Origin of the sequence: Halomonas aestuarii, from assembly GCF_001886615.1 — a bacterium.
Taxonomy (GTDB): Bacteria; Pseudomonadota; Gammaproteobacteria; order Pseudomonadales; family Halomonadaceae; genus Halomonas; species Halomonas aestuarii.
Genome location: NZ_CP018139.1, coordinates 1,244,515 through 1,300,104 on the forward strand (window position 1 = coordinate 1,244,515; position 55,590 = coordinate 1,300,104).

Annotated in this window: 53 protein-coding genes (2 of these 53 cut by a window edge); 20 read left to right on the forward strand and 33 right to left on the reverse strand. The window is 67.8% G+C overall.

Annotation, left to right across the window (positions count from 1 at the left end):
- Both BOX17_RS05670 and BOX17_RS05675 read right to left on the reverse strand, forming a co-directional pair.
- Positions 1–405 carry the 5' portion of an ATP-binding protein gene (locus BOX17_RS05670; RefSeq protein WP_071942589.1) on the reverse strand. It extends 1,212 nt beyond the left edge of the window, so only the first 405 of its 1,617 coding nucleotides appear in the window; the start codon lies at positions 403–405; its stop codon lies beyond the left edge, outside the window.
- A gap of 3 nt (positions 406–408) precedes the next feature.
- Positions 409–1,122, reverse strand: coding sequence for a winged helix-turn-helix domain-containing protein (locus BOX17_RS05675; RefSeq protein ID WP_083582082.1), 714 nt, complete (start codon positions 1,120–1,122; stop codon positions 409–411).
- Positions 1,123–1,485: 363 nt separating this feature from the next.
- On the opposite strand from BOX17_RS05675, the gene BOX17_RS05680 reads away from it, so the two are divergent.
- The 6 genes from BOX17_RS05680 (at position 1,486) to BOX17_RS05705 (ending at position 8,744) form a co-directional block, all read left to right on the forward strand.
- A complete protein-coding gene (locus BOX17_RS05680) occupies positions 1,486–4,395 on the forward strand; it encodes a ribonucleoside-diphosphate reductase subunit alpha (RefSeq protein WP_071942593.1) in 2,910 nt (969 codons plus the stop codon).
- Positions 4,396–4,458: 63 nt separating this feature from the next.
- Positions 4,459–5,694 (forward strand): ribonucleotide-diphosphate reductase subunit beta, encoded by a 1,236-nt coding sequence (locus BOX17_RS05685; RefSeq protein WP_071942595.1) that lies wholly within the window; start codon positions 4,459–4,461, stop codon positions 5,692–5,694.
- A 56-nt stretch (positions 5,695–5,750) separates the two neighbouring features.
- Positions 5,751–6,209 (forward strand): hypothetical protein, encoded by a 459-nt coding sequence (locus tag BOX17_RS05690; RefSeq protein WP_244272246.1) that lies wholly within the window; start codon positions 5,751–5,753, stop codon positions 6,207–6,209.
- 209 nt (positions 6,210–6,418) lie between these two features.
- The gene (locus tag BOX17_RS05695) at positions 6,419–7,459 is read left to right on the forward strand and encodes a GGDEF domain-containing protein (protein WP_071942599.1); all 1,041 of its coding nucleotides are present in this window, start codon (positions 6,419–6,421) and stop codon (positions 7,457–7,459) included.
- 43 nt (positions 7,460–7,502) lie between these two features.
- Positions 7,503–8,531 (forward strand): L-glyceraldehyde 3-phosphate reductase, encoded by a 1,029-nt coding sequence (mgrA, locus tag BOX17_RS05700; protein WP_071942601.1) that lies wholly within the window; start codon positions 7,503–7,505, stop codon positions 8,529–8,531.
- 6 nt (positions 8,532–8,537) lie between these two features.
- Complete coding sequence (locus BOX17_RS05705; RefSeq protein WP_071942604.1) at positions 8,538–8,744, forward strand: DUF3565 domain-containing protein; 207 nt, start codon at positions 8,538–8,540, stop codon at positions 8,742–8,744.
- 70 nt (positions 8,745–8,814) lie between these two features.
- On the opposite strand, the gene BOX17_RS05710 is transcribed toward BOX17_RS05705, so the two are convergent.
- Both BOX17_RS05710 and BOX17_RS05715 read right to left on the reverse strand, forming a co-directional pair.
- A complete protein-coding gene (locus tag BOX17_RS05710; RefSeq protein ID WP_071942606.1) occupies positions 8,815–8,994 on the reverse strand; it encodes a PLDc N-terminal domain-containing protein in 180 nt (59 codons plus the stop codon).
- Between the two features lie 112 nt (positions 8,995–9,106).
- Entirely contained in the window at positions 9,107–9,772 is a 666-nt protein-coding gene (locus BOX17_RS05715; protein WP_071942608.1) for a cupin domain-containing protein, read from the reverse strand.
- A gap of 155 nt (positions 9,773–9,927) precedes the next feature.
- Here BOX17_RS05715 and BOX17_RS05720 point away from each other — a divergent pair, with 155 nt between their 5' ends.
- Complete coding sequence (locus BOX17_RS05720; protein WP_083582083.1) at positions 9,928–11,745, forward strand: monovalent cation:proton antiporter-2 (CPA2) family protein; 1,818 nt, start codon at positions 9,928–9,930, stop codon at positions 11,743–11,745.
- Positions 11,746–11,779: 34 nt separating this feature from the next.
- Here the strand turns inward: BOX17_RS05720 and BOX17_RS05725 are convergent, their stop codons facing one another.
- The 8 genes from BOX17_RS05725 to BOX17_RS05760 form a co-directional block, all read right to left on the reverse strand.
- Positions 11,780–14,116, reverse strand: coding sequence for an ATP-dependent DNA helicase (locus BOX17_RS05725; protein WP_071942612.1), 2,337 nt, complete (start codon positions 14,114–14,116; stop codon positions 11,780–11,782).
- Entirely contained in the window at positions 14,109–15,836 is a 1,728-nt protein-coding gene (locus BOX17_RS05730) for a VRR-NUC domain-containing protein (protein WP_071942614.1), read from the reverse strand. The genes BOX17_RS05725 and BOX17_RS05730 overlap by 8 nt, the downstream gene beginning before the upstream one ends.
- A 43-nt stretch (positions 15,837–15,879) precedes the next feature.
- Positions 15,880–16,401, reverse strand: coding sequence for a retropepsin-like aspartic protease family protein (locus BOX17_RS05735; RefSeq protein ID WP_071942616.1), 522 nt, complete (start codon positions 16,399–16,401; stop codon positions 15,880–15,882).
- 72 nt (positions 16,402–16,473) lie between these two features.
- Positions 16,474–17,829 carry an MFS transporter gene (locus BOX17_RS05740; protein WP_071942618.1) on the reverse strand — a complete coding sequence of 452 codons (1,356 nt, stop codon included), beginning with the start codon at positions 17,827–17,829 and terminating at the stop codon, positions 16,474–16,476.
- 50 nt (positions 17,830–17,879) lie between these two features.
- Positions 17,880–19,913: a CocE/NonD family hydrolase gene (locus BOX17_RS05745; protein ID WP_071942620.1), complete on the reverse strand. Its 2,034-nt coding sequence runs from the start codon at positions 19,911–19,913 to the stop codon at positions 17,880–17,882.
- Between the two features lie 16 nt (positions 19,914–19,929).
- Complete coding sequence (locus BOX17_RS05750) at positions 19,930–21,234, reverse strand: ATP-grasp domain-containing protein (protein ID WP_071942622.1); 1,305 nt, start codon at positions 21,232–21,234, stop codon at positions 19,930–19,932.
- Between the two features lie 109 nt (positions 21,235–21,343).
- Complete coding sequence (locus BOX17_RS05755; RefSeq protein WP_071942624.1) at positions 21,344–22,537, reverse strand: toxic anion resistance protein; 1,194 nt, start codon at positions 22,535–22,537, stop codon at positions 21,344–21,346.
- A 43-nt stretch (positions 22,538–22,580) separates the two neighbouring features.
- On the reverse strand, positions 22,581–23,525 hold the full coding sequence (locus BOX17_RS05760) for a cobyrinic acid a,c-diamide synthase (RefSeq protein WP_071942626.1): 945 nt from the start codon (positions 23,523–23,525) through the stop codon (positions 22,581–22,583).
- A gap of 234 nt (positions 23,526–23,759) precedes the next feature.
- On the opposite strand from BOX17_RS05760, the gene BOX17_RS05765 reads away from it, so the two are divergent.
- Entirely contained in the window at positions 23,760–24,614 is an 855-nt protein-coding gene (locus tag BOX17_RS05765) for a helix-turn-helix domain-containing protein (protein ID WP_071946673.1), read from the forward strand.
- An 80-nt stretch (positions 24,615–24,694) separates the two neighbouring features.
- Here BOX17_RS05765 and BOX17_RS05770 read toward each other — a convergent pair whose 3' ends face one another.
- Entirely contained in the window at positions 24,695–26,221 is a 1,527-nt protein-coding gene (locus tag BOX17_RS05770) for an aldehyde dehydrogenase (RefSeq protein WP_071942628.1), read from the reverse strand.
- 16 nt (positions 26,222–26,237) lie between these two features.
- The gene (locus tag BOX17_RS05775) at positions 26,238–27,476 is read right to left on the reverse strand and encodes a M20 family metallo-hydrolase (protein ID WP_071942630.1); all 1,239 of its coding nucleotides are present in this window, start codon (positions 27,474–27,476) and stop codon (positions 26,238–26,240) included.
- Between the two features lie 149 nt (positions 27,477–27,625).
- Between BOX17_RS05775 and BOX17_RS05780 the strand changes: the two genes are divergently transcribed.
- The 3 genes from BOX17_RS05780 to aguA all read left to right on the forward strand — a co-directional run bounded on the left by BOX17_RS05780 (position 27,626) and on the right by aguA (position 31,757).
- Positions 27,626–29,044 (forward strand): aminotransferase, encoded by a 1,419-nt coding sequence (locus BOX17_RS05780; protein WP_071942632.1) that lies wholly within the window; start codon positions 27,626–27,628, stop codon positions 29,042–29,044.
- 113 nt (positions 29,045–29,157) lie between these two features.
- Positions 29,158–30,624: a Na+/H+ antiporter NhaC family protein gene (locus BOX17_RS05785; protein ID WP_083582084.1), complete on the forward strand. Its 1,467-nt coding sequence runs from the start codon at positions 29,158–29,160 to the stop codon at positions 30,622–30,624.
- Between the two features lie 8 nt (positions 30,625–30,632).
- Positions 30,633–31,757, forward strand: coding sequence for an agmatine deiminase (gene aguA / locus BOX17_RS05790; RefSeq protein ID WP_071942634.1), 1,125 nt, complete (start codon positions 30,633–30,635; stop codon positions 31,755–31,757).
- An 88-nt stretch (positions 31,758–31,845) separates the two neighbouring features.
- Here aguA and BOX17_RS16940 read toward each other — a convergent pair whose 3' ends face one another.
- Positions 31,846–32,022 (reverse strand): hypothetical protein, encoded by a 177-nt coding sequence (locus BOX17_RS16940; RefSeq protein ID WP_164508626.1) that lies wholly within the window; start codon positions 32,020–32,022, stop codon positions 31,846–31,848.
- Positions 32,023–32,208: 186 nt separating this feature from the next.
- On the opposite strand from BOX17_RS16940, the gene BOX17_RS05795 reads away from it, so the two are divergent.
- The 4 genes from BOX17_RS05795 to BOX17_RS05810 all read left to right on the forward strand — a co-directional run bounded on the left by BOX17_RS05795 (position 32,209) and on the right by BOX17_RS05810 (position 34,717).
- On the forward strand, positions 32,209–33,204 hold the full coding sequence (locus BOX17_RS05795; protein ID WP_071942636.1) for an LLM class flavin-dependent oxidoreductase: 996 nt from the start codon (positions 32,209–32,211) through the stop codon (positions 33,202–33,204).
- On the forward strand, positions 33,201–33,908 hold the full coding sequence (locus tag BOX17_RS05800; RefSeq protein ID WP_071946678.1) for an AzlC family ABC transporter permease: 708 nt from the start codon (positions 33,201–33,203) through the stop codon (positions 33,906–33,908). The genes BOX17_RS05795 and BOX17_RS05800 overlap by 4 nt, the downstream gene beginning before the upstream one ends.
- Entirely contained in the window at positions 33,905–34,219 is a 315-nt protein-coding gene (locus tag BOX17_RS05805; protein WP_071942638.1) for an AzlD family protein, read from the forward strand. The genes BOX17_RS05800 and BOX17_RS05805 overlap by 4 nt, the downstream gene beginning before the upstream one ends.
- Before the next feature lie 99 nt (positions 34,220–34,318).
- On the forward strand, positions 34,319–34,717 hold the full coding sequence (locus BOX17_RS05810; RefSeq protein WP_071942640.1) for a hypothetical protein: 399 nt from the start codon (positions 34,319–34,321) through the stop codon (positions 34,715–34,717).
- 52 nt (positions 34,718–34,769) lie between these two features.
- Here the strand turns inward: BOX17_RS05810 and BOX17_RS05815 are convergent, their stop codons facing one another.
- From BOX17_RS05815 to BOX17_RS05895, 17 genes are all read right to left on the reverse strand, one after another.
- Complete coding sequence (locus tag BOX17_RS05815; protein ID WP_071942642.1) at positions 34,770–35,588, reverse strand: universal stress protein; 819 nt, start codon at positions 35,586–35,588, stop codon at positions 34,770–34,772.
- A gap of 49 nt (positions 35,589–35,637) precedes the next feature.
- Positions 35,638–36,849 carry a benzoate/H(+) symporter BenE family transporter gene (locus tag BOX17_RS05820; RefSeq protein ID WP_071942644.1) on the reverse strand — a complete coding sequence of 404 codons (1,212 nt, stop codon included), beginning with the start codon at positions 36,847–36,849 and terminating at the stop codon, positions 35,638–35,640.
- 21 nt (positions 36,850–36,870) lie between these two features.
- Positions 36,871–37,602 carry an ABC transporter ATP-binding protein gene (locus tag BOX17_RS05825; RefSeq protein ID WP_071942646.1) on the reverse strand — a complete coding sequence of 244 codons (732 nt, stop codon included), beginning with the start codon at positions 37,600–37,602 and terminating at the stop codon, positions 36,871–36,873.
- A complete protein-coding gene (locus BOX17_RS05830; RefSeq protein ID WP_071942648.1) occupies positions 37,599–38,366 on the reverse strand; it encodes an ABC transporter ATP-binding protein in 768 nt (255 codons plus the stop codon). Before BOX17_RS05830 ends, BOX17_RS05825 begins: the two co-directional genes overlap by 4 nt.
- A gap of 3 nt (positions 38,367–38,369) precedes the next feature.
- On the reverse strand, positions 38,370–39,428 hold the full coding sequence (locus tag BOX17_RS05835) for a branched-chain amino acid ABC transporter permease (protein WP_071942650.1): 1,059 nt from the start codon (positions 39,426–39,428) through the stop codon (positions 38,370–38,372).
- A gap of 12 nt (positions 39,429–39,440) precedes the next feature.
- Positions 39,441–40,301, reverse strand: a complete 861-nt coding sequence (locus tag BOX17_RS05840) for a branched-chain amino acid ABC transporter permease (protein WP_071942652.1) — start codon at positions 40,299–40,301, stop codon at positions 39,441–39,443.
- Between the two features lie 65 nt (positions 40,302–40,366).
- Entirely contained in the window at positions 40,367–41,539 is a 1,173-nt protein-coding gene (locus BOX17_RS05845; RefSeq protein ID WP_083582086.1) for an ABC transporter substrate-binding protein, read from the reverse strand.
- Between the two features lie 157 nt (positions 41,540–41,696).
- Positions 41,697–42,185: a benzoate 1,2-dioxygenase small subunit gene (gene benB, locus BOX17_RS05850; RefSeq protein ID WP_071942654.1), complete on the reverse strand. Its 489-nt coding sequence runs from the start codon at positions 42,183–42,185 to the stop codon at positions 41,697–41,699.
- A gap of 31 nt (positions 42,186–42,216) precedes the next feature.
- The gene (locus BOX17_RS05855) at positions 42,217–43,584 is read right to left on the reverse strand and encodes a Rieske 2Fe-2S domain-containing protein (protein WP_071942655.1); all 1,368 of its coding nucleotides are present in this window, start codon (positions 43,582–43,584) and stop codon (positions 42,217–42,219) included.
- 117 nt (positions 43,585–43,701) lie between these two features.
- A complete protein-coding gene (gene catA, locus BOX17_RS05860) occupies positions 43,702–44,676 on the reverse strand; it encodes a catechol 1,2-dioxygenase (RefSeq protein WP_071946682.1) in 975 nt (324 codons plus the stop codon).
- Positions 44,677–45,268: 592 nt separating this feature from the next.
- Positions 45,269–46,069 carry a benzoate diol dehydrogenase BenD gene (gene benD / locus BOX17_RS05865; protein WP_071942657.1) on the reverse strand — a complete coding sequence of 267 codons (801 nt, stop codon included), beginning with the start codon at positions 46,067–46,069 and terminating at the stop codon, positions 45,269–45,271.
- A complete protein-coding gene (benC, locus tag BOX17_RS05870) occupies positions 46,066–47,109 on the reverse strand; it encodes a benzoate 1,2-dioxygenase electron transfer component BenC (protein ID WP_071942659.1) in 1,044 nt (347 codons plus the stop codon). Before benC ends, benD begins: the two co-directional genes overlap by 4 nt.
- A gap of 24 nt (positions 47,110–47,133) precedes the next feature.
- Positions 47,134–47,622: a benzoate 1,2-dioxygenase small subunit gene (gene benB / locus BOX17_RS05875; protein WP_071942654.1), complete on the reverse strand. Its 489-nt coding sequence runs from the start codon at positions 47,620–47,622 to the stop codon at positions 47,134–47,136.
- A gap of 31 nt (positions 47,623–47,653) precedes the next feature.
- Complete coding sequence (locus BOX17_RS05880; protein WP_071942655.1) at positions 47,654–49,021, reverse strand: Rieske 2Fe-2S domain-containing protein; 1,368 nt, start codon at positions 49,019–49,021, stop codon at positions 47,654–47,656.
- Positions 49,022–49,192: 171 nt separating this feature from the next.
- Entirely contained in the window at positions 49,193–50,167 is a 975-nt protein-coding gene (gene catA, locus BOX17_RS05885) for a catechol 1,2-dioxygenase (RefSeq protein ID WP_071942661.1), read from the reverse strand.
- Positions 50,168–50,235: 68 nt separating this feature from the next.
- Positions 50,236–50,526: a muconolactone Delta-isomerase gene (catC, locus tag BOX17_RS05890; protein WP_071942663.1), complete on the reverse strand. Its 291-nt coding sequence runs from the start codon at positions 50,524–50,526 to the stop codon at positions 50,236–50,238.
- A 13-nt stretch (positions 50,527–50,539) separates the two neighbouring features.
- Positions 50,540–51,661, reverse strand: coding sequence for a muconate cycloisomerase family protein (locus BOX17_RS05895; RefSeq protein ID WP_071942664.1), 1,122 nt, complete (start codon positions 51,659–51,661; stop codon positions 50,540–50,542).
- 105 nt (positions 51,662–51,766) lie between these two features.
- Here BOX17_RS05895 and BOX17_RS05900 point away from each other — a divergent pair, with 105 nt between their 5' ends.
- The 3 genes from BOX17_RS05900 to BOX17_RS17055 all read left to right on the forward strand — a co-directional run bounded on the left by BOX17_RS05900 (position 51,767) and on the right by BOX17_RS17055 (position 53,469).
- Positions 51,767–52,669 (forward strand): LysR family transcriptional regulator, encoded by a 903-nt coding sequence (locus tag BOX17_RS05900; RefSeq protein ID WP_071942666.1) that lies wholly within the window; start codon positions 51,767–51,769, stop codon positions 52,667–52,669.
- Positions 52,670–52,770: 101 nt separating this feature from the next.
- Entirely contained in the window at positions 52,771–53,046 is a 276-nt protein-coding gene (locus BOX17_RS17050; protein ID WP_208858097.1) for a peptidase dimerization domain-containing protein, read from the forward strand.
- 57 nt (positions 53,047–53,103) lie between these two features.
- Complete coding sequence (locus tag BOX17_RS17055) at positions 53,104–53,469, forward strand: zinc-binding metallopeptidase family protein (protein ID WP_071942670.1); 366 nt, start codon at positions 53,104–53,106, stop codon at positions 53,467–53,469.
- Between the two features lie 140 nt (positions 53,470–53,609).
- Here BOX17_RS17055 and BOX17_RS05915 read toward each other — a convergent pair whose 3' ends face one another.
- Positions 53,610–54,518: a LysR family transcriptional regulator gene (locus tag BOX17_RS05915; RefSeq protein ID WP_071942672.1), complete on the reverse strand. Its 909-nt coding sequence runs from the start codon at positions 54,516–54,518 to the stop codon at positions 53,610–53,612.
- A 164-nt stretch (positions 54,519–54,682) separates the two neighbouring features.
- Here BOX17_RS05915 and BOX17_RS05920 point away from each other — a divergent pair, with 164 nt between their 5' ends.
- Together BOX17_RS05920 and BOX17_RS05925 are read left to right on the forward strand one after the other, a co-directional pair.
- Entirely contained in the window at positions 54,683–55,174 is a 492-nt protein-coding gene (locus BOX17_RS05920; RefSeq protein WP_071946684.1) for a DoxX family protein, read from the forward strand.
- A 121-nt stretch (positions 55,175–55,295) separates the two neighbouring features.
- Positions 55,296–55,590: the 5' end (the start) of a DODA-type extradiol aromatic ring-opening family dioxygenase gene (locus BOX17_RS05925; RefSeq protein WP_071942674.1), read on the forward strand. The gene runs 515 nt beyond the window's last position; the window shows 295 of its 810 coding nt (coding positions 1–295); its start codon is at positions 55,296–55,298; its stop codon lies off the right edge, out of view.

Here is a 55,590-nt window from a genome sequence, read left to right on the forward strand (position 1 = left end):
GATGCTCGCCACGTCCACCTCGAGGATCTGCTCCTGGTCGGTCAGCAGGCGGCGCAGGCGCCAGCCATGCTCCCCCTGGGGTGTGACCAGCACGCGGCCCGCCTGCAGGCGCGTGCGGGAGAAGTAGTTCAGGGAGCGGGACTCGATGGGCACCAGCCGCAGGGTCATGTCGAGCTGCTGGGAGCGGGCCGACAGCCACGCCCCTCGCCCCGCCTCGGGCAGCGACTCGACCCAGCGGGTCAGCACCCGCATCGGCGGCTCGACCAGCTGCTCGCGGTAGTGCTCGCGCCTGACCTGGTCGACCATGGCCATCCCCAGCAGGGCCAGGCCGAAGGTCAGCACCAGCGCCAGGGCCAGCAGGACATAGACGCGCAGGAAGGTGCTGTCGGCCAGCATCCGACGCATGGATCAGCCATCCCTGACGAAGAGGTAGCCCTTGCTGCGCACCGTCTTGATGCGGTGCGGCTGGTTGGGATCGTCGCCGATCTTGGGACGAATGCGCGAGACTCGCACGTCGATGGAGCGATCCTGACCGTCGTAGCGGATGCCGCGCAGGCGGTCGAAGATCTCCTCGCGGGTCAGCACCCGGCCGGCATTGCTGGCCAGCAGCCACAGCAGGTCGAACTCGGCACTGGTCAGGTCGATGCGCTCGCCGTCGAGCCAGGCCTCGCGGGTCGCGTTGTCGATGACCAGGTCGGCGAAGGCCAGGCGGGTCTCCTCGCCGAGGACGCCCGGCTCCGAGCGACGCAGCAGGGCCCGCATGCGCGCCAGCAGCACCCTGGGCTGCACCGGCTTGGGCACGTAGTCGTCGGCGCCCATCTCGAGCCCCAGCACCTGGTCCATGTCGTCGGTGCGGGCGGTGAGCATCATGATCGGGCCGAGGTAGTCGCCGCGCACCCGACGGCAGATCGACAGCCCATCCTCGCCGGGCAGCATCAGGTCGAGAATCACCAGGTCCGGCTGCAGGGAGAGAATGCGCTCGACCCCGCGGGCGCCGTCGGCCTCGAGAGTGACCCGGAAGCCGTTGGCTTCCAGGTAGTCGCGGGTCAGACCGGCCAGCCGCTCATCGTCCTCGATGATCAGCACATGGTCCTGATCCTGGTCTTGCACGCTGTCGTTCATCCTCTGTTCCATCCTGGCGGGCAGGTGATCGATACGCGGCCTCCCGCTGCCGGGAGCCAACGCCTTTGGCTAAAGGATACCCGAAAACCGCGACGGCGCCTTCCCGTGGCGAGATGACAACAGTAGGTGTCGCCAGGGCCCAACCATGGGGCTTCGCGGCACGCCCGATTCTGCCCCCCGGAAGGCCACAGCCCGTCCACAGGTTATCCACTTGATGAAGGCGAAAAAGCACACTATCTTGTGCCTCATTCCGGCACGAACACTACATCATGTGCCCTTAGCAACCACTTCCACAGCTGTCAACCGTCGCCCGAGAGGCGACCGTCGACCACAGGATTCACCCAGTCAGGGACCCCCGGCGCCATGGATACCATTGCCACACCGGACAAGCCGTCCGTTTCCGTCACCGCACCCAAGGCCCTGCGCGTCATCAAGCGCAACGGCGACGTCATGCCCTTCGATGCCGACAAGATCGCCGTGGCCATGAGCAAGGCCTTCATCGCCGTGGAGGGCGACAACGCCGCGGCCTCCTCCCGGGTACGCGACTTCGTCCGCCAGTCCACCGAGGCCATCGAGCACGCCTTCCTGCGTCGCATGCCCGACGGCGGCACCCTGCACATCGAGGACATCCAGGACCAGGTCGAGCTGGCGCTGATGCGCGCCGGCGAGCAGCGCGTCGCCCGCGCCTACGTGCTCTACCGCGAGGAGCATGCCCGGGCCCGCGCCGCGGCCGGCGGCGACATCGCCAAGCCCCACCCGACGCTGCACGTGACCCTGCCCGATGGCGGCACCCGGCCGCTGGACCTGGGCCGCATCGAGATCCTGGTGTCCGATGCCTGCGAGGGGCTCGCCAACGTCGATGCCCAGAAGATCGTCGAGGACTCGCTGAAGAACCTCTACGACGGCGTCACCGTGGACGGCGTCTCCCAGGCGCTGATGATGACCGCGCGCACCCTGGTGGAGAAGGACCCCGACTACACCTATGTCACCGCGCGGCTGCTGCAGGACAACCTGCGCCGCGAGGCGCTCTCCTTCCTGGGCATCGCCGAGGAGGCCACCTTCGGCGAGATGGCCGAGCACTATGCGCCGGCCTTCAAGGCCTACATCGCCAAGGGCATCGAGTTCGAGCAGCTTGACCCGGCCCTGGCCGAGTTCGACCTCGACCGGCTGGGCGAGGCGCTGGACCACCATCGCGACAACGCCTTCACCTACCTGGGCCTGCAGACCCTCTACGACCGTTACTTCATCCATCGCGACGAGGTGCGCTACGAGCTGCCCCAGGTGATGTTCATGCGCGTGGCCATGGGCCTGGCGCTCAACGAGGATGACCGCGAGGCGCGGGCCATCGAGTTCTACGAGCTGCTCTCCAGCTTCGACTACATGGCCTCGACCCCGACCCTGTTCAACTCGGGCACCGTGCGCAGCCAGCTCTCCAGCTGCTACCTGACCACCGTGCCCGACGAGCTGGACGGCATCTACAGCGCCATCCGCGACAACGCCATGCTCTCCAAGTGGGCCGGAGGCCTGGGCAACGACTGGACCCCGGTGCGCGCGCTCGGCTCCTGGATCAAGGGCACCAACGGCAAGTCCCAGGGCGTGGTCCCCTTCCTCAAGGTGGTCAACGACACCGCCGTGGCGGTGAACCAGGGCGGCAAGCGCAAGGGCGCGGTGTGCGCCTACCTCGAGACCTGGCACCTGGACATCGAGGAGTTCCTGGAGCTGCGCAAGAACACCGGCGACGACCGCCGCCGCACCCACGACATGAACACCGCCAACTGGGTGCCGGACCTGTTCATGAAGCGGGTCTTCGACGACGGCGAGTGGACGCTGTTCTCGCCCTCCACCTGCCCGGACCTCCACGACCTATACGGCGCCGCCTTCGAGCAGCGCTACCAGGAGTACGAGGCGATGACCCGCAACGGCCAGCTCAAGCTGTTCAAGCGGGTCAAGGCCAAGGACCTGTGGCGCAAGATGCTCTCGATGCTGTTCGAGACCGGCCACCCCTGGATCACCTTCAAGGACCCGAGCAACCTGAGAAGCCCCCAGCAGCATGCCGGGGTGGTGCACTCCTCCAACCTGTGCACCGAGATCACCCTGAACACCAGCGCCGACGAGATCGCGGTGTGCAATCTGGGCTCGGTCAACCTCGCCCAGCACGTGGTCGACGGCGAGTTCGATGGCGAGAAGCTGAAGAAGACCGTCAAGACCGCGGTGCGGATGCTCGATAACGTCATCGACATCAACTACTACGCGGTGCCCCAGGCCAAGAACTCGAACCTCAAGCATCGCCCGGTGGGGCTCGGCATCATGGGCTTCCAGGACGCGCTCTACGCCCAGGACATCGCCTACGCCTCCGAGGACGCCGTCACCTTCGCCGACCGCTCCATGGAGCTGGTCAGCTATCACGCCATCGAGGCCTCCAGTGACCTCGCCGCCGAGCGCGGCCGGTACGGGAGCTTCGAGGGCTCGCTGTGGAGCCAGGGCATCCTGCCCATCGACTCCATCCAGAAGCTCAAGACCGAGCGCGGCGAGAAATACATCGAACTCGACGAGAGCGCCACCCAGGACTGGGATCGCATCCGCGACAAGATCGCCCGCCAGGGCATGCGCAACTCCAACGTGATGGCCATCGCCCCCACCGCCACCATCTCCAACATCTGCGGCGTGACCCAGTCGATCGAGCCGACCTACCAGAACCTCTACGTGAAATCGAACCTCTCCGGCGAGTTCACGGTGGTCAACGCGCCCATGGTCAACGACCTCAAGGCGCGCGGCCTGTGGGACGAGGTGATGATCAACGACCTCAAGTACTACGACGGCTCGGCCCAGCCCATCGACCGCATCCCGGACGACCTCAAGGCCAAGTACGCCACCGCCTTCGAGGTGGAGCCCAAGTGGCTGGTGGAGGCCGCCGCGCGGCGCCAGAAATGGATCGACCAGGCCCAGTCGCTGAACCTCTACATCAAGGGCGTCTCCGGCAAGAAGCTCGACGTGACCTACCGCATGGCGTGGTTCCGGGGACTCAAGACCACCTACTACCTGCGCGCCCTGGGGGCCACCTCGGTGGAGAAGTCCACCGTGGAGCGCGGCACCCTGAATGCGGTGAGCAACGCCGCGCCCGGCGCCGCACCGGCGCCGAGCCCCTCCGCCGCCCCCCAGGCAGCGGCGCAGGGCGAGCCCCGGGGCGTCGAGGACTTCCTGACGGGCAAGGGCGGCCAGCGTCCGCCGAACGCCTCCGACATCGATGAGCTGGGCTGCGAGGCCTGCCAGTAAGCGACCAACCCGGCCGGGGGCCCACGCCCCCGGCCCCGACCGACTCCGAGAGGTGGACACCACATGCTGAACTGGGACGACTTCCACGAAGACGACACGGCCGTTGCCGAGGCCCCCGCTCCGGCCGCCCCGCAGCCCGCCGCCGAGCCGGCCGCGGCACCGCAGGGGACACCCGACCCGCGCGACGCCCGCCCCGCCGAGGGCGAGCGCCTCGCGCGCGCCCGCCAGGCGCTCGAGGAGCTCGACGTGGCCGCGGGCCTCCAGGAGCTCGAGATGGGCGCGGCGCGCATCGAGGTCGACGACAAGCAGATGATCAATGCCCGGGCCGACCTCAACCAGCTCGTGCCCTTCAAGTACGAATGGGCCTGGCAGAAGTACCTGGACGGCAGCGCCAACCACTGGATGCCCCAGGAAGTGAACATGAACGCCGACATCGCCCTGTGGAAGAGCGCCGAGGGCCTCACCGCGGACGAGCGGCGCATCGTCGAGCGCAGCCTGGGCTACTTCTCCACGGCGGATTCGCTGGTGGCCAACAACCTGGTGCTGGCCCTCTACCGCCTGATCACCAACCCGGAGTGCCGCCAGTACCTGCTGCGCCAGGCCTTCGAGGAGGCGATCCACACCCACGCCTACCAGTACTGCGTGGAGTCTCTGGGCATGGACGAGGGCGAGGTCTTCAACATGTACCGCGAGGTGCCGTCCGTCGCCGCCAAGTCCGCCTGGAGCCTCAAGCACACCCAGTCGCTGGCCCGCCCGGACTTCAACACCGGCACCCCGGAGACCGACCAGGAACTGCTGCGCAACCTGATCGCCTTCTACTGCGTCACCGAGGGCATCTTCTTCTACTGCGGCTTCAGCCAGATCCTCTCCATGGGGCGGCGCAACAAGATGACCGGGGTGGCCGAGCAGTTTCAGTACATCCTGCGAGACGAGTCCATGCACCTGAACTTCGGCGTGGACATGATCAACCAGATCAAGATCGAGAACCCGCACCTCTGGACCCCCGAGTTCCAGGACGAGGTCACCCAGATGATCCTCGAGGGCACCGAGCTCGAGATCGCCTACGCCCGGGACACCATGCCCCGCGGCGTGCTGGGCATGAACGCGGCGATCATGGAGGAGTACCTGCACTTCATCTGCAACCGCCGCCTGGCCCAGATCGGCCTGAAGGAGCACTACCCCGGCGCGAAGAACCCCTTCCCGTGGATGAGCGAGATCATCGACCTGCGCAAGGAAAAGAACTTCTTCGAGACCCGCGTCACCGAGTACCAGGTGGGCGGCGCACTGAGCTGGGATTGATCCCGTAGACATCAGGCCGGGGCGCCCCGCCCCGGCAGCTGGAGGGAGGCCTCGTCATGATGGAGATGCCCATCGCGACCCGCGAGACGCAAGATGCCCGCGTCACCCGGCCTGCCGCCACCCCAGATGATGACGCCCTGTCCGGCCATGCCGGGCAGGGCGTTTTTCATGGCCCGGAAACAGGCACACCAATGGAGGAACACCCCATGCAGGTCACTCACTCCACCGCACGTCTCGACGCCAGAGAATGGCAGACCGCCCTGGATCGCGCCCTCAGCGCCCACGGCGAGGCCGACGCCCTGGCCCGCTACCCCCACCTCGCCAACGCCTTCCCCGCCTCCGCTCCCACCTCCCGGCCGCATCCCCTGCTCGACTACCGGGAGCTCAAGGCCTGGGCGACCCGCCGTGGCTGGCAGGTGCGTCCGGCACCGGAGCGGGCCTCAGGGGAGGACCGGCACCACCCGCCGGTGCGCTTCACCCGCCGGCCAGCGGGCCCCCGGCATCACCCGCACTGAGCCTGCCAGGCTCACGCCAGACTCCCTCCGACAGGACCCCCGGCGCGGGCATCAGGCCCGCGCCGGGGGCGGTCGCCTGCCGTCGCCTGGCGATTGCGTCTCGGCCATCGGCATGAGAGCTTCTGGTACTATCATCATCACGCGATGCCCGCCAGGGACGCCGGGCCAGGGCCGTCCCGACGGCCGACCACCTGCCAGAAGAGACCTCGATGAAGGTGAAAGACCCTCTCCCCCCGCTGTCATGGGACGCTCGTCGGATCCAGATCCAGGGCTTCATGACGGGGCTTCACCAGATCGAGTGGCTGCTGGTCACCCTGATCACGCTCTACCTGGTGCTCATCGGCGCCCCCGATGACCACACCCTGGAGCTGCTGGTCGCCACGGCCGCCTATTTCGGCTTCAGCCTGCTCGCCAGTCGCCTGCGGTTCTTCGACGAGCGCCAGCGCTGGCTGCTGGCCCTTCACACCTGGGTGATGATCGGCTTCATCACCTGGTTCCTCCACAGCACGGAGGGCGTCTCCGGCCCCCTCACCAGCCTCTACCTGCTGGCAGTGGTGACCAGCGCCCTGACCCTCGGGGTGCTCGCCACCATGCTCGAGGTAGTGGCGATCGTCGCCTGCATCGTGCTGCTGCTCCAACTCGGCGACGAGCGCCTCATGGAGACGGCGAACCTCACGCTGCTGAGCATCAACCTCATCGCCTACCTGATCATCGGCTACCTGACCGCGGCGCTGGTGGACGGCATCACGGTCTCCAACCGGATGCTGCTCGAGATGGCGAGCCAGGACCCCCTGACCGGCCTCTTCAACCGTCGTGCCTTCAACGACCTGGTGAAACCGGTTGACGCCATGGCCAGGCGGTCGCGACGCCCCTACAGCGTCGTGGTCATCGACATGGACGGCCTCAAGGCCATCAACGACGCCCAGGGTCACGTCGAGGGCGACCGCGCCATCAAGCTCCTCGCCGAGGAGCTCAAGGCCCATACCCGCAGCAGCGACCTCCTGGCGCGCCATGGGGGCGACGAGTTCCTCATCATGCTGCCGGACACCGACGCCGGCGGGGCGACGCGGATGCTGCACCGCCTGCTCGCGGATCCGGATCACGAGATCCCTGCCATCAGCATCGGGGTGGCCTGCTACCCCGAGCATGGCGAGAGCTTCGATGCCCTCTTCGAGCAGGCCGACCAGGCGATGTACGTCAGCAAGAGTCTCGGCGGCCGTCGGGTGCACGTCGCCGGCGCGCCCCGGTGAGCCCTGCGACCACCAGCATGGACCACGGCAAAGGACAGACCCCATGAGCTACTCCCCCTCGCCAGAGCGCTACGAGCGGATGCCCTACCATCGCTGCGGTCGCAGCGGCCTGAAGCTGCCGGCCCTGTCGCTCGGCCTCTGGCAGAACTTCGGCGAGACCGGAAGCGTCGACAACGCCCGGGCGATCTGCCGCACCGCCTTCGATCACGGCATCACCCACTTCGACCTGGCCAACAACTACGGCCCGCCCCCCGGCAGCGCCGAGGCGCTGTTCGGGCGCATCCTCGCGACAGACTTCGCCGGCTACCGCGACGAGCTGGTGATCTCCACCAAGGCCGGCTACCGGATGCACCCCGGGCCCTACGGCGAGTGGGGCAGCCGCAAGTATTTGCTCTCGAGCCTGGATCGCAGCCTCGAGCGCCTGGGGGTCGATTTCGTCGATATCTTCTACTCCCACCGCTTCGACCCCGAGACCCCGCTCGAGGAGACCATGGGCGCCCTGGACCAGGCGGTGCGCCAGGGCAAGGCGCTCTATGCCGGCATCTCCTCCTACAACGCGAAGCGCACCCGCGAGGCGGTCGAGATCCTGCGCTCGCTGGGCACCCCCTGCCTGATCCACCAGCCCAGCTACTCGCTGGTCAACCGCTGGATCGAGGACGACGGCCTGCTCGACACCCTCGACGACCTGGGCATGGGCTCGATCGTCTTCTCGCCACTGGCCCAGGGCCTGCTGACCGACAAGTACCTGGACGGCATCCCCGAGGACAGCCGGAGGGTCCGGGGCAAGGCGCTCAATGACGCCCACCTGTCGCCGGAGAACCTGGCGCGGGTGCGGGCGCTGAACGAGATCGCCCGTCGGCGCGGCCAGACCCTCGCCCAGATGGCCATCGCCTGGACGCTGCGCGGCGGCCGGGTGACCTCGGCGCTGATCGGCGCCAGCCGGCCCGAGCAGGTGATCGACAGCGTGGGCGCCCTCGCCGGGCCGGACTTCACCGACGAGGAGCTCGCCGAGATCGACCGCCATGCGGTGGAGGGCGGCGTGAACATCTGGGCGGCCTCCTCGGCGCACTGAGCCGGCATGCGTCAGCCGATCGTGGGCTACCATCGCGACGAGGAGGGCCACTGGGTGGCGGAGCTCGCCTGCGGCCACAACCAGCACGTCCGTCACCAGCCGCCCTGGGTGGAGCGTCCCTGGGTGATCACCGAGGCGGGCCGACGCTCGCGCCTAGGTCTCGAGCTTCCGTGCGTCAAGTGCGACCGGGGCGAGCCGCGCGACCTGCCCTGACCCCCGCCCCGGGCCGGAATGACATCGGGCCGCCGAAGGCGGCCCGAGACCCTGCCTGGCGCAGGCGTCGCTACCCCTTGGGCCCGAACAGGAACCAGATGATCAACCCGATCAGCGGGAAGAACAGCAGCACCAGGATCCACAGCAGCTTGGCCAGGCCGCCGGCCGGGCTCTTGGCCACCTTGACGATGGCCCAGATGACGATGATCAGCCAGATGAGGCCCAGCAGGCCTCCTACTTCGATACCCATGTGACGTCTCCTTGTCCGTGTCGGTTCGGCGAAGTGCCGCCTCTAGGGGTAGCACAGGCCAGGGTGCGGTGCACAGTCGCAGGCAGTAACGGGGTGTCAGCCCGCGTCAGCCTCACTCGGGCAACAGGTGGCCCACCTTGACGTAGATCAGCGCGCCGTCGTCGCCGGTGAAGGGGGTGTGCTGGCTGCGATGGGGACTGCGCAGCCAGCTGCCCGCCGGATAGGCGCCATGCTCGTCATGGAAGGTGCCCTCGAGGACCAGGATCTCCTCGCCGCCCCAGTGGGCATGGGACTGGAAGCGGGTGTTCGGGGCCCAGCGCACCAGGGCCACGTGCTCGCCCTCGAAGTCGTGCAGCGGCAGCACCTGGAGGCCCTCGACCAGGCCCGGTCGCCAGTCGCCGGCCCGGGTGTCGATCACCTTCTGCTCGGTGTCGTCCGGCGAGAACTGGTGCAGCTTGACGAAGATCAGGGCCCCCTGGTCCCCGACCCGGGGCGCATGGGCGGTGCCGATGGGATTGCGCAGGTAGTGGCCCGCCGGGTAGCGACCATGCTCGTCGGCGAACTCCCCCTCCAGCACCAGGATCTCCTCGCCCCCGCCGTGCTCGTGGGTCGGGAAGGTGCTGTTCGGCGCATAGCGCACCAGGGAGGTGGCCCGGGCCACCTCGTCGCCGACGCGGTCGAGCATCATCCGCTCGACGCCGGCCGTGGGGGAGTCCACCCAGCGATAGTCGTCGGGGGTGACCACCTCGCGGCGGCTGAAGTCGGCGTTGAGTCGCATGGCAGTCTCTCCTGTGGGGCAATGAAGGGGCGTCGGTGACGAATGGGACCGGCCAAGGCGCCTGCCGTTCCCGTCGGGCGGCGCGTCCGCCTGACGCGCGGGCTGGCGCATCGGGTAACATGGGGGTCGCCCCCGCCGTTCGCAAGGAGCCCCCCTTGGCCACCGACCTGCTGCTCAACGCCCTGATCTTTCTCGCCGCGGCAGTGCTGATCGTGCCGGTCTTCAAGCGCCTGGGGCTCGGCGAGGTGCTGGGCTACCTCGCCGCTGGGGTGGCCATCGGCCCCTCGGCTCTCGCCCTGGTGGCCGATGCCGAGGCCGTCCTGCAGTTCTCCCAGGTCGGCATCATCTTCCTGCTGTTCGTGATCGGCCTGGAGCTCAAGCCCTCGCGCCTCAAGCTGATGCACAGGGCGGTCTTCGGCTTCGGCAGCCTGCAGGTCGGCGTGACCACCCTGCTGCTCACCGCCTGCGGCTGGGCGCTCGGCCTGTCGCCGGTGGCCGCGGCGGTGACGGGCTTCAGTCTGGGGCTCTGCTCCACGCCCCTGGTGCTGCAGCTGCTGGGCGAGCGTCACGAGATGCAGAGCCGCCACGGCCGCAACGCCTTCGCCCTGCTGCTCTTCCAGGACCTGGCCGCGATCCCGGTGCTGGCCCTCATCCCCCTGCTGGCGGCCGAGGACCTGCTGGCGGGAGGGCTCATGCCGATGCTCCAGGAGGTTATGGTGGCCGTCGGCGCCTTCGCCGGCCTGATCGTCGGCGGCCGGCTGCTGCTGCGACCGCTGTTCCGCTTCGCCGCCGGCACCGGTAGCCGCGAGGTGTTCGCCGGGACCGCCCTGCTGGTGGTGATCGGCGCCGCCCTGCTGATGGAGCTCGCTGGCCTCTCCATGGCACTGGGCGCCTTCATCGCCGGGGTGCTGCTGGCCGACTCGGAGTACCGCCACGGCATCGAGGCGGACATCGAACCCTTCCGTGGCCTGCTGCTGGGCCTGTTCTTCATGGCCGTGGGCATGACCGCCCAGATCGGCCTGCTGGCCGAGCGCCCCGGGATGATCCTCGGCCTCACCGGGGCCCTGCTGCTGGCCAAGGCCCTCAGCGTGGTGGTGGCGGCCAGGACCTTCGGCACCGGCTGGCGGGAGGCCCTGAACCTCGGGGTGCTGCTCTCCCAGGGCGGCGAGTTCGGCTTCGTGCTGCTCACCGCGGCCGGCACCGCGGCCCTGCTGCCCACCTCCCTGGTCGACGAGCTGGTGCTGGTGGTGTCGCTGTCGATGGCCGCCACGCCGGTGATGTTCCTGGCCCACGCCCGGCTGGTGCGCCCGCTCTTCAAGGCCCGCAAGGCGCGTCCCGACTTCGACGCCATGCCGGACGAGTCGCCGCAGATCATCCTCGCCGGCTTCGGGCGCTTCGGCCAGATCATGGGCCGCGCCCTGCAGGGGCTGAAGATCCCCTACACGGTGCTCGACATCAACGCCGACCAGGTGGCCTTCGTCCGTCGCTACGGCAACAAGGTCTATTTCGGCGATGCCTCCCGCATCGACCTCCTCGAGGCCGCCGGCGCCGACCAGGCCCGGGTGCTGGTGGTGGCGGTGGGCGACCCCGAGGCCTCGATGCGCATCGTCGCCAGCGCTCGGCAGCGCTTCCCCCACCTTCGGCTCTATGCCCGGGCCCGCAACCGCTACCATGCCCACCTGCTGATGCGGTCCGGCGTGAACGACCTGGTCCGCGAGCTGCTGCCGGCGAGCCTGGAGCTGACCCGCGACGTGCTGGTCGGCCTGGGCATTCCCCGCGACCAGGCCCAGCACACCATCGACACCTTCCGGCCCCATGACGAGCAGACGCTGCGCCGCCAGCTGGAGGTGTTCGGCAACGAGAAGAAGCAGATCCAAACGGTCCAGGAGGCGGCCCGGGAGCTGGAGGCCCTCTACGAGGCCGACGAGGACGTCACCACCTCGCTGGAGGAGGCGCCCCGCCGCGAGTCGTGACGCCCGGCCTTCAGGGCCCGCCGGCGCATCGGGCTCAGCGCCGCGACCCGCCCGGTGGTGCCACGACGGGCGCCCCCCACCAGGCCGGCAACCGGGCCCTCACCTCGCGCCGGGCGAAGCGGTCGTCCATCAGCACCACCGTGCCGCGGTCGTCGGGCCCCCGGATCACCCGCCCCGCCGCCTGCACCACCTTGATCAGCCCGGGTATGTGGTAGGCGTAGTCGTCGCCGCGACCGAAGCGCGCCGCCAGCCGCGCCTTGAGCGCCTCGTTGAAGGGATCCGCGGGAGGCAGCCCCAGGGTGGCGATGAAGGCGCCGATCAGCCGGTCGCCGGGCAGGTCGATCCCCTCGGCGAAGGCGCCGCCCAGCACTGCGAAGCCGATGCTCGCCCCGCCCGGCGCGAACCCGGCCAGGAAGGCCTCCCGCGCCTCCTCGCGCATGCCGCGGGTCTGGGTGCGCACGGGGATCTCGGGATGGGCCTCGCAAAAGCATGCCAGGGCCGCCTCCAGGTAGGCGAAGCTGCTGAAGAAGGCCAGGTAGTGGCCCGGCCGGCGACGGAACTGGCCGGCCAGCTCGGTGACGATGGGCGAAAGCGACGCCTGCCGGTCGCGCAGCCGGGTGGAGATGTCGGCCCGCAGGCGCACCTCGAGCTGCTCGGCGGCGAAGGGCGAGGCCACCTCGCGCCAGACGGTGGCCTCGGGCAGGCCCAGCAGGTCCCGATGGTAGTGGGCAGGGCTCAGGGTCGCCGAGAAGAGCACGGCCGCGTGGGCCGCCGCGAAGCGGGGGGCGAGGAAGTCTGCCGGCACCAGGTTGCGCAGCCCCAGCACGGCGCGCCCGCGGCCGTGGCGGGCCAGGTCGCAGAGCGAATGCTCACCGAAGCGTTCGGCCAGCCGGGTGAAGGCCAGGGCCTCGAAGAGCAGCTCCTGAAGCTCGAGGGAGGCCTGCTCGGGATGCTCGCCGAGGTACTCGGTGAGGGCGCTGGCGACCCCCTGCAGGGCGGCGACCATGCCCTCCGGCAGCCCCTCCAGCACCCGATAGGCCGGCGCACCCGGCTCGCCGGCCTCGCCGAGGCCGGCCTCCTTCACCAGCGCCTGCCACTGCCGACCGAGCCGCCCCAGCGGGCGCTTCAGGGGCGCGGGCAGGGTCCGTCGCAGGCGGGCGAGGCGTCGCTGGTCGAGCTCGGCGCTGTACATGCCCCGGGCCCGCTCCACCAGGTTGTGGGCCTCGTCCACCAGCAGCCCCGTCCGCCAGCCGTTGGCCCGGGCGAGCCCATGCAGCAGGGCACTGGCATCGAACCAGTGGTTGACGTCGCCGACGACCACGTCGCACCAGCGCGCCAGCTCCTGGCCCAGGTAGTAGGGGCAGACGCCGTGCTTGCCGGCCACCTCGCGCAGCGCCTGGCGATCCAGGAAGCCCCGCGTCACGGCGGCCTGGCGCGCCGCCGGCAGCCGGTCGTAGAAGCCCGCCGCCAGCGGGCAGGCCTCGCCGTGGCAGGCCCGGTCGGGGTATTCGCAGGCCTTGTCCCGCGCCGTGAGCTCCAGCACCCGCAGCGGCCGGGGCGCGTCGTCCGGCCATCCGTCGGCCGCCGCATCGGCGCCCAGCGCGGCGAGGGCGTCCAGCGCCAGCCGTCGCCCCGGGGTCTTCATGGTCAGGAAGGCGAGGCGGTCGAGCCCCCGCCGCGGCATGGCCTTGAGCATAGGGAAGAGGGTCCCCAGGGTCTTGCCGATGCCGGTGGGCGCCTGGGCGAGCAGGCAGCGGCCGGTGCTCGCGGCCTTGTAGGCGCTCTCTGCCAGGTCGCGCTGGCCGGGGCGGAAGTCCGGGTGGGGAAAGGCGAGCTCGCCAAGGGCCTCGTCCCGACGGGCGCGGTGCTCCGCCTCCTGTGCCGCCCAGGCGAGGAAGCGCCGGCACTGGGTCTCGAAGAAGGCCAAAAGCTCCCCGGACGTCGCCTCCCGGGTCAGCACGGTCTCGCGGCCGGTGGCGATGTCCAGGTAGACCAGCGCCAGGGTCACCGAGGCAAGGCCCCGCTCGGCGCACAGCAGCGCGCCATAGACCGAGACCTGGGCCCAGTGAAGGGCGCGCTGGTTGTCGGCCATGCGGTCCAGGCGTCCGCGATGGGTCTTGACCTCCTCCAGGCGGTTGGCCGACGGGTCATAGCCATCGGCGCGACCGCTCACCGTCAGCCCCTCGAAGGTGCCGGAGAGCGGCAGCTCGGCCTCGTATCCGTCGCCACGGCGCCCCGCCACCAGGGCATGGCCGTCGATGCCCTCCCGGGCGCTGGGGGCCGGCGTGAAGCGATGGTCGAGGTCGCCCTCCCGGGCGGTGAAGTCGCACAGGGTGCGCACCGCCACCCGCCAGGCCGCGGCCTCACCCATCCGCGTCGCCCCCGTCGGGGGCCTGCCAGGCGACATGGCAGACCACCGCGGGCATGCCCCGGGCATGGAAGAAGGCGAGCCAGCGGTGCTGGTTGTCCTGCAGCCGGTCGCCGGGGCCCTTCACCTCGATCAGCCGGTAGCGCGGCTCGCCCTCCGGGGCGTCGGGGCGGAACTGGATGAGGTCCGGCAGGCCGGCCCGGTTGGCCTTTAGGTCGCCGAGCAGGCGCTCGAAGCAGGCCCGCAGGTGGGCCGCCGGCAGGCAGGCCAGGGCCCGCTCGAGCAACGCCTCATCGAGCAGCCCCCAGTGCACGAAGGGCGAGGCCAGCCCCTGCTTCGTCCGCCAGGTGGCCCATATCGCCTCGCGGTAGCCGCCGTCGTCGAGCCGGGCCAGGCAGGCATCGAAGTACTCGCGCCGGCGGCTGACGAAGTCCTCGCGGTAGAGATCCGCCGGCCCGCTGTGGAAGGGATGGAAGAAGGCCCCGGGCAGCGGCGCGAAGAGCGCCTCCCAGCAGAGCAGGCCGAAGAGGCCGGTGAGCAGGACGTTCTCCACGTAGTGCACCGGGGCCGTGTCGTCATGCAGGTGGTCGCGCACCGCCGCCTCCACCGGGCCGGGGGGCAGCGTCAGGGACCAGCGCTCATGGGCGGGCGCCCGCCTTGTCGCGGGCGGGGCCAGCCCCAGGCGACGCCGCAGCCGCGGCAGCAGGCGGTCCAGCGCCTGGGCCTCCGTCTCGCCGGACGGGGACGCGGCCAGGGGCTCCGCCAGCGCCAGCGCCGCGGCGTGCTCGCCGCGGCGCTCCTGCAGGCGCAGGTGGCGGATGCGCGCCTCGGCGCTGCCGTCCGGTCCGGAGCCGGGCCAGCCGGCACGGCCGTAGAGGTCGAGGGCCAGCTCGCCCTGCCCCTCGCGCTCCGCCTGGCGTCCCAGCGCCACGCAGAGCCGCCGATGCCGGGCCGCCAGCCAGGCGTTGTCGGCCAGCGGCGCGGGCAGGTGCCGGGCCAGGGTGGCCACCGGCTCCCCGCCCTCCAGCCGCTCGCGCAGCCGGTGCAGCGCCAGGTAGGCGTCGAGCTCATGGCGGTGGCCAAAGGCGCGGGAGTCGGGGGTGATCGGCACCCGCTCGAAGGCCTGCCGGCCGAGCTCGGTGAGCACGAACTCCGACCAGTCCTGGCGCAGGTTGCCGAAGAACATCAGCCGCAGCCGGTCGCAGGTCTCCATGACGGAGAGACGCACGATGCGGTCCGGCGCCTCGGGCCACCAGTCGGCGAGCCGACGGGACTCATCGAGCCGCGGGGCGAGTGCCTCGAGCAGCGCGGCCTTGCCGGTGGCGGCGGGGAGCCCGGCCGCGGCGATCTCCCCGGCCAGGGCGCGGCGCAGCTCGGGCAGGCGCAGCTGATGGAAGAGCGTCTCCAGGGAGAGCTCGGGGGCTTCCTCGACGAGGCCCGCCTCGAACAGGGGGGCGAGGGCCGCCTCGGTATCGCCGATCTCGGGATAGGCGAGGCGGGCGGTGCGGAAGTGCTCGCCCTTGCGCATCACCATGCGCACCAGCAGCGCCTGGGACGCCTCGGGCAGGGCCGCGAAGCCCGACACGAAGCCGTGCTCGGCCGCCTCCAGCAGGTCGCCGTGGCGGTCGACCACCCACCCCAGCACGAAGCGGAAGTTCGCCAGATAATAGCGCGGGTCATCCAGGGAGGCGGTGACGGCCGAGGCGGCAGGCATACTGTTCATGCATCCATGGTATCAGGGCCGTCGCGGAAGCGTCATCGCGGCGTCAGGCGCCGCCGGCGGGACGCAGCATCATCTGCTCGCCGCGGATCTCGATGTCGAAGCGACCCAGGAAGCTCATGCCCAGCAGGGCCGCCTCGCCGGTGAGGCCGGGACTGATGGAGCCGCGCACGTCGCGGGCCTCGTAGCCGCCAAGACTCACCTCGTCGAGGGTGGTGAGCGCCCCCTTCACCCGCCCGTTGGCGGTGTTGAACCAGGCGCTGCCGGCACGCTCGAGCCCCAGCCGCTCGGCCAGTTCCGCCGACACCGCGACATAGGTGGCGCCGGTGTCGAGCAGGAACTCCACCGGCTGGCCGTTGATGCGCCCGGTGGCCACGAAGTGGCCAGAGCGGTTGCGCTCCAGCACCACCGGCCCCTGCGCCCCCGTCACGCTGGCCAGGTGGGCATTGGGGTTGCGCTGCGCCTCCAGGTAGCCGTGGAACCACCAGGCCCCGCCGCCCAGGAAGAGCACCCAGAACAGCAGCATCATGCCGAGCCCGGCACGGCGTGTGGCTCGCTCCTCGCTCATGACCCTCCCTCCCCACGGCGGCACGTCCCGACCATGATGCCACAGGCGCCCGTAACCACGGGCGCGGATGTCCTAGCGGCCGTTGCGGGCCTCCCAGTCCCGGGCCGCCTGCTGGCCGCGGGCCTGGCTCACCGCCAGGCAGATCAGGATGGCGATGATGAACAGGGCCGCGCATAGCAGGATCGAGGCCTGCAGCCCCACCAGCGACTGCAGCAGACCCAGGCCGATGATGCCGATCACGCCGGCGAGCTTGTTGGCCAGGCCCCAGAAGCCGAAGAACTCGGCGGCCTTGCGCTGCGGCGAGAAGAGCCCCACCAGGGCGCGGCTGGCCGACTGGCTGGAGCCCAGGGAGAGGCCCGCCAGGCAGCCCACCACCAGGAAGAGGTGCTGCGCCTCCCAGTCGAGGCCGAGCCGGGCGTTCAGGTAGGCGGTGACCTCCGGGGTGGCCCAGATCGCCAGGATTGCCCCCACCCAGAGTACCAGGGTGAAGAGGTAGGTGACCCGGGTGCCGATGCGGTCCTGGATGAACCCGAAGCCGATCGCCCCGGCGGCGGCGGTGATCTGCACGATGATGAACATGATGTTGCGGATCGACTCGTCCCAGCCGATCACCTGGGCGCCGTAGATGAAGGCGAAGGCGATGACGATGTAGACGCCCGCCATGGAGAAGACCAGCGAGACCAGGAAGATGCCGAGGTCCCGGAAGCGGCGCAGCTCGTGCAGCGTCGTCGAGACCCGCGCCAGGGCGATCTGATAATAGGACATGCCCGGCGGCTGGGGCGTGCCGCGCTCCCGCACCCACAGGAAGGTGGGCACGGCGGCGACCAGGAAGAAGCCCGCGGCGAAGGGCCCGACCCAGCGGACGCGCTCGAAGTTCTCGGCCGTGGCCTCGCCCAGCACCACCAGCGAGAAGCCCGCGGCGAACAGGCCCCCGACGTAGCCCAGCGCCCAGCCGAAGCCGGAGATCTTGCCCAGGTCCTCCGGGGGGCCCAGATCGGGCAGGAAGGCCGCGATGAAGGACTCGCTCATGGAGTAGGCGTAGTTGGCGATCACGATCAGCACCACGCCCAGCACCACGTAGCCCGGCGCCACGAAGTAGAGCATGGCGGTGGCCACCACGGTGGCCAGGTAGCTGATGAACAGGAAGCGCTTCTTCGCGGCCTGGTAGTCCATCACCGCCCCGCAGAGCGGCCCGGTGAGGACCACCAGCAGGTAGCTCACCGCCAGCGCCAGGCTCCACAGGAAGTTGGCCAGGCGGTAGCCATCGCCGCGGTCGCCGACGATCACCGTGGTGAAGAGCTCCCCGAACACCACGGTGATGATCAGCAGGGTGTAGGCCTGGCCGGCGAAGTCGAACATCGCCCAGCCCAAGATCTCCTTGCGCGAGGCGCGCGGCGTCGTCGCCGCGGCGGCGGGGGTGAGGCTCATCGGCGCATCCCTGTGAGAGTCAGGCCGTCACGATAGCAGCCTCCCCCGCCCTAGACGAGGTCGCGGGGAATCATCTCGTCCCAGGTCCTCGCGAAGATGCGGGTGTCGCCCTCCCAGGCGTCCAGGGTGGCCCGGATGCGAAAGTTCTCGGCGTCGCTGGTCATCAGGGTCCGGGTCAGGGTGTGCACCTCCCACTCCCCGCGCCGGAAGCTGCGCTGCCACTCCGTCCAGCCGCTGACGCTGTCGTAGCTGCCGAAGGCATAGCCGTAGCGCTCGGTGACCCGGGCGGCGATTTCCAGGTCGATGTCGTCGATCCGGTAGCGCCCCTCGTCGTGCACCACCTCCAGGGTGGTGCGGTCCTGGGCCAGGTCGCGGATCACGCGCCAGGTCTCCTGGCTGGGCTGGATCAGCGTCTTGGCCAGGGCCGGCGCGCCCTCCGGCGCGGCGAAGGCGGGCAGCGCCGCCTCCTCGGCGGGGCGCGGCTCGCGCCGGGGCAGCAGCAGCCGACTGTCGCCGGGCCACACGGTGAGCCGCACCGGCTCGGGCGACGGCCACGCCAGCGGCCAGTAGCTGGTGGAGAGGGCCAGGCGGATGGCGTGGCCAGCGGGGAACTGCTGGGCGATGTGCTTGAGCGGGATGCGCACCCGATAGCGCTGGCCCGGCACCAGCGGTTCGGGGAACTCGTCGCTGTCGCGGTGGGTGAGGTTGAGCAGGCCGTAGGAGACCCGGGTGGCCTTGTCATCCTCGGCGATATCGGAGAGGCGCAGCGCCACCATGGCCACCGGCTGGTCGGCGCTGAGCTCGAGCTCCACCAGCGGCGAGCCGCAGATCTCCAGCGCCTCCTCGAGGCGCCCCGTCTGGAAGATCAGGCAGCCGCCATCCTCCTCCCGCTGGTCATGGGGCAGGTCGGGCGGCGCGTTGTAGGAGCACCACTTGCCCGCGTAGAGGCCCACCGAGAGGGGCGAGCGGATGTCCAGGGTCGCCTCCGGCGGCTCCTCCCTCGGTTCGTCCTCCGGCACCAGGTCGTGGCCCTGGGTGAGCCGGAAGGCCTGCGAGCCGATGTTCGGCGACGGCCAGTCGGGCTCCGCCACCCAGCGTCCGGGGCGCTCTTCGTAGCGCGCCGAGGGCGGCATCGACTCCTGCATCCATACCCGCAGCATGGGCTCGTCCATGATCCCGGTATCGGTCCCCTTGAGCCACTGGTCCCACCAGCGCAGCGACTCCTGCAGGAAGCCGATGGCCGGTCCCGGCACGCCGAGGTGCGGGTACTTGTGGGCCCAGGGGCCGACCAGCCCCTTGCGCGGCACGTCGAGCCCCTCCAGCACCCGGAACACGGCATTGCAGTAGCCGTCGGCCCAGCCGCTGACGGCATAGACCGGGCACTGGATCGCCGCGTAGTCCTCGCAGACCGAGCCGTGCTTCCAGTAGTCGTCGCGGCGCTGGTGCTCGAGCCACTGGGCGAGCCAGAGGCCGCTGCCTTCCAGGCGCTCGAGCCACATGTCGCGCCACCGCTCGCCGACGAGGTCCGGATCCGGCGGGCAGGCGTTGCCGTCGAACATGGTCGAGGCCCAGGAGAGGTTGTCGCCAAGCAGGCAGCCGCCCATGTGGTGGATGTCGTCGGCGTAGCGGTCGTCGGTGAAGCAGATCGTGATGACCGCCTTGAGCTGGGGCGGGCGCAGGGCGGCGATCTGCAGGCCGTTGAAGCCGCCCCAGGAGATGCCGATCATGCCGACGTCGCCGGTGCACCAGGGCTGGGCCTCGAGCCATTCGAGGATCACCAGGCCATCCTCCAGCTCGCTCGGCAGGTACTCGTCGGTGAGCACGCCGTCGGACTCCCCGGTGCCGCGGATATCGACCCGCACCCCGGCATAGCCGTGGCCCGCCCAGTAGGGGTGGCTCTGCACGTCGCGCTCGGCGGTGAGGTCGCGCTTGCGGTAAGGCAGGTACTCGAGGATCGCCGGCACCGGATGGGCCTCGGCGTCCACCGGTCGCCAGATCCTCGCCGCCAGGCGGCTGCCGTCGGGCAGCGGGATCCAGGTCTCCTCTTCCATGACCCGGCGCGGAAAGTCGTCGACGATGCGCATTGCGGTTCTCCTTGATTCAGCCTTCGACCTGATCGAACTCGAACGGCAGTCGCGCCGAGAGGCGATCATAGTGCTCGAGCAGCTGCTCCGCCGAGTCGGCCCCCATCCACACCAGGGCCAAGGCATAGCTGTAGCTGTCCTGCTCCGGCAGCGACGAGAGCCGCTGCCCTTCCACCACCTGGATGTCGATCATCGTGCCGGGGAAGTCGGCCTCGAGGGCGGCGACCTCGTCCGCCGAGGGCACCCGGGTCACCACCGCATCGACGAAGAACACCCGATAGAAGAACTTGGCGGCGATGGCATAGTCGCCCTGGCGATGCGGCATGTCGGGCCGCTGCCCCAGGCCCAGGTCGATGGCGACCTGCTGGTTGCTGATCCCGTCGACCTTCTCGAAGAGGTCGCAGTGGGACTGGGAGATGCGCGTGTTGATCTCCAGCAGCCAGATGCGGTCCTGCACCTCGTCCCAGAAATATTCGATGTTGAAGGCCGCGTTGTTGTAGCCGATGTGGGTCATCACCGTATCGGTCAGCTCGCGCATCTTCGCCTGGATGGGCTCGGGCAGCCCCGAGGGGTAGCGATAGTGGAAGAAGCTCAGCACCTGGGGATAGCGCAGCGAGTCGAAGATCCCGTAGCTGACCACCTCGCCCTCGAAGACATAGCCCTCCACCGTGCACTGCCAGCCGCCGATGATCTCCTCGGCCATGCAGAAGCCGCCGTCCACCGCGGCCACCTCCGGCGGCAGCTCGGCATGCTCGAGCACGACATTGAAGGGGTCGGCGATCAGGCCGATGTCCTCGCGCAGCTTCTCGATGGCATGGTAGAAATCCTCCGGGGTATCGATGCGAAAGCCCAGTCGCGACCCGGAGGACTTGATCGGCTTGACGAAGAAGGGGAAGTAGAGCCCCGCCTCGCCGATGCGGGTCAGGGCCTCGTCGTCGAAGGGATCGAAGGCCGTGAAGTTGGGGATGAAGTCGGGAATGACCTCCTTCTGCACCCTGCGGCTCCAGTACTTGTGCTCGCACTTGAGCAGGCTCGAGAGCGACGTGGTGGAGGTTCCGAAGCGCTCGCAGAGGATTGGCAGCATGGTCGAGACGGGAAAGTCCATGTAGCCGACGATGGCGTCCACCGAGCCATCGAAGGCCTCCAGCTGCTCGGTGGCCTCCTCCAGCATGGCCGCGATGTCGAAGACCTCGGTGTCGTAGACCGCCTCGGGGTCGATGACCCCGTGGAAGCGCCAGTGCTCGGCACCGCGCAGCGTCTCGAGCCGCTGGCGATTGAAGTCGTTGAGCCCCACCACGAAAATGTTCCTGTCGCCTGCCATTTCTCACTCCTCCACGCTGCGTACCCGAACGGGCTGCCTGGAGCAGCATAGTCGAGAGCCGGGGCGATGCAGGGGGGAATGAAGGGTTGAATGCCGGGCCGGACAGGCATCAGGGACCCCGCGACGACTCGGCATCGTCCGCGTCGCGGCCGCGCTGCAGGTGGTCAATGGCCTCACTGCCGCGGCCGGCCAGGGTCGACAGCCGGTCGATCTGGTCGTCCAGGCGCGGCAGGGCCTCGCGGCGATAGCGGGAGAGGTCGTCGATGGCACCCATCACCTCGCCGAAGGCCTCTTCCAGTGCCTGCATGTCGAGCATCGCCGATGAGGCCCGCCGCTGGATGTCCACGCCCTGCTGGCGCAGCGCCCGGGCGGTGCCGCCGATCATCTCCGAGGTGGTGGCATTGAGCACCTCGATGCTGTCGAGCACCAACCGCTGGTTGGCGATCGCCAGGGCGACGGTCACCGCCACGGTCAGCGCCGAGACCGTGACGTTGATGGCGCGGTCGACGCCTCGCATCAGCTCCCGGTTGTTGCGGATGATCACCTCGAGGGCCAGCACGCCCTGCTGGCTCACCGCCAGCTGCTGCTGCAGGTCGACGATGCGCTGGCGCAGCGGGAAGAGCAGCTCCTCCTCGAGAAAGCGCCGCTGGGGGTCCTCCTCGTCGCGGCGGGCAATGGCGTCCTGCAGGCGGTCGTCGATCAGCCGTCCCAGGGCGATCTGACGCTCCAGCTGCACCAGGCTCTCGCGCAGGGCCTGCTGGTCGTCGCCCAGGGTCACGTTGTCGCGATGCAGCATGTCACGCCCCCCTTCCAGGTCGGCAATGATCGCATCCAGGGCCTGCTGGGCCGTCTCGAACTTGCGGAAGTAGCGCTGCAGGCGACTGCCTGCCCCCGGAAGCAGGGCCAGCACGCGATCCAGCGGCCCCGGCGACAGGTTGTGCCGGGAGGGGTCAAGCGACTGCATCCGGCCGCGCAGGTCGACCAGGGCCCTGGCCACCGGCCCGCCCTCGTCACCCTGGTGGGCCAGCTGGCGCAGCGGGGTCTGCAGCATGGCGCTCTGGCGGGCGGCCTGCTGCTGCAGCTCGAGGCCCAGCTCGTCGACGGCGCGACGCTGGCGCGCCAGGCTCTCGGCGTCGCCGCCGGCGATCACCTCGTCGACGAAGGCCTCGGCCTGGGCCGCCAGCGTCGGATCGTCACCACCGTCGTCGGCCGGCCCGTCGGTGGTCGTGCCCTCCATCTCGCGGGCGATCTCCTCCACCGGCGGCAGCGACAGGCGGGGGCCGTGTTGGGGTTGCTGGGTCATGGACACCTCTCGAAAGGATCGAATGGGCGCGGAAGGTCCGCCGTCATGGAGCGCCACGCCCGTAGCGGTCCGCGCGGGACACGAAGCGACGCAGCTCCTCCAGCGCCTGTTCGGTGGTGACCGAGGCCTGGGGGCGACCGGTCTCGATGCGCGCCAGGGAGACGGCGGTATCGTCGAGCACGGTCAACGCCGACTCGTTGCGGGCGGCGAGCTCGCGCAGCCGCTGCTCGGTCTCCTCGAGCAGATCCAGCCGCCGCCTCAGGGCGGCGCGCTCCTCGTTGCCCAGGCGACGGCCCTCGCGGCTCAGGCGACGCCGCACGAAGTCGCCATCGACGTTCACCACCCCGCTGGCCTGGGCGGCCATGGAGTGCAGCGTATCCACCGCCCCGAGGCAGACCTGGCCCACCAGCTCCCGGGCCCGCGCGAAGGCCAGCTCGCCGCTGTCGAAGCGCTCCTCCAGGACCGCCAGCACATGGCGATAGCGGCTGTAGATGCGATCGGCCTGGACCGCCAGGTCGGGGCGGTGGGCGTCGAGCAGTGCCTGCTTGGCCCGGCACAGCGCCAGCACCAGCTCGTCGGCCTCCGCGGGTGGCCGGGCGGGGTCGAGCACCGTCAGACCCGCCTCGTGGGCTTCGCGCTCCTCCTCGGCACGCCGGCGAGCCGCCTCGGCCGCCAGCCGCTCGCGCAGGCGCCTCACCCGCCGCCGTTCCCGCCAGCCGCGCAGGCGACGCTCCAGCGGCAGGGCCACGGGGATCGCCACCAGCCCCGCCAGCCAGCCCCCAAGGGTCGGCCCGAAGCCTCCCCACAGCGAGGTGAGCCACAGCAGCATGCTGATGAAGGGCACCACCAGGCAGTAGCGCAGGATGACCTGCAGGCGGCCCGGCGGATCGACCGGCACGGCGAGACGCGGATTGACCAGCCCCACCAGCAGCCAGGGCAGGCAGGTCAGGAACAGTCCGTAGGAAACTCCCTGAAGGAATCCCAGCATGGGTCGTCATCTCCTCCCTGCGATCGATCACGATGATAGTGGCGATAGTGCCGATAGTGACTGGCGTCATGATGAGGCCAGCAGGCCCTTCCCGCCACCCCCGCCGGGGAGCCAGTGCGCCCCTCATGGTGCCGCTCGGGCCGGCTCGCGGAACGTCACGGGCTCTCGATGCGCCGATGATGACTCGGACAAGCATCGGGCACGCCCCGTGGTATGCTCGACCGGCCGAGGACCATGTCACGCCTCCAGGACCGCCCCACCGTGATCTCCGCCGACACCCTCGCCACGGCCGACAGCCAGGCCTGGCACCAGCGTCTCGCCCAGCTGATCCTCGCCGCCGGCGGGGTGGGCTTCCCCACCCTGCTGGAACGGACGCTCCACGAGCTGGCCGGCTTCGACACCATCCTGATCAACACCTACCAGGGTCAGCATCGGCCGCTGCTGATCCACGACAACTACCCGCCGGTGCGACGCGAACAGGGGATCGAACGCTATCTGAGCCAGGCCTACCTGCTCGACCCCTTCTTCAAGGCCGTCCACGACGGCCTGGCGAGCGGCGTCCATCGCCTGCGCGAACTGGCGCCGGACCGCTTCGAGAGCAGCGACTACTACCACCACTACTATCGCGCCCTAGGCCTGACCGACGAGGTCGGCCTGTTCGCTCGGGTCGATGCCGATGTGGTGATGGTGGTGTCGCTGGGCTTTCGCGAGGACACGCCGCGACTGACGCGTCGCAGCCTGCAGGCGCTGCGCCATGTCAGTCCGGTCCTGGAGGTATTGCTCGGAGAGTACTGGAAGTGGCAGGGCCACTGCTTCCAGGAGCGGCTGGCCGAACGCGAGCCGGTGGAGGCCGCCTTCGACAGCTTCGGCCAGGAGGCCCTCACGGCCCGCGAACGGGAGATCGTGCGACTGCTGCTGGCGGGCCACTCCACCAAGTCGGCGGCCCGGGAACTCGACATCAGCGACGGGACCGTCAAGGTCCACCGCAAGCATATCTACCATCGCCTCGAGGTCTCCAGCCAGTCGCAGCTCTTCCGGCTGTTCCTCGACCATGTAGCACTGGTCTCGCGTCGCCAGGCGGGCCAGTAGACCGTAGACCGACCTTCGGCCCACCCCGCTACGGCATGGCCGAACGGGTCATCGCGACGGGTTCCCGGTCGCGGCAAGGCTCAGGGCGCGAGGGTCATCCACACGCTCTTGAGGTCGGAGTACTCCTCCAGCGAGTGGTGGGACTTGTCGCGGCCGTTGCCCGACTGCTTGACGCCGCCGAAGGGCACCGTCTGGTCCATGTCCGCCCAGTTGTTGACGAACACCTGGCCCGACCTCAGACCTCGGGTAACCCGCATGATGCGGTCGATATCCTGGCTCCACAGGCCCGCCGCCAGTCCATAGTCGCTGTCGTTGGCCAGGCGCACGGCCTCCTCCTCGCTGTCGAAGCCGAACACGGCGAGCACCGGGCCGAAGATCTCCTCGCGGCCGATGGCCATGGCGTCGGTGACGTCGTCGAACACCGTGGGCGGGATGAAGAGCCCCGGACCGTCCAACGCGTTCCCGCCAGTGCGCAGGGTCGCCCCCTCCTCCACACCGCGGCGGATATAGTCCAGCACCCGCTCGTACTGGGCGTCATCCACCATGGCGCCCATGAAGCTCGCCGGGTCCAGCGGGTCACCGGGCTGCATGCGCTCGGCCGCCGCCAGCACCTTCTCGACGAAGGCCTCTCGGATCGCGTTCTCGACCAGCAGCCGCGAGCCGGCGATGCACACCTCGCCCTGGTTGTGAAAGATCGCCGCGGCGGCATGCTCGGCCACCCTGTCCAGGTCCTTGCAGTCGGCGAAGACGAGATTCGGGCTCTTGCCGCCGCACTCCAGGAACACCTTCTTGAGGTTGGACTGGCCGGCGTACTGCATCAGCTGCTTGCCGACCCCGGTGGAGCCGGTGAAGGCCAGGCAGTCGACGTCCATCGACAGCGCCAGCGCACGGCCCACGGTGTGGCCGAAGCCCGGCAGCACCTGGAAGACGCCACGGGGCAGGCCAGCTTCGCGGGCCAGGCTGGCCAGACGCAGCGCCGACAGCGGCGACTTCTCGGAAGGCTTCAGGATGACGCTGTTGCCGGCAGCAAGCGCCGGGGCGATCTTCCAGGCGGTCATCATCAGCGGAAAGTTCCAGGGCACGATGGAGGCCACCACGCCCAGCGGCTCGCGCAGTACCAGTCCCAGGGCGTTGTCGCCGGTGGGCGCCACCTCGCCGTAGAGCTTGTCGATGGACTCGGCATGATGGCGAATACAGGCCACAGCGCCGGCAGTGTCGCCCAGGGAGCTGGTAACCGGCTTGCCCATGTCCAGGGTGTCGAGCAGTGCCAGCTCGTGGCGGTTCGCCTCCATCAGGTCGGCCAGGCGCAGCAGCACCGCCTTGCGCCGGCCCGGTGCCAGGCGCGACCAGGCACCGCCGTCGAAGGCGCGCCGGGCACAGGCCACCGCGGCCTCGGCGTCGGCGGCGTCGCAGCTGGCCACCTCGGCGAGGACCTCGCCGGTGGCCGGGTTGGTGGTGGTCAGGGTCGCCCCGTTCACCGCCTCGACGAAGGCATCATCGATGTAGGCGCGGGTCTCGAACCCTTTCTCGAAGGACAGCTCGGCGGCCAGCGCCTGCCAGTCGGCGTGCGTCGTCGGGCGCGAAGGCGCTTGGGTCATGGTGGTCATGTGATGGCTCCCGTGATCAGGTCGGCGAGTTGGCACGCATGAGCATGGCGTCACACAGCACCTGGGCCCCCAGGGCGCAGTGCTCCGGGGTGGCGTACTCGGCCTCGTTGTGGCTGATGCCGTCGCGGCAGGGGATGAAGATCATCGAGGTGGGGGCGACGCGCGACACGTAGACGGCGTCATGGCCGGCGCCGCTCATCATCCGCCGGTAGGGCACCCCCTGGGCCCGGGTGGCAGCCTCCACGGCGGCAATGCACGCGGGGGCGAATTCCACCACCGGCGAGGTCCAGATCCGCTGCTGGGATACGGCCACGCCGAAGGTCTCGCCGGCGGCGGCCAGCTCGCGCTCGAACAGGGCCTGAAGGGCATCCAGCTCGGTTTCCACCACGTGGCGCAGGTCGACGGTGAGGCGCACCTCGCCGGGAATGACGTTGCGCGAGGCCGCCGGGATGTCCAGGCAGCCGCAGGTCACCTTGGTGTCACCGCTGGCGTCGGCCAGGGCATGGGCCTGCAGGCGGTCGATCAGGCGCGCCGCCGCGGCCAGGGCGTCGTGGCGCAGCCGCATCGGGGTGGGGCCGGCGTGGGCCGACTGGCCGGCAAGGGTGACATCGAACCAGCGCATGCCCTGGACGCCGGTGACCACGCCGATGCACTCGCCCTGCTCCTCGAGGACCGGCCCCTGCTCGATGTGAAGCTCGAAGAAGCCGTCCAGGCGCGGCTCGCCCACCGGCATGTCGCCGGCATAGCCGCAGGCGTCCAGGGCCTCGCCGAGGGTCACGCCGTCGGCGTCCTGGCGACTCAGGGTATCATCGACGGAGAACTCGCCGGCATAGGTGCCCGAGGCGACCATCGCCGGAGCGAAGCGGCTGCCCTCCTCGTTGGTCCACACCACCAGCTCCAGGGGGCGCTCGGTGACGATGCCCTGGTCATGCAGGCTGCGGAACACCTCGAGCCCGGCCAGAACGCCGAGGATGCCGTCGAAGCGGCCGCCCTTGGGCTGGGTGTCCAGATGGCTGCCGGTGGCCACCGGGTCGAGGTCGTCGCGCTTGCCGGCGCGGCGGATGAAGAGGTTGCCGACCCGGTCGACCCGCCAGGTGCAGCCTATCGCCTCGCACCAGTCGAGCAGCCGCCGCCGGCCGGCGGCATCCTCGGGGGTCAGGGCCAGGCGGCAGCTTCCGCCGTTCTCGGTGGGGCCGATCTCGGCCATGGCCATCAGCGTGTCCCACAGCCGCTGGCCGTCGATGGAAGTCGTCATGGTGTGCCTCGTTGGTCGTTGTTCAGGGCGGCGGTCGCCGTATCATCACCATACGAGTGGCGCGCGAGCCGCCGATATACCCCAATCAGGATATGTCGCCGGCTACCCGGGCCTGTCTAGGCTGGTCTCGAACCACAGGAGGCTTCGCCATGACCACAACAATGCATCGCCCCACTTCCGAGTCGCCGGCCCTCGACGCCCAGTCGCTGTGGCAGAAGGACAAGGATCACTTCATCCACCCCTTCACCGACTTCAGCGTCTTCCACGATCGGGGCTGCGACCTGATCACCGACAGCGACGGCATCTTCGTACAGGATGCCAGGGGCCATCGCTTCATCGACGGCATCGCCGGGCTCTGGTGCGTCAACGTCGGCCACGGCCGGGCCGAGATCGGCCAGGCCATGGCCGACCAGGCCACCCGCATGGCCTACTTCTCGACCTTCAACAACCTGTCCAACGCCCCGGCCGCGGAACTCGCCGCCAAGCTGGCGGCACTCGCCCCCGCGCACCTCAACCACGTCTTCTACAGCTGCGGCGGCTCGGCGGCCAACGACGCCACCATCCGCCTGGTGCACTACTACTTCAACCGACTGGGCAAGCCGAACAAGAAGCGCATCATTTCACGTCGCAACGCCTACCACGGCACGACCTACCTGGCCGCGACCCTGACCGGCATCGAGAGCAACAACTGGGACTTCGACACCCTCGACCACCTGGTGACCCATCTCAGCGAGGCCAACTGCTATCGTCGCCCCGAGGGCATGAACGAGGCCGAGTACTGCGATCACCTGGTGGCCGAATTCGAGGACACCGTCGCCGAGATCGGCGCCGACAACATCGCCGCCTTCATCGCCGAGCCGATCATGGGCGCCGGCGGCGTGCTGGTGGCGCCCGAGGGCTACCACCAGCGCATGCAGGCGGTGTGCCGCGCCAACGAGATCCTCTTCATCGCCGACGAGGTGGTCACCGGTTTCGGCCGCCTGGGGCACTTCTTTGCCTCGGAGACGGTGTTCGAGACCCGGCCGGACATCATCAACTGTGCCAAGGGCCTCTCCTCCGGCTATGCGCCGCTGGGCGCGACCCTGATCTCCGACGAGATCTACGAGGTGCTGGGTACCCCGCAGCGCAAGGGGGGCGTGCTGAGCACCGGCTTCACCTACTCCGGCCATCCGGTGAGCTGTGCGGCGGCCCTCAAGAACATCGAGATCATCGAGCGCGAGGGCATCTGCGAGAACGTCCGCGAGGTCGGCCCCTACCTCGAGGCGCAACTGCGAACCCTGTCACACCACGCCACCGTCGGCGACGTGCGCGGCAGCCACTTCATGATGTGCCTGGAGAATGTAGCCGACAAGGCCACCCGGGAACTGCTCCCCGTGGAGGCACGCGTTGGCGACCGAGTCGCCGCCGAGGCCCAGAAGCGCGGCCTGATCATCCGCCCGGTGGGCCACCTGAACATCGTCTCGCCGCCGCTGATCTGGAGCCGCGAAACCGTCGACCGGGTGGTCGCCATCCTCGATGAGGCCTTCACCGCCACCACGGCATCGCTACGCAAGGACGGTTACCTGTAAACGGTTAACGCTAACCCGCCGGCAACCGCCGCATGTATCACTCGGCGTTCCTCGGCGGGTCGAGCCACGGCGCAATAATCAACCACAACAATTCAACAACAAGGTTAATGACCATGTCACACTCTCCTTCGGGCTCGAAGGCCCACCCCATAGGCTTCGGCAGCGCCACTAAGGGTGGCCTGATATTTCTCGTTGTCGTGCTGATTGCCAGCCTAAGCAACGTCGCACTCGTCGACGGCGACGACTATGGCCTCTACAGCCTGCTACCAACCGCAGTGGTACTGGGCATGGCCATCCTCACCCGACGCACCATCGAGTCGCTGCTGGCCGGCACCCTGGTCGGCCTGCTGATGATCGACCCGACCTCCGTGATCACTCGGGGCTCGGACATCCTGCTCGGGGTGCTCGGCAACGACACCGTCACCTGGATCATCCTGGTCTGCGGCCTGTTCGGCAGCCTGATCGCCCTGCTGGTCAAGACCGGCGGGGTGCTCAGCTTCGGCGACACCATGGCCCGGCGCATCCACACCAGGCACCACAGCCTGCTGGCCACCTGGTTCCTGGGCCTGGTCATCTTCGTCGACGACTACCTGAATGCCCTGACCATCAGCGCCTCGATGAAGAAGATCACCGACCGTTTCAACATCTCCAGGGAGAAGCTCGCCTACATCGTCGACTCCACGGCCGCCCCGATCTGCATCCTGGTGCCCTTCTCCACCTGGGCAGTGTTCTTCGCCGGTCTGCTGGAGGAGAACGACGTCACCGGCAACGGCATGGGACTGTACATCGAGGCCATTCCCTACATGTTCTATGCCTGGGTGGCCGCCGCCATCGTGCCGCTGGTGGCACTCGGCTGGATACCCGACATCGGTCCGATGAAGACCGCCGAGGCCCGTGCCGCGGGGGGACAAGTCATCCCTCAGGGCGTCAACGACACTACCCTGGAAGTGGACGAGGACAAGCCCCGCCCCCACCTGCTGAACTTCCTGCTGCCCATCGCCACCCTGATCTTCTTCACCTGGTACTTCGAGATCGACATCCTGCGCGGGGTCATCGTGGCGCTGGCCGTGATGCTCGTGCTGATCGGGAGCCAGCGCCTGCTGAGCTTCCATGACACCTTCGATACCGCTCTCGACGGCTTCAAGGCCATGATCATGCCCCTCGGCACCCTGGTCGCCGGCTTCACCCTCAAGGAAGTCAACGACGTCCTGGGCCTGACCGACTTCGTCATCGCGACGGTGCAACCGCTGATGACCCCGGGAATGCTGCCGGCGGTGGTCTTCGTGACGATGGCCTTCCTGGCCTTCGCTACCGGTTCCTTCTGGGGGCTTTTCGCCGTGGCCCTACCCATCGTGCTGCCGCTGGCCTCCAGCATCGACGCCAACATGCCGCTGGTGGTGGGGGCGCTGATCTCGGCCAGTGCCTTCGGCAGCCATGCCTGCTTCTACGGTGATTCCACCGTGCTCTCCGCCCAGGGCAGCGGATGCACGCCCATGGCCCACGCCCTGACCCAACTGCCCTATGTGCTGATTGCCGCGGCCATCGCCACTGTTGTATTCCTGATGGTCGGCCACCTGTGAGAGATGCCATGACGACACAGCCCCATGACGGCGCCGCGAAGGGCGCCGCGCCTATCACCCCGGCCGCTCAGGGCTTTGCCATGCCGGCCGAGTTCGCCCCCCACGACGCCTGCTGGATGCTGTGGCCGCAGCGTCCCGACACCTGGCGCTATGGCGCCAAGCCGGCCCAGCAGGCGTTCATCGAGGTGGCGACGGCCATCGCCCAGAGCGAGACGGTGTTAGTCGGCGTCAATGACGACCAGTACGAGAACGCCCGAATCCAGCTGCCCCGCCAGGTGCGAGTGGTGGAGCTGTCGAGCAATGACGCCTGGATGCGCGACGTGGGCCCCACCTTCCTGACCCATCCTGACGGCCGCCTGGCCATGGTGGACTGGGAGTTCAATGCCTGGGGCGGCCTCGACGGTGGCCTCTACTTCCCCTGGGACAAGGACCGTCGTATCCGCACCAAGATCGCCGAGATGCTGGGGGTGGCACGCTTCACGGTGCCAGTGATGCTCGAGGGCGGCGCCATCCACGTGGACGGCGAGGGCACCCTGATCACCACAGAGGAGTGCCTGCTCAACGTCAATCGCAACCCCGACCTGACCAGGGACGGGATGGAGCAGGTACTGCGTGACACCCTGGGCGTGGAACGCATCCTGTGGCTCCCGCGGGGCTGCTACATGGACGAGACCGACGGGCACATCGACAACCTTTGCTGTTTCGTCGCGCCCGGCGAGGTGGCCCTGAACTGGTGCGACGACCCGGACGATCCTCAGTACGCCATCTCCCGGGAGGCGCTCGCGATACTGGAGGCCGCGGTGGATGCTCGCGGCCGGACGCTCAAGATCCACAAGCTGCCCCAGCCAGGACCACTCTACATCGCCGAGGACGAGGCCAGCGGCATCGACCGCCTGCGCCATTCCCACCCGCGGCGTCCCGGCGACCGCATGGCCGCCTCCTACGTGAACTTCTACATCGGCAACGAGGTGGTGGTGATGCCGCTGCTCGACCCGGCCCGCGACGATGCGGCCCGAGAGATCCTGCAGGCCCTCTTTCCGACGCGCCGGGTGGTCGGTGTGCCGGCCAGGGAGATACTGCTCGGCGGCGGCAATATCCACTGCATCACCCAGCAGCAGCCGCGCTGCCGGTGACCGGCGGCACCGGGGGCGAGCTCGACGGCGACCGGTCAGCCCGGCCGGGAGCACGCCCCGGCCTCTTGCGCCTTCCCCCCCTTGCCCCCTAGAGCACCAGGCTGAGGACCAGGGCCAGGACGCCCACCAGCAGGGCCACGCTCACCGCCACGACCACCACCCGGTCGAGCCAGCGATCGATGCTGGCCCAGTCGAGCCGGCGCCGCGAGCGACGACGGGTGGCCCCTCGACGGGGCGCGTCGCGGCCGGTGCGGATGAGGGTCATGGTTGACGTCCGATTTCACCATTGTTACCAGATCTTACGGTCTGTCGGGGCGACTCGCCACCGCCATCGGTCGCCGTCGTGCCGATGGCCCGCGATCCTGGCCCGTCGGGCATTGCATTCCGCCCCGGTCGCCCCGATGCTGGAAGAAACCCAGCAGGCTAATCGATTCCCGGAGCATCCCCCGACATGTCCCGACTCGCCGACACGCCCCTGTCCGTGCTCGACCTGGCCCCGATCCGCGAGGGCGGCACCATCGCCGATACCTTCCGCGAGAGCGTGGACCTGGCCCGATGCGCCGAGCGGCTCGGCTTCACCCGCTACTGGCTCGCCGAGCACCACGGCATCGAGGGCATCGCCAGCGCCGCCACCGCGGTGCTGATCGGCCACGTAGCCGGCGCCACCGAACGCATCCGGGTGGGCAGCGGCGGCATCATGCTGCCCAACCACCCGCCCCTGGTGGTCGCAGAGCAGTTCGGCACCCTGGAGACACTCTATCCCGGGCGCATCGACCTGGGACTGGGGCGCGCACCGGGGTCCGACGGCGCGACCATGGCCGCCCTGCGTCGCGACCCCCATGCCGGGGTCGACGACTTCCCGCGACGCCTGGCCGAGCTCAAGGGCTACCTCGACGACGAGCAGCCGGGCCAGCGAGTGCGCGCCGTCCCCGGCCAGGGCACCCGTGTGCCGCTGTGGCTGCTCGGCTCGAGCGACTTCAGCGCCCGCCTGGCGGCCCGCGAGGGGCTGCCCTTCGCCTTCGCCGCCCAGTTCGCCCCGGCCCGGCTGCTCGAGGCGCTCAGGCTCTACCGCGACAACTTCCGGCCCTCGGCGGTGCTGGACCGGCCCCACGCCATGGTCGGCCTGCCGGTGATCGCCGCCGACAGCGACCTCCAGGCCGAGTACCTGGCCTCCACGGCTCGCCGCAAGTTCCTGGGACTGATCCGCGGCACACGCACCAGGGCCCTGCCGCCGGTGGACGAGCTGGACTGGTCCCCCATGGAGCAGGCCCAGGTGGAGCAGTTCCTGGGCGCCGCCGTGATCGGCGGACCCGAGACCGTGCATGAGGGCCTGGAGCGCTTCCTTGCTGAGACCGGCGCCGACGAGCTGATGCTCAACACCGATGTCTACGCCGCCGAGGACCGGCTGAGAAGCTACGAGATCGTCGCCCGGCTGTGGCGCTCATGACCTCCGAGCCGGCCCTGCGGCCGACCCTGGGGCACCTCGTCAACGGCTTTCGCCGCATGGCGCCGCTGTCGCTGTTCGTGATCGTCTTCGGCCTGGCCTTCGGTGTCGCGGCCCTGCAGCAGGGACTCTCGGCGCTTGAGGCCCTGCTGATGAGCGGACTGGTGTTCGCCGGGGCGGCCCAGTTCGCCACCCTGGACCTGTGGGGCGACACCATCCCGCTGCTGCCGCTGGTGGCCATCACCCTGGCCATCAATGCCCGTCACCTGCTGATGGGCGCCACCTTCTACCCGCACCTGCGTCACCTGCCGGCAGGACGGCGCTACGCCAGCCTGATCCTGCTCAGCGATGCCAACTGGGCCATGGCCATGGCCGACGGCTCGCCCGCCGCCCGCCTGGGGACCCTGGTGGGCGGGGGCCTGGCCCTGTGGAGCACCTGGATGATCGGCACCGGCCTCGGCGTGGCCTTCGGCAGCGGCATCAGCGAGCCCGGCCGCTTCGGCCTCGACGCCATCATGGGCTGCTTCCTGCTGGCCATGCTGGTGGGCGACAAGCGCGACCCGAGCGTGCTGCTGCCCTGGTGCATCGCCGCCCTGGCCGCCCTGGCGGCGATGGCCTGGCTGCCGCCGCACACCCACGTGATCGTGGGGGCGCTGGCGGGCGGCCTGGCGGGGCTACTGCTGCCACACCGGCGGGAGGACGCATGACGCTGGTCGCCACCCCGGGCGGGGTTCTGCTGGCCATCGTGATCATGGCGCTGGTCACCTACCTGACCCGCGCCGGCGGGGTCTTCGTGATGTCCCGGGTGCCCATCGGCCCGCGGGTCGAGCGCTTCATCAACGCCATGGCGGGCTCGGTGCTGGTGGCGGTGATCACGCCCATGGCCGTGCACGGCGACGGGGGCGCCCGGATGGCCCTGGTCGCGACGGCGGCGGTGATGCTGCTGCTGCGCAAGCCGCTGCCGGCCATCGCCGCCGGTATCCTGACCGCCGCCCTGTGGCGGCTGGTCGCATCCTGATCCATCCTCGGAACGAAGCGGCAAGCCCGCTTTCCAAAGGGCAGTCATTCACGGGACGCCGGCCCGGCCGGTGCCCCACCCGAGACACTGGAGTCCCGCATGCCCGATCCCCGTGACCCGCGCCACAATGCCGCCTGGCGAGCCGCCCAGCAGTGGCAGGAGCGCGCCCGCCAGACCCGCCCGGGTGGCCCCCTGGGCGGCCTCAAGCTGCTGTTCACCTGGCTGCTGTTCGGCGCCATGATGGTCGTCGCCATGGTGCTGGGCCTGTTCTTCCTGCTTGTCGGCTGGGCGATGATGCCCTTCCTGCGCCACCGCATGAAGAAGCGGATGGAGCAGATGCGCGCCGACCGGGCCGAGGACGTGGGCGGCAGCGTCCACTATCGCGAGACCCGCTATCGCGAGAGCCGCGACGCCGGCGGCCGCTACCGCGAGCAGCAGGTGCTCGAGGGCGACTACGAGGTCAGGGACGAGCAGAAGAAGGACCCTGATCGCCGCTGACGGAGACGGCCCGCCGGGAGGGCGTGACACCTAGGTCGCAGCAGGTAGCGACTCAGCCGATGTCGGCCGGGCGCAGCACCGCCACCGGGCAGCGCGCCTCATGCAACACCTCGTGGCTGACGCTGCCGGCCACCACCTGCGAGAGCCCGCTGCGGCCGTGGGTGGTCATGGCCAGCATGATGTCCTGGCACTCTGCCAGGTAGCTGACGATAGAGTCGGCCGGGTCACCGTGCAGCACCTCCCAATCCACGTCCATGCCATGCTCGCTCCGCAGACGCCGCGCCAAGGCATGGACATAGCCAGACTCCATCACGTCGGCATGGCCGCCATCGAGCGGCACCGCCGCGGCGGCAGTGGTGTCAATGACCTGCAGCAGTTGCAGGTGGGCATCCAGCCGCCGGGCGAGTGCCACCGCATGGGGCAGGATCGCCTCGGAGAGTGTCGAGCCATCCACGCAGACCATCAGCATTTCCACCTTGCGATGGGCCCCAGCATCGAAGCGGGGCCCGCAAAGATAGACCGGCCGCTGGGCACGCCGGACGACGCCGGCGGTGACGCTGCCGATCAGCATCTCCGGTACCGGGCGACGCCCGTGGGCCATCATGCACAGTCCCGCCTCCTCCCGGCCGGCCAGCTCGCCCAGGTAGTCCTTGGCACTCTCGTGGACCGCCACCTCGATACTGGCGTCCCCCGCCTGCGGGTCCGTCAGGGTCGACTGCAGTACCCCACGCCGGGAATCAACCCCCTCCTCGCTGGCCACCACGGAGATCACGCAGAACGGCACCGCCAGCTGACGGGCCAGATTCTGGCCTAGCGCCAGGGCACGGTGCGAATCGTCGCTCTCGTCCATGGCCACATATAACTTGTCCATCGTCAGACTCCTCTGAATCGCGTTGTTCTTGAAATAGCGGTATTCGAGATCAGGATGACTTGCGGGCCTGCGCCCGCTCGGCTCCACGCCCGAGGCCGGGTAGTGGCCGGTGCAGCAATACATAGGCCAGTGCGCCGACCACCACCCCCCAGAAGGCCGACCCCAGCCCCAGGAAGCTCATGCCCGACGCTGTGGCGATGAAGGTGATCACCGAGGCCTCCAGGTGGTCCTTGTGGGCGGCGAAGGCGCTGAGGTTGCTGGTGATGGCGCCGATCAGCGCCAGGCCCGCCAGCACCGCGACGAACTCACCGGGCAGAGAGGTGAAGAGCAGCACGATGGTCCCGGCGAAGGTGCCACCGATCAGGTAGAAGACCCCGTTGGCCAGCCCGGCCACATAGCGCTTGCCGGGGTCCTCGTGGGCCTCCTTGCTGGTACAGATGGCCGCCGTGATGGCCGCGATCACCGTCGTGATCCCCCCGAAGAAGGCGGTGACGAAGGAGGTCAGGCTGGTCACGGTAACGATCGGCTTGGCCGAGGTGTTGTAGCCGGAGCTTCGCAGGATCGCCATGCCCGGCAGGAACTGCCCGGTGAGGCTGACCAGCACCAGCGGGATGGCCAGGCTCAAGGTGGCGTTCCAGGTCCACTCGGGACGGATGAACTGCGGATCGGCCAGGCTCAGCGTCACGCCTTTCAGGCTGGCACCCTCGAGGACCACGGCCAGGCCCACACCGACCACCAGTAGCGCCACCAGGCTGTAGCGGGGGGTCAGCCGCTTGAAAACCAGATAAGCCAGGATCATGCCGAGGGTCAGGGCCGGCACAGTTTCCAAGGAGACGAAGACTCCGACCCCGAACTGGAACAGGATGCCCGCCATCATGGCGCTGGCGATCCCCGGCGGGATCATCTGGATGATCCGGTCGAAGGAGCCGGTGATGCCGATCACGAAGATCACCGCCGCCGCCGTTAGGTAGGCCCCCACCGCCTCGTTGAGTGACAGGCCGGGGAAGAGCGTTACCAGCAGCGCGGTGCCCGGCGCCGACCAGGCGGTGACGACGGGCACCTTCAGCCAGAGGCTGAGCGCGATCCCCGAGACGGCGGCACCGATGGAGATCGCCCAGACCCATGAGGTCATCATGGCCGTCGATATCTCGGCGCTCTGGGCCGCCTGGAAGAAGATCGCCAGGGGGCCGGAGTAGGAGACGAGCACCGCTACGAAGCCGGCGGTGATCGCGGGTATCGACCAGTCCTTGAGTAACTGCATGCAACGTCTCTCCGTCACACCTCAGGCGACGCCGAGGTGAGTGTCGAGGATGGTGGGGTCGTCCTTCAGGCCCCGGGAGTCGCCGCTATAGACCACCTCACCCTTGACCAGCAGGAGGTGCTTCTCGGCCACCTCCAGCAGGTTGTCGATGTTCTTGTCGACGATGATGGTGGCGATGCCGGAGGCCTTGATCTCGTGGATGATCTTCCAGATCTCGTCGCGGATCAGCGGCGCCAGCCCCTCGGTGGCCTCGTCGAGGATCATCAGGTCCGGGTTGAGGGTCAGCGCCCGCCCGATGGAAAGCATCTGCTGCTCGCCCCCGGAGAGGAACGAGCCGTCGTGGTTGATGCGCTGGCCGAGCCTGGGGAAGGTGTCCAGGACGCGCTCCATTGTCCAGGGCGATTCGCCGCGGTCATTGGGCCGGGCGGCCATGATCAGGTGCTCACGTACGCTGATCCCCGGGAAGATCCCTCTCCCTTCCGGCACGTAGCCGATGCCCTGGCGGATCAGCTGCCAGGGGCGGCGCTTCGCGGTGGGCACACCCTTGATGCTCACCTCGCCGCGGCGCGGTGGCACGAAGCCCAGAACCGACTTCAGCGTGGTGGTCTTGCCCATGCCATTGCGCCCCAGCAGGCTCAGGGTCTCACCAGGCATCAGGGTGAGGTCGACGCCGTGCAGGATGTGGCTCTCGCCATAGTAGGTATGCAGCCCGCGGGCCTCGATCAGCGGGGTGCTCTGTTGCTCTGCCGTCATGCCGTGGCCTCCTCGTGGTGGCGCCCGAGATAGACGTCACGCACCTTCTCGCTCGAACGAATCTGGTCGGTGGGGCCGCTCTCCAGCACGCAGCCGTCCACCATCACGGTGATGCGGTCAGCCAGGCGGAAGACACTGTCCATGTCGTGCTCGATCAGCACCAGGGTGTAGCGGTCGGTGAGGCTCTCGAGCAGTTCCGTGACCTGGACGGTCTCGTCGCGGCCCATGCCGGCCATAGGCTCGTCCAGCAGCATCAGCGTCGGCGCGGTGGCCAGCACCATGGCGATCTGCAGCTGGCGCTGCTCGCCATAGCTCATGTCGGCGGCGGGGGTATAGGCCCGGTGGACCAGATGGCAGGTCTCAAGCACCTCGAGGGCCCGCTCGCTGACCTTGCGCGCCTGCTGGCGGGAGCGCCAGCTGCCGAACACGCCGCCCATGTGGATTCGCGCGGCCAGCTCGCAGTTCTGCAGACAATTGAGACGCGGGAAGATGTTGGTCTTCTGGTGGCTGCGGCCGATGCCCATGCGGGCGATCTGGCGCACGCTCTTGCCCTGGATCGGTTTGCCGTGGAAGAGCACCTCGCCTTCCGAGGGCGGAATCTCCCCCGACAGCAGGTTGATCAGGGTGCTCTTGCCGGCGCCATTGGGTCCGAGGATGGCGTGGATCTCCCCCGGGCGGACGTCGAAGTCGACGCCGTTGACCGCCACCAGGCCGCCGAAACGACGGGTCAGGCCATGGGTGACCAGGATCGGTTCTTGGCTCATGGCTTACCCCTCCTTGTGCTTGATGCTGGTGGGCTGGAGGGCCGGGTCAGCCGCCGCCTCCTCCTCGTCGTCGAGCGGGGCCTTCCGGCGGGCCCAGGGCGGCGCGATGATCAGCCCGGCGATGCCGCGGGGCAGCACCAGCACGGCGGCGATGATGGTCAGTCCCATCAGGATCGGCCAGTGCACGGTCAGGTGCTCGTAGACATAGAGCAGGATCTCGTAGGCGAAGGCGCCGAGGATCGGGCCGAAGATGGTGCCCATGCCCCCGAGGATCAGCATCATCAGCACCTCGCCGGAGGTATGCCAGCCGAGCTGTGCCGGGTTGGCGAAGCCGTACTGCATGGCGGCCAGCATGCCGGCGATGGCGGCCATCACGCCGGCGATCACGAAGGCGACCAGCTTGTAGCCGCCGGTGGCATAGCCCAGCGCCTGCATGCGGTGCTCGTTGTCATGGATGCCGTCGAGCACCTGGCCGAAGTAGGAGCGGGTCAGCCAGCGCAGGAACAGGAAGCCGGCGACCAGCATCCCCAGGCAGAAGTAGAAGAAGGTATGGGGATCGCTCATGTCCAGCAGGGCCGTCTCGCCGACCGTGACGTCGGGACGGAACATGATGAAGACCCCGTCGGTGCCGCCGGCGAAAGGCGCCGTGCTGATCAGGTAGAAGAGCATCTGGCCAAAGGCCAGGGTGGTCATGATGAAGAAGATGCCCTTGGTGCGGATCACCAGCAGGCCGACCACCAGGGCGGAGACGGCGGACACCAGCATGACCAGTGGCAGCATCCACCACATGGAGGCCGCATCGAAATCGGGGCTGGCAAGCGCCAGGGTATAGGCGCCCAGGCCGAAGAACAGCGCGTGACCGAGGCTGACCAGCCCAACAATGCCCACCAGCAGATCCAGGCTCATGGCGAACAGCGCCAGGATCACCATCAGGGTCAGCTTTTCCAGGATGAAGTCCGCCTGGCTGCCGAACAGCGCCGGCCCCCATAGCGGGTAGATCGCGACGATGGCCAGCAGGGCCAGCATGATGACGGCGACGCGCTTGGGATATCTATGCAACATGTCTCATCCTCCTCAAGCGAACAGGCCGCGTGGCTTGACCAGCAGCACGCCGGCCATGATCAGGTAGATCACCATGCTGGCGATGCTCGGAATCAGCACCGAGCCGAAAGTCTCGGCCATGCCGATCAGAATGGCGCCCCAGAAGGCCCCCTTGATCGAGCCAATCCCACCGATGACCACGACGACGAAACAGGTGATCAGGATGCTGTCGCCCATGCCCGGGGTGATGGAGGTCAAGGGGGCAGCGATCATGCCGGCGAAGGCCGTCAGTGCCACGCCGACACTGAAGATCAGGGTGAAGAGCGTGCGCACGTTGATACCCAGGCCTTCCACCATGTCACGGTTGACGGCACCCGCGCGGATGATGATGCCCAGCCGGGTGTGGCGGATCACCCAGTAGATGACGCCCGCCAGCGCCAGGCAGACGCCCATCACGAACAGCCGGTAGACCGAGTACTGCAGGTTGTCGGTGAGCTGCAGGCTGGCGTCGAACGGAGCCGGGATCGCCACGCTGTGCACGTCGCCCCCCCAGATGATGCGCTGCGCCTCGTTGATCACCAGGATCAGGCCGAAGGTCAGCAGCACCTGATAGAGGTGGTCGCGCTTGTAAAGCGTATCCAGGAACAGCCGCTCGATGATCAGGCCCAGGGCTACGGCAACGGGAACGGCGATGACGATCGCCAGCCAGAAGTTGCCCAGCAGCGTGGTCAGGTCCCAGACCAGGTAGGCCCCAATCATGTACATGGCCCCGTGGGCCAGGTTGATGATGCCCATGATGCCGAAGATCAGGGTCAGGCCGCTCGCGATCAGGAAAAGCAGCAGCCCGTACTGCAGCCCGTTGAGGAGCTGCACACCAAAGAATGCGAGATCCATGACGATCTCCTCTGCGATGGAAGGGGCGAGCCAAGCTCGCCCCAAGAGGTCAGGCGGTTACCGAGTTACATCTGGCAGGCGTCGTCCGGCACCTCGAACTGCTCGGCGGCGACGCCGACCACCTCGTGCTTACCATCGCGGATCTCGCGCAGGTAGACGTTCTGGATCGGGTGGTGGGACTCGGAAAAGGTCATCAGGCCCCGCGGGCTCTCGAGCTCAACATTGGCCAGGGCCTCAATCAGGGCGTCGCGGTCCTCGGTATTGCCGCCCACCGCGTCGAGCGCCTGGACCAGCATGGCGCCGGCGTCATAGCCCTGCACCGAGTAGGTGTCCGGGGCCACGCCGTAGGCGCCCTCGTAGGCCGACACGAAGGCGCGGTTCGCCTCGCTGTCGAGGGTCTCGGAATAGTGCATGGTGGTCAGCACGCCCTCGCCGGCACCGTCCAGGGCCGCGATGTTGCCCTCGGTGAGGAAGCCCGATCCCAGCAGCGGGATACTCTCCTTGAGGCCGGCGGCGGCATAGTCGCGCACGAAACTCACCCCGCCACCCCCGGCGAAGAAGGTGTAGACGGCGTCCGGGGCGATGCTAGCGATCTGGGTCAGGTAGCTCTGGAACTCGGTGTCCGGGAAGGGTACCAGGATCTGCTCGACGACCTCGCCGCCCTCCGCCTCGAAGGCCTCTTTGAAGCCAGCCACGTCTTCCTTGCCGCCGGCGTAGTCCCAGGTGATGGTCACGACCTCGCGGTACCCGCGGTCATAGGCGACCTTGCCCATCGGGAAGCTGTTCTGCCACATGCTGAACGAGGTCCGGAAGACGTTGGGCATGCACAGCTGGTTGGTAGCGGCCTCCAGGCCGGCATTCGGAATGATGGTGATGGCGCCCGACTGCTTGGCCACCCGCAGCATGCCCATGGCCACGCCGGAGTGGACCGGTCCGATGACGAAGTCGACGCCATCGCCTTTGACCAGGCGGCTCATGTTTTGGGGTGCCTTGGAGGGATTGGCCTCGGAGTCGAGTTGCACGTACTCGACCTCACGGCCGCCGAGTTGGCCGCCGTTCTGCTCGATGGCCAGCTTCAGGCCATTGGTGATGGCCTCGCCCAGGGCCGTATAGGTGCCAGAGTAGGGCAGCATCAGGCCGACCTTGACCGGGTCGGCTGCGACGGCCAGCCCGGAGGCCATTAGGGTGGCACCGGTCAGTGAGGCCAGGAGTGTCTTCTTGAAGTAGTTAGTCATCATGTTTACCAGGGTTCTTGTGTTGTGGTTATGGAGCGGCGTTGGTGTCCTTGCTCTCAGGCTGCGCAGCAGTGAGCCATCTTCATGCACCGCGGCGTCCCTGCCAGGTGGTCTGTCGAACGGCAGTCGTGGTCAGCGTGACCTGGCCACCGTCACCGGGTCAGACGTGGTAGACGTCGATGACCTGGTGGATGTAGTCGTTGTTGAGTTGCACGACCTTTCTGGTGATCAGCGGCGTCTCCCCCGACACGTCCAGGGTGTAGAAGGCGCTGCCGAAGTAGCTGTCGGTCTTCTTGTAGCGGTGGCTCAGGGTGTGCCAGTTGAAGCGCAGCTCCACCGTGTCACCCTCCTCCTTGAGCACCTCGAGGTTGGTGACCTGATGGGTGGTGCGCGGCTCCGGCGTGCTCGCCCCGCTTCGCTCGGTCTTGATCCGGTAGACCCGGTCCTCGAGCCCATCGCGATTCGGGTAGTAGATCAATGAGATCTCGGACTGCGGGTCCCGGGTCAACTGGTCGTCGTCGTCCCAGGCCGGCATCCAGAACTCGGCGTCCTGGCGGTAGCACTCCAGCCACTCGTCCCACTGGCGGTCATCGAGCAGGCGCGCCTCGCGGTACAGGAAGGCCTGGATAGCGTGATAGCTGATGCTCATGTCTGTTCTCCCCTTCTCGGTTCGTGCGCGCTTACGCGGACTGGGTGGCGATGAACTGGCTGCGTTCCTTGTCGATGGCGCGCAGCATCTCCTCGACCCAGTGCTGGTGGTGCAGCACGTAGAGGCCCTCGTCTTCCGGGGAGGCCCCGCTGAGCAGCGGCTTCATGTCGATCGCCTGGGCGTTCTCGTCGGCCCCCTCGATCCACTGCTTGGCACCGCGGGAGAGGTCGTTCCACTCGGCCAGCGCCCCGTTGTAACCCTCCTGGCAGGCGCGGAACTCCTCGAGGTCGTCCGGCGTGCCCATGCCCGAGACGTTGAAGAAGTCCTCGTACTGGCGGATGCGCACGGCGCGGTTCTCCGCGGACTCGCCCTTGGGCGCGAAGCCGTAGATGGTGACCTCGGTCTTGTCCACGGAGAGCGGACGCAGCACGCGGATCTGCGTGGAGAACTGGTCCATCAGGTAGACGTTGGGGTAGAGGCACAGGTTGCGGGTCTGGTTGACGATGGAGTCGGCCCGCGCCGCGCCAAGCTGCTTCTCGATCCAGTCCTTCTGGGTGTAGACCGGGCGCACCTCGGGGTTGAGCAGCCGGGTCCACAGCATCATGTGGCCGTTCTCGTAGGAGTAGAAGCCGCCCTGGCTCTTCGACCAGCCGTCGGCGTCCACCGCCTTGGTGCCGCCGGCATCGTAGTTGCGACGCTCCATGGTCGAGGCGTAGTTCCAGTGCACCGAGCTGACGTGGTAGCCATCGGCGCCGTTCTCGGCCTGCAGCTTCCAGTTGCCGTTGAAGGTGTACGACGAGGTGCCGCGCAGGATCTCCAGGCCTTCCGGCGCCTGGTCGACGATGTTGTCGATGACCTTGGTGGTCTCGCCCAGGTACTCCTCGAGCGGCTGGACGTCATCGCTCAGGCTGCCGAACAGGAAGCCCTTGTAGTTGGCGAAGCGCGGCAGGCGCTTGAGGTCGTGGGAGCCCTCCTGCTTGAAGCCCTCCGGGTAGGCGCCATTCTTCTCGTTCTTGGCCTTGAGCAGCTTGCCGTCGTTCTTGAAGGTCCAGCCATGGAAGGGGCAGGTGAAGGTGCCCTTGTTGCCCCGCTTGCGGCGGCACAGGGTGGCGCCACGGTGGGCACAGGCGTTGATCAGGCCGTGCAGCTCGCCGGCCTTGTCGCGGGTGATGACCACCGGCTGACGACCCATGGTCACGGTGAAGTAGTCGCCCGGCTCGGCGATCTGGCTCTCGTGGGCCAGGAACAGCCAGTTGCCCTCGAAGATGTGCTTCATCTCCAGGTCGAAGAAATCCGGGTCGGTGAACATGCTGCGGTGGCAGCGGAAGATGCCGTGATCGGCGTCGTCGACGACGGCGCCGCGGACGCGTTCCTCGAGTCGATCAAGCTGTGTGGTCATGACGGTGATCCTCGCTTGGCGATCGTGTTATTGACGTTGTTGGAGCGTAGGCTCCCCTGGCATGCCGCGGACAAGGCCCGCGGCACGGCACACGTTCGATGAAGGGAAAGGGCAGGCTCAGACCTTGGCGGTGCCGGCCAGCTGGCTGTGACGGTCCTGCTCGTCTTCCTTGGCCCGAGGGCGGGCGTGGCGCACCTGCAGCTCGGGGGCATCGGTCTTGGCCAGCTCGATGTCGAAGACCACCTCGGCGAAGGGGCCATCCAGCTCACGCTTGGCGATCTCGTCCGCATCCTCGATGCGGTTCGCCGGCACCACCAGCTCCTCGCGAGTGGCAAAGGCGAAGTCGTCGAAGGTGTAGGGGTCGCCGGCCAGGTTGATCTGGGTGGTCAGGTGCTTGTGACCCGGCGCCGAGACAAAGTAGTGGATATGCGCCGGGCGCTGGCCGTGACGACCGAGCAGGTCGAGCACCTGCTGGGTCGGGCTGTCCGGCGGGCAGCCGTAGCCGGAGGGGATGATGCTGCGCGCGGTGTAGCGGCCCTCGGCATCGGTGATGATGCTGCGGCGCAGGTTGTACTCGGACTGGGTCGGATCGAAGAAGGAGTAGCCGCCCTTGGAGTTGGCGTGCCAGATCTCGACCTTGGCGCCGACGACGGGCTGGCCGTCGACGTCACGCACCTGGCCGGTCAGCCACATGGTCTCGCCGTCGTTGTCCTGGCCGTCGTCCATGCGCGCGAAGCCCTCGGCCTCCGGGGCACCGGCCACGTAGAGCGGACCCTCGATGGTGCGCGGGGTGCCGCCCAGCAGGCCACGCTCGGCGTCGGCGGCATCCATGCGCATGTCCAGGTAGTGATCGAAACCGAGCCCCGGGGCCAGCAGGCCGAACTGGGTGCCGTTGCCCAGCGCGTTGAGCACGCTGACGGCGGACCAGAACTCCTCGGCGCTGACATCGAAGTCGTCCATCAGGCGGAACAGGTCGGAGAGCAGGCGGTGCAGGATCTGCTTGGCGCGCTCGTTGCCGCCTTCCTGGTCGAAGCCGGCGACGCTGTTCAGGAAGTCCTGGACCTGGGGGGTATCGAAAATCTTCACGGTCATGGTCATGCTCTCATCGTTATCCTGTGCCCTGCTGCCTCGTCAGGGATGCAAGGCCGTTTTCGGGGGCCTCCGGATGCCTGACAGGCCACATCTCGACGGAGGCGTTCTTGTTGTGGTGAATAGAGTCTGGCCAGACCGCGGGGGGGTAACCAATATCGTTTGAGTTCCCCCCCATACCTCATGGGTATTGCAAAGGCAGCCGAAAAACTCCCGCACCACCTAAGCTTTACGAAGAAAACCAACATGAAATCAATATTTTGAAAGATAACCCATGCCATGACCCGCGATGATCGGACATTCCGGCTACGGTATGTCGATCCAACGAGCCGGGAATGGGCCACTCCCGATTGCCGCTGACGAGGTCAGGGCATGGTCCTGAACGATAATTCAACCTTCCCGGGGGCGAAGATTGAGACAAAAGGATAAGAGGCCGGCACGGTCGGGCCAGGAAGCGGCCGGACAACAAAGGACCCGCGCTACCGAAGCAGTCGCGGGTCAAGGAGGAAACAGCAGGAGTCCGGGGAGGGGGCAGGGGCGCCGCCGGCCAGACCCGGGTGTTCCGCAGGGGAAGCTAACTGGAAAGGGGCCGCCGCTAGCCTTGGTCGCCACCGCCCACCGGCAGCACGCTGCCGGTGATGTAGCTCGCCTCGTCCGAGGCCAGGAACAGGATCGGCGCGGCCATTTCGTCCAAGGTGCCGTAGCGCTGCATCAGGCAGCTCTGCTTGGTCTGGTCGATATGCGCCTGGAACCAGGCCCGCTCCGTGTCGTTACGGGGCTCCGGGGTGCCGCGGGAGATCTTCCGCGGGGGCGCCTCGGTCCCCCCGACGCCGGCGGCCACCACGCGGATACCGTGCTCGGCGTACTCGAAGGCCAGGGACTCGGTCAGCGCATTGACGCCGCCCTTGGCGGCCGAATAGGGAATCCTGTGGATACCCCGGGTCGCTACCGAGGAGACGTTGACGATCACGCCACCGCCCTGCGCCACAAAGGTCGGCAGCACCGCGCGGCAGCACCACAGCGTCGGCATCAGCGAGCGCTGGACCTCGGCAACGATCTCGCTCTCGCTGAATTCGGTGAACGGCTTGAAGTTGATCGCCCCGCCCACGTTGTTGATCAGGATATCGATGCGACCGAAGTGCTCGACGCTTTGGGCCATGACGTCCTCGGCCCCTTCCCAAGTCTCCAGGTCGGCCTGCACGGCAATGGCGTCGACGCCCTGCTCGACCAGCTTGGCCACCACTTCATGGATGAGGTCGGCACGGTCCACCAGGGCCAGGCGTGCCCCCTCGGCTGCGGCCCGCTCGGCGACCCGCTGCCCGATGCCCTGAGCCGCGCCGGTGATCACCATCACCCGGTCCTGGAAACGTGGGCCGTCAAAGCGTTGCGGGGTCATGACGCCTCTCCCGGTGCCTGGTTGGGAGTGAACTTCTCGTAGTGGAAGCTCTGCGGGACGATGCCCTCCTTGTCGAAGTGCTTGAGCACGGCATCGACCATCGGAGGCGGCCCGCACAGGTAGACGTCGATGTCGCCGTCGTGCAGCACCTCGACGTCCATATGGTGGGTCACGTACCCCTTGCGCGGATGCTGGCTCGCCTCATCCACTACCACGGTGGAGTAGGTGAAGTTGGGCAGTTCCGCAGCGAAATGCTCCAAGGCATCGACCTTGACCAGATGATCGTCCTTGTTGACGCCGTAGATCAGGTGGATCGGCGGTTCACTGGACGCCCCTTCCACCTTCTTCTGCACCAGCATCTCGAGCATGGAGAGGAAGGGCGCCAGGCCCGTGCCGCCGGCCAGCATCAACACCGGACGGGTGACCTCACGCAGATAGAAGCTGCCCATCGGCCCGGTCAGGGCCAGCCGGTCGCCAACCTTGGCGCGCTCAGTCAGATAGCCGCTCATTACGCCGTTGGGGATGTTGCGGATCAGGAAGGTCGCACGCCGATCGCCGGGCTTCGAGCTGAACGAGTAGGAACGGTGATGCTCGGTGCCCGGCACATCGATGTGGATATACTGCCCTGGCAGAAAGGCCAGTGCGGCCTCCTCGTCCAGGTCCACCCCCAGTTCGATGCTGTCCTCGGAAAGTTGCTCAACCACGGCCACAGTGCCCTCGAGCTTCCCCACCGCGGTCTTGCACAGGGTGGACGCTACCGGCACCTGTATCACGCAGTCGGAAGACGGCACCATCTGGCAGGTTAGCACCTGGCCTTCGGCGGCCTCCTCATCGGAGAGCGCCTCCTCCAGGTACTCATCTCCCATGTCGAACTCGCCTTGCTCGCAATGGCCCTTGCAGGTGCCACAGACGCCGTCGGAGCAGTCCATCGGCAGGTTGACCTTCTGCCGATAGGCGGCATCGAGGACCGTTTCCCCGACCTTGCATCCGATGAAGCGGGTGACGCCATCCTCGAAGTTGAGTGCAATGGTGTAGCTCATGGTCGAATCTCCTCCCGCACCGGGTCAGACGTGATAGACATCAATGACCTGGTGGATGTAGTCGTTGTTGAGTTGCACGACCTTTCTGGTGATCAGCGGCGTCTCCCCCGACACGTCCAGGGTGTAGAAGGCGCTGCCGAAGTAGCTGTCGGTCTTCTTGTAGCGGTGGCTCAGGGTGTGCCAGTTGAAGCGCAGCTCCACCGTGTCACCCTCCTCCTTGAGCACCTCGAGGTTGGTGACCTGATGGGTGGTGCGCGGCTCCGGCGTGCTCGCCCCGCTTCGCTCGGTCTTGATCCGGTAGACCCGGTCCTCGAGCCCATCGCGATTCGGGTAGTAGATCAATGAGATCTCGGACTGCGGGTCCCGGGTCAACTGGTCGTCGTCGTCCCAGGCCGGCATCCAGAACTCGGCGTCCTGGCGGTAGCACTCCAGCCACTCGTCCCACTGGCGGTCATCGAGCAGGCGCGCCTCGCGGTACAGGAAGGCCTGGATAGCGTGATAGCTGATGCTCATGTCTGTTCTCCCCTTCTCGGTTCGTGCGCGCTTACGCGGACTGGGTGGCGATGAACTGGCTGCGTTCCTTGTCGATGGCGCGCAGCATCTCCTCGACCCAGTGCTGGTGGTGCAGCACGTAGAGGCCCTCGTCTTCCGGGGAGGCCCCGCTGAGCAGCGGCTTCATGTCGATCGCCTGGGCGTTCTCGTCGGCCCCCTCGATCCACTGCTTGGCACCGCGGGAGAGGTCGTTCCACTCGGCCAGCGCCCCGTTGTAACCCTCCTGGCAGGCGCGGAACTCCTCGAGGTCGTCCGGCGTGCCCATGCCCGAGACGTTGAAGAAGTCCTCGTACTGGCGGATGCGCACGGCGCGGTTCTCCGCGGACTCGCCCTTGGGCGCGAAGCCGTAGATGGTGACCTCGGTCTTGTCCACGGAGAGCGGACGCAGCACGCGGATCTGCGTGGAGAACTGGTCCATCAGGTAGACGTTGGGGTAGAGGCACAGGTTGCGGGTCTGGTTGACGATGGAGTCGGCCCGCGCCGCGCCAAGCTGCTTCTCGATCCAGTCCTTCTGGGTGTAGACCGGGCGCACCTCGGGGTTGAGCAGCCGGGTCCACAGCATCATGTGGCCGTTCTCGTAGGAGTAGAAGCCGCCCTGGCTCTTCGACCAGCCGTCGGCGTCCACCGCCTTGGTGCCGCCGGCATCGTAGTTGCGACGCTCCATGGTCGAGGCGTAGTTCCAGTGCACCGAGCTGACGTGGTAGCCATCGGCGCCGTTCTCGGCCTGCAGCTTCCAGTTGCCGTTGAAGGTGTACGACGAGGTGCCGCGCAGGATCTCCAGGCCTTCCGGCGCCTGGTCGACGATGTTGTCGATGACCTTGGTGGTCTCGCCCAGGTACTCCTCGAGCGGCTGGACGTCATCGCTCAGGCTGCCGAACAGGAAGCCCTTGTAGTTGGCGAAGCGCGGCAGGCGCTTGAGGTCGTGGGAGCCCTCCTGCTTGAAGCCCTCCGGGTAGGCGCCATTCTTCTCGTTCTTGGCCTTGAGCAGCTTGCCGTCGTTCTTGAAGGTCCAGCCATGGAAGGGGCAGGTGAAGGTGCCCTTGTTGCCCCGCTTGCGGCGGCACAGGGTGGCGCCACGGTGGGCACAGGCGTTGATCAGGCCGTGCAGCTCGCCGGCCTTGTCGCGGGTGATGACCACCGGCTGACGACCCATGGTCACGGTGAAGTAGTCGCCCGGCTCGGCGATCTGGCTCTCGTGGGCCAGGAACAGCCAGTTGCCCTCGAAGATGTGCTTCATCTCCAGGTCGAAGAAATCCGGGTCGGTGAACATGCTGCGGTGGCAGCGGAAGATGCCGTGATCGGCGTCGTCGACGACGGCGCCGCGGACGCGTTCCTCGAGTCGATCAAGCTGTGTGGTCATGACGGTGATCCTCGGTGTCTTGTCGTGATTGCTCGGAGCTGTTCCGGCGGCAGATTCGCGAGGAGGCGCTGTGAACCCTTCCCTGGGCGCTACCAACGCCATCCCTGGCGTAGGACCTCCTCTTCGACCTGCCCCCGGCGCTCCTCCCGTGAGGTCAATGGCAGGGGCCGATCAGACCTTGGCGGTGCCGGCCAGCTGGCTGTGCTTGTCCTGCTCGTCTTCCTTGGCCCGCGGGCGGGCGTGGCGCACCTGCAGCTCGGGGGCGTCGGTCTTCGCCAGCTCGATGTCGAACACCACCTCGGCGAAGGGGCCATCCAGCTCGCGCTTGGCGATCTCGTCCTTGTCCTCGATGCGGTTGGCCGGCACCACTAGCTCCTCGCGGGTGGCGAAGGCGAAGTCGTCGAAGGTGTAGGGGTCGCCGGCCAGGTTGATCTGGGTGGTCAGGTGCTTGTGGCCGGGCGCCGAGATGAAGTAGTGGATATGCGCCGGGCGCTGGCCGTGACGGCCGAGCAGGTCGAGCACCTGCTGGGTCGGGCTGTCCGGCGGGCAGCCGTAGCCGGAGGGGATGATGCTGCGCGCGGTGTAGCGGCCCTCGGCATCGGTGATGATGCTGCGGCGCAGGTTGTACTCGGACTGGGTCGGATCGAAGAAGGAGTAGCCGCCCTTGGAGTTGGCGTGCCAGATCTCGACCTTGGCGCCGACGACGGGCTGGCCGTCGACGTCACGCACCTGGCCGGTCAGCCACATGGTCTCGCCGTCGTTGTCCTGGCCGTCGTCCATGCGCGCGAAGCCCTCGGCCTCCGGGGCACCGGCCACGTAGAGCGGACCCTCGATGGTGCGCGGGGTGCCGCCCAGCAGGCCACGCTCGGCGTCGGCGGCATCCATGCGCATGTCCAGGTAGTGATCGAAACCGAGCCCCGGGGCCAGCAGGCCGAACTGGGTGCCGTTGCCCAGCGCGTTGAGCACGCTGACGGCGGACCAGAACTCCTCGGCGCTGACGTCGTAGTCGTCCATCAGGCGGAACAGGTCGGACAGCAGGCGGTGCATGATCTGCTTGGCGCGCTCGCTGCCGCCGTCCTGGTCAAAGCCGGCGACGGTATTGAGGAAGTCCTGGACCTCGGGGGTATCGAAAATCTTCACGGTCATGGTCGGGTTCTCCTAATCGTTATCTGTTCTTGGCCCGCCCGCGGGAGCTGGCTTGCATCATCCGCGACTCAGGTGTCGTCCTCGCGGATGGAGGACGGATGGCGACACAATGGCTTGACGCTGATCTCCATGTAGGGGAAGAGCGGCAGGTTGCTGACCAGCTCCTGCAGCTCGACGTTATCGTCGACGTCGAAGATGCTGACATTCGAGTAGCTGCCGGCCACGCGCCACAGGTGGCGCCACTTGCCAGCGCGCTGCAACTCCTGGGAGTAGGCCTTCTCGGTTGCCTTGATCTCGGCAGCCTGCTCGGCCGGCATGGACGGCGGCAGCTTGACGGTCATTTCCACCTGAAACAGCATGACGTTCTCCTTTTCAGTTCTTGCGCGCATAGTGCGCGAGCTTGTCTTCATCCAGAGTGACGCCCAGGCCAGGCCCCTTAGGCAGCTCGACGCCGAACTCTGTGTAGTTCAACGGATTGGCCACGATGTCGTCCTTGAGCAGCAGCGGGCCGAACATCTCGGTGCCCCAGGCCATCTCGGGCAGCGTCGCCCAAGCATGCAGGGACGCGGCGGTGCCGATGGTGCCCTCGAGCAGGGTGCCACCATAGAGGCCGATGCCGGCGGCCTGGGCCACATGGGCCAGTTCCAGCACCCCGTTGATCCCACCGGACTTGGCGATCTTCAGCGCGAAGGCGCCGCTGAAGCCCCCGGCGGCGAGTTGCAGGCCGTCGCGGGCATCCTGCACCCCCTCGTCGGCCAGCATGGGCACGTTGAAGCGCTGCGACAGGCGGATCAGGCCGGCCTGCTCGCGGGCGGGAATGGCCTGCTCGATCAGCTCGATGCCGGCGTCCTGTAGCGCCTGGATACCTCGCACCGCGGTGGGCTCGTCCCAGGCCTGGTTGACGTCGACCCGCACGCTTGCCCTGTCGCCCAGCGCCTCCTTGATGGCAGCCACGTGGCGTACGTCCTGTTCCACGGGATTGGCACCAATCTTCAGCTTGAAGTCGCCGTGGCGACGCTGCTCAAGACGCAGCAGGGCCTCGTCGATGTCCTTGCGGGTATCGCCGCTGGCCAGGGTCCAGAGCACCGGCAGGTGCGTCTGGCGGGCGCCACCCAGCAGTTCGGCCACCGAGAGGCCCAGGCGCTTGCCCTGGGCATCGAGCAGCGCAGTCTCCAGCGCTGACTTGGCGATGGCGTTGCCGTGGGCCTGGCGGTTCAGCCGGGCACGCAGCGCGTGGATGTTGCCCGAGGGCTGGCCGATCAGCATCGGCGCCAGGTAGGTATCGATGTTGGTCTTGATGCTCTCGGGGCTCTCGGGGCCGTAGGCCAGGCCGCCGATGGTGGTTCCCTCGCCGAGTCCCTCGATGCCATCGCTGTGACGCATCCGCACGATGACCATGGTCTGGCAGGCCATGGTGGTCATGGAGAGCTTGTGGGGGCGGATGGTCGGCAGGTCGACCAGCAGCGTCTCGATGCTTTCAATCACGGATGACATGGGAGGCTCCGAAGTCCGGGAATATGGTTATTGAAGGACAGTCTGATTGCAGCTTGCAGACCGAACCAATATTGTTTGGGTGCCCTGCCATACCCAGGAGGTATCATGGAACTTCGTCATCTCAGGTACTTCTGCGTGGTCGCCGAGGAGTTGAACCTGACCTGTGCCGCCGAGCGGCTGCACATGTCACAGCCCCCTTTATCGAGACAAATCAAACAGCTGGAGAAAGAGGTAGGGGCCGAATTATTCGAGCGGGGCTCACGTGGATTGCGTCTGACCCCCACCGGGCAGTTCTTCCGGCAGCACGCCATCCAGATACTGGAAAAGTTGGACGCTACCCTGGAGGCCACAAGGCGCATGGCCCGCAGCCAGCGCGTCATGTTCGGCATCGGCTTCGTGCCGTCGGTGTTCTATGGCCAATTGCCGCTGCTGGTCCGCGACTTACGACAAAAGGATAATGTCGAGCTGAGCCTGGCGGAGCTGACCACGGTGCAGCAGATCCAGGCGCTGAAAGCGGGTCGCATCGACCTCGGGTTCGGCCGTCTCAGGATCGACGACCCGGACGTGGAGCAGGAAGTGCTGTTCGACGAGCCGATTCTGGCCGCCCTGCCGGCGGGCCATCCGCTGGAAGGTACCACCCCGACCCTAGAGCAGCTCGCCCGCTACCCGCTGGTCCTGTTTCCTGCCAAGCCGCGCCCCAGCATGGCCGACATGGTGCTCGGGCTCTTCCGCCGCCAGGGGCTGAAGGTCGAAGTGGCCCAGGAGGCCAATGAACTACAGACGGCACTAAGCCTGGTGCACTCAGAGATAGGCATCAGTCTGGTGCCCGAGCAGGTCAAGCGCGTGCAACGGGACGGCATCAGCTATGTCTATCTCGCCGACAGGAGCATCACCATCCCCGTCATCTGCAGCCGGCGCCGCGGGGAAGTCCCCTCCCCCGTGATGCAGGAGGCCAACGCCATCCTCGAGGTGCTGGTGGAGAATCGCCGTAGCGGGCGATATCCATGAGGGGGCAGCAGCCCGACGGCCGTGGCCACCCGGGACTGATGTCGATATGCCCCCTTATACGCACACTTCGTCTACCTGCTCCAGCAAGTTGTGGAGCGCCGGTGAATCATTGCTCGACCGCCAGGCCATCCAAGCGGCATGTCGCAGGCCTCGAGTTCCGACAGATGGTGGACCCGGTGGTGATCGCCGCTCACGTGGTGACGCGCCTGCAGACCATCGTCTCCCGCGAAGTGCCGCCGGAGGAGACCGTGGCGGTCACCGTCGGAAAGCTGTATGCCGGTACCCAGGCCAACATCATTCCCCACTCCGTCGAGCTCGAGATCAATATCCGCAGCTTCGACAACGCTATCCACCGGCAGGTGGTGGGGGCCATCTAGCGCATCGTGCGAGCCGAGTGCGAGGCCGGCCGCGCTCCGAGGCCTCCGGCATTCCGGGTGCTCAACGAGACCCTCGCGCTGCACAACGATCCTACGGTGGTCGACCATGTTCGCCGTGCCCACGGCAAGCACTTTGGAGAGGACAACCTCTATGACATGCCATGCCTCAACGGCAGCGAGGACTTCCCCTACTTCGGCAGCGCCGAGGACGGCGGTTTCGGCGGCGAAGACATCCCCTACGTCTACTGGTTCATAGGCGCCACCCCCGCGGAGCGCTGGGCCAAGACGCCCGGCCAGAGCGTGGCGGAGAAGATGCGCCACCTGGAAATGCCCCACTCGCCCTACTACTTCCCCGGCAATGAGGTAACGCTGCGCACCGGCATCGAGGCGATGGTGGCTGGCGCGCTGGCCTACCTGGCCTGACGCCTGGCGAAGGATCTCCTGGCGCCGGTCAATGCACTCCTCCCAACCCATGACTATCCCTCGATGATCCGGCCATGCCGAGAGAACCTCATGGAAGTGACCGGGGGAATCTTCTTCGCAAGGCGGCAGTTGATGCCACGTCAGTCGAACCTGTCCCAGAAAGGCGGATCGCCGAAATAGCCCTCCAGGAAGTCGACGAAGCACCGCACCTTGCTCGCGAGCAACTGGCGATGGGCATACACCGCGTAGAGGGATATCGGCCTGGGTTCGTGCTCCGGCAGGATGATCCGTAGATTTCCTTCCTTGATGGCGTCGCCCGAGATGAAGGTGGGCTGCAAGGCGATGCCAGCACCGGCAATGGCCGCTTCGACCAGCACATCGCCATTGTTGCTGATCAGTTCGCCGCTATGGTGTGGCTCCCGGTCAGGCAACCATCTGAAGAGCGACTCGCTGGCGTCCTGCTCCATGTAGCTGTAGTGCAGGTAACGATGCGCCCTGAGGTCCTCCGGATGCTGGGGGGTGCCATGCCGTTCCAGGTAGTCAGGAGAAGCGCACATCACCAGGCGAACCGGCGCGACCCGCTTGGCGATCAGTGATGAATTCTTCAGGTGGCCAATCCGGAGCGCCACATCGAAGCCCTCCTCGACGATATCGACCTTGCGGTCGTTCAACTGCAGGTCGATACCGACGGCGGGGTGAGCACGCTGAAAGTCGCTCAGCAACGGTGCCAGATGGCGGGTGGCGAAGGACACCGGGGCACTGATCCGCAACAGGCCCCGGGCCTGTGTCTGCAGGTCGCCGAGCTGGTGCTCCATGTCCTCGATATCCGCAAGGACCTGCTGGGCGCGCTGGTGATAGCGGGTGCCCGCTTCGGTCAGGTGGATCCTGCGCGTGGTGCGGTTGAGCAGGCGCACCCCCAGGTACTTCTCGAGCTGGGAGACGTACTTGCTGACGAGTTGTGGGGACATCTCCAGGCGCTCGGCGGCGCGGGTGAAGCCGCCTTCATTTACGACCGTGATGAAGGCCCGCATGGCATCGATACGGTCCATCAGCGACTCCAGTGACGTTGACCACCCAAATTATCAACAAAATATTTATTATTAGGCAACATTTAGCACCTTAGTCTTTATTTTTGGTGATAGTAGAGTGACGTCATCGCTTGGGGGAAGGGCCCTCGGGATACCACCACAGAGAAAGATTCGAGGTAACGATGATGAATACCAAGCTCACACAGACCCTGCTCCATTCTCGCGCCGGAATGGCCGCACTGCTCCTGCGGGTGCCGGTGGGGCTGATACTGGCCGCACATGGCGCGCAGAAGCTGTTCGGCTGGTTCGGTGGCTACGGCCTGGAAGGCACCGGGCAGTGGCTGGCGAGCATCGGCCTGGCGCCGGGCGCCCTGATGGCGCTGCTGGCCGGTGGCGCCGAGTTCTTCGGCGGGCTGGCGCTGGTGCTGGGCCTGCTGACCCGCCCGGCGGCACTGGTGTCGGCCTTCACCATGCTGGTGGCCATTTTCGCGGTGCATATCGGCAACGGCCTGTTCATGTCCAACAACGGTTACGAGTACGCCTTGACCCTGTTTGCCGCCACGTCGGCCCTGACGCTTCAGGGCGCCGGCCGCTTTTCGCTGGATACCCTGTTGCTGGCGCGCCTAGCGGGTGGCCGGACCGCACAGGGCGCTGTCACCGGAAACACGCCAGCCTGATACTGACGCGGCCATCATCGACTCTCGGGCACTGCGCTTAGCCGGATCAAGGCATAGCATCCTGGCGGCATCGTACCGGCAGGGCCCAGCGAGATCTTCCGTGAACCCAGGAGCGACAAGAATGACCACCCCCACCGATATACTCTTCATCTCCCATGGCGGCGGCCCGATGCCGCTGCTGGGGGATCCAGGCCACCGTGAGATGGTGGAGCGGCTCCAGGAGATCGCGGGCCAGCTCCACAGGCCGTCTGCCATCCTGGTCATCAGCGCCCACTGGGAAGAGTCGGTCCCGACCATCACCTCAGGCGCCAACCCGCCGCTGATCTATGACTACCACGGCTTTCCGCCTGAAGCCTACGAGATCGCGTATCCCTGTCCAGGTGAGCCGGCCCTGGCGCGGCAGGTCCACCAGGCGC

What these genes read in the sequence shown, in the direction of transcription:
- BOX17_RS05920 (WP_071946684.1), top strand. Translation starts at nt 54,683, where the DNA reads ATGAATACCAAGCTCACACAGACCCTGCTCCATTCTCGCGCCGGAATG.
- BOX17_RS05690 (WP_244272246.1), top strand. Translation starts at nt 5,751, where the DNA reads ATGATGGAGATGCCCATCGCGACCCGCGAGACGCAAGATGCCCGCGTC.
- BOX17_RS05795 (WP_071942636.1), top strand. Translation starts at nt 32,209, where the DNA reads ATGTCCCGACTCGCCGACACGCCCCTGTCCGTGCTCGACCTGGCCCCG.
- BOX17_RS05770 (WP_071942628.1), bottom strand. Translation starts at nt 26,221, where the DNA reads ATGACCACCATGACCCAAGCGCCTTCGCGCCCGACGACGCACGCCGAC.
- BOX17_RS05915 (WP_071942672.1), bottom strand. Translation starts at nt 54,518, where the DNA reads ATGGACCGTATCGATGCCATGCGGGCCTTCATCACGGTCGTAAATGAA.
- BOX17_RS05710 (WP_071942606.1), bottom strand. Translation starts at nt 8,994, where the DNA reads ATGGGTATCGAAGTAGGAGGCCTGCTGGGCCTCATCTGGCTGATCATC.
- BOX17_RS05810 (WP_071942640.1), top strand. Translation starts at nt 34,319, where the DNA reads ATGCCCGATCCCCGTGACCCGCGCCACAATGCCGCCTGGCGAGCCGCC.
- BOX17_RS05825 (WP_071942646.1), bottom strand. Translation starts at nt 37,602, where the DNA reads ATGACGGCAGAGCAACAGAGCACCCCGCTGATCGAGGCCCGCGGGCTG.
- BOX17_RS05730 (WP_071942614.1), bottom strand. Translation starts at nt 15,836, where the DNA reads ATGAACAGTATGCCTGCCGCCTCGGCCGTCACCGCCTCCCTGGATGAC.
- BOX17_RS05835 (WP_071942650.1), bottom strand. Translation starts at nt 39,428, where the DNA reads ATGTTGCATAGATATCCCAAGCGCGTCGCCGTCATCATGCTGGCCCTG.
- benB (WP_071942654.1), bottom strand. Translation starts at nt 42,185, where the DNA reads ATGAGCATCAGCTATCACGCTATCCAGGCCTTCCTGTACCGCGAGGCG.
- benD (WP_071942657.1), bottom strand. Translation starts at nt 46,069, where the DNA reads ATGACCCCGCAACGCTTTGACGGCCCACGTTTCCAGGACCGGGTGATG.
- BOX17_RS05715 (WP_071942608.1), bottom strand. Translation starts at nt 9,772, where the DNA reads ATGCGACTCAACGCCGACTTCAGCCGCCGCGAGGTGGTCACCCCCGAC.
- BOX17_RS05760 (WP_071942626.1), bottom strand. Translation starts at nt 23,525, where the DNA reads ATGCTGGGATTCCTTCAGGGAGTTTCCTACGGACTGTTCCTGACCTGC.
- BOX17_RS05675 (WP_083582082.1), bottom strand. Translation starts at nt 1,122, where the DNA reads ATGAACGACAGCGTGCAAGACCAGGATCAGGACCATGTGCTGATCATC.
- BOX17_RS05820 (WP_071942644.1), bottom strand. Translation starts at nt 36,849, where the DNA reads ATGCAGTTACTCAAGGACTGGTCGATACCCGCGATCACCGCCGGCTTC.
- BOX17_RS05800 (WP_071946678.1), top strand. Translation starts at nt 33,201, where the DNA reads ATGACCTCCGAGCCGGCCCTGCGGCCGACCCTGGGGCACCTCGTCAAC.
- BOX17_RS05855 (WP_071942655.1), bottom strand. Translation starts at nt 43,584, where the DNA reads ATGACCACACAGCTTGATCGACTCGAGGAACGCGTCCGCGGCGCCGTC.
- aguA (WP_071942634.1), top strand. Translation starts at nt 30,633, where the DNA reads ATGACGACACAGCCCCATGACGGCGCCGCGAAGGGCGCCGCGCCTATC.
- BOX17_RS05725 (WP_071942612.1), bottom strand. Translation starts at nt 14,116, where the DNA reads ATGGGTGAGGCCGCGGCCTGGCGGGTGGCGGTGCGCACCCTGTGCGAC.
- BOX17_RS16940 (WP_164508626.1), bottom strand. Translation starts at nt 32,022, where the DNA reads ATGACCCTCATCCGCACCGGCCGCGACGCGCCCCGTCGAGGGGCCACC.
- BOX17_RS05780 (WP_071942632.1), top strand. Translation starts at nt 27,626, where the DNA reads ATGACCACAACAATGCATCGCCCCACTTCCGAGTCGCCGGCCCTCGAC.
- BOX17_RS05815 (WP_071942642.1), bottom strand. Translation starts at nt 35,588, where the DNA reads ATGGACAAGTTATATGTGGCCATGGACGAGAGCGACGATTCGCACCGT.
- BOX17_RS05840 (WP_071942652.1), bottom strand. Translation starts at nt 40,301, where the DNA reads ATGGATCTCGCATTCTTTGGTGTGCAGCTCCTCAACGGGCTGCAGTAC.
- BOX17_RS05685 (WP_071942595.1), top strand. Translation starts at nt 4,459, where the DNA reads ATGCTGAACTGGGACGACTTCCACGAAGACGACACGGCCGTTGCCGAG.
- mgrA (WP_071942601.1), top strand. Translation starts at nt 7,503, where the DNA reads ATGAGCTACTCCCCCTCGCCAGAGCGCTACGAGCGGATGCCCTACCAT.
- catA (WP_071946682.1), bottom strand. Translation starts at nt 44,676, where the DNA reads ATGACCGTGAAGATTTTCGATACCCCCCAGGTCCAGGACTTCCTGAAC.
- BOX17_RS05775 (WP_071942630.1), bottom strand. Translation starts at nt 27,476, where the DNA reads ATGACGACTTCCATCGACGGCCAGCGGCTGTGGGACACGCTGATGGCC.
- BOX17_RS05845 (WP_083582086.1), bottom strand. Translation starts at nt 41,539, where the DNA reads ATGATGACTAACTACTTCAAGAAGACACTCCTGGCCTCACTGACCGGT.
- BOX17_RS05680 (WP_071942593.1), top strand. Translation starts at nt 1,486, where the DNA reads ATGGATACCATTGCCACACCGGACAAGCCGTCCGTTTCCGTCACCGCA.
- BOX17_RS05830 (WP_071942648.1), bottom strand. Translation starts at nt 38,366, where the DNA reads ATGAGCCAAGAACCGATCCTGGTCACCCATGGCCTGACCCGTCGTTTC.
- benB (WP_071942654.1), bottom strand. Translation starts at nt 47,622, where the DNA reads ATGAGCATCAGCTATCACGCTATCCAGGCCTTCCTGTACCGCGAGGCG.
- BOX17_RS05805 (WP_071942638.1), top strand. Translation starts at nt 33,905, where the DNA reads ATGACGCTGGTCGCCACCCCGGGCGGGGTTCTGCTGGCCATCGTGATC.
- BOX17_RS05755 (WP_071942624.1), bottom strand. Translation starts at nt 22,537, where the DNA reads ATGACCCAGCAACCCCAACACGGCCCCCGCCTGTCGCTGCCGCCGGTG.
- BOX17_RS05740 (WP_071942618.1), bottom strand. Translation starts at nt 17,829, where the DNA reads ATGAGCCTCACCCCCGCCGCCGCGGCGACGACGCCGCGCGCCTCGCGC.
- BOX17_RS05895 (WP_071942664.1), bottom strand. Translation starts at nt 51,661, where the DNA reads ATGTCATCCGTGATTGAAAGCATCGAGACGCTGCTGGTCGACCTGCCG.
- BOX17_RS05880 (WP_071942655.1), bottom strand. Translation starts at nt 49,021, where the DNA reads ATGACCACACAGCTTGATCGACTCGAGGAACGCGTCCGCGGCGCCGTC.
- BOX17_RS05785 (WP_083582084.1), top strand. Translation starts at nt 29,158, where the DNA reads ATGTCACACTCTCCTTCGGGCTCGAAGGCCCACCCCATAGGCTTCGGC.
- BOX17_RS05900 (WP_071942666.1), top strand. Translation starts at nt 51,767, where the DNA reads ATGGAACTTCGTCATCTCAGGTACTTCTGCGTGGTCGCCGAGGAGTTG.
- BOX17_RS05695 (WP_071942599.1), top strand. Translation starts at nt 6,419, where the DNA reads ATGAAGGTGAAAGACCCTCTCCCCCCGCTGTCATGGGACGCTCGTCGG.
- BOX17_RS05705 (WP_071942604.1), top strand. Translation starts at nt 8,538, where the DNA reads ATGCGTCAGCCGATCGTGGGCTACCATCGCGACGAGGAGGGCCACTGG.
- catC (WP_071942663.1), bottom strand. Translation starts at nt 50,526, where the DNA reads ATGCTGTTTCAGGTGGAAATGACCGTCAAGCTGCCGCCGTCCATGCCG.
- BOX17_RS05750 (WP_071942622.1), bottom strand. Translation starts at nt 21,234, where the DNA reads ATGGCAGGCGACAGGAACATTTTCGTGGTGGGGCTCAACGACTTCAAT.
- BOX17_RS05765 (WP_071946673.1), top strand. Translation starts at nt 23,760, where the DNA reads ATGTCACGCCTCCAGGACCGCCCCACCGTGATCTCCGCCGACACCCTC.
- catA (WP_071942661.1), bottom strand. Translation starts at nt 50,167, where the DNA reads ATGACCGTGAAGATTTTCGATACCCCCGAGGTCCAGGACTTCCTCAAT.
- BOX17_RS05745 (WP_071942620.1), bottom strand. Translation starts at nt 19,913, where the DNA reads ATGCGCATCGTCGACGACTTTCCGCGCCGGGTCATGGAAGAGGAGACC.
- BOX17_RS05735 (WP_071942616.1), bottom strand. Translation starts at nt 16,401, where the DNA reads ATGAGCGAGGAGCGAGCCACACGCCGTGCCGGGCTCGGCATGATGCTG.
- benC (WP_071942659.1), bottom strand. Translation starts at nt 47,109, where the DNA reads ATGAGCTACACCATTGCACTCAACTTCGAGGATGGCGTCACCCGCTTC.